We start from the raw sequence: 57,671 nt of genomic DNA, 5'->3' as shown, positions 1-57,671 counted from the left end.
AATACGCACGGGGGCTGGCCAACAGGCTGCAAGTGGAGCAGGCAAGCGAGATGGAGTTACAGGAGCAGTTGGCGATGCTTCAACTGACATCCCAAAGCCTCCAGCAATCCATCGTGCTGACAAGAACACTGGGCGGCGGCTTCCGGGCGGAAGGCGATATGCGTTGAGGTGGCACGGGTCGAAGGCCGGTCCACATGGTTTCATGTTGCATCCGAAGGATCGGTCGGAAGGCTGAAGCTGAAAGTCACCCCCCGGACCTCATTGCGCACGACCCAAATACGGCCGGCGTGTGCTTCGACGATCGACCGGCAGACTGCCAGCCCCATGCCCATGCCCGTTTCCTTGGTGGTGACAAATGGCTCAAATATCGTCTCCAGATTCTCCAACCCTATGCCTTCATCCTGAACGTCGACCACCACGTTGTCCCCGTCGCGCCGAGAGCGGATCCATAGCGACTTCGGTCGTTCCACCGTTGCGGACACTGCCTCGATCGCGTTGCGCACAAGGTTGACGATCACCTGCTGAATCTGCACCGCATCTGCTCTGATAACCGGCACATCGTCGGCTAGCTGAGTCTCGAGCGAGATCACGTTCCCGTGAGTGTCGTCAGCCATCAGAGTGCAGACCTCAAGTATCAGCCTATTGATGTCAAGATCGGCCTTCGCAGGAGCCGTGCGCTTGAACAGCGCGCGAATGCGGCTTATCACGTCCGCGGTCGCAATGCCGTCACGGACGACGGCCTCGACGCTGAGTCGGGCTTTGTCGATGTCGGGCGGCGTTGCAGCGAGCCAGCGTCGGCACGCTTGCCCGTTGGCCACAACGGCTTGCAGCGGCTGATTGATTTCGTGGGCGATGGACGCAGACAGCTCGGCCACGGTCGCCGTCCGCGACGCCTGCGCGAGCTTTTCCCGGGCCTGTCGCAAAGCATCTTCCGCTCGCGTGCGTTCGATGAATTGCCCGACCTGGTACCCCACGGCGGTCATCATCTGCAAGAGCTCGGGACAGGCGGGGCAGACCTCGCGGCTGAAGAATTCGATCACGCCAACTACGCTGCTCTTGAGCGTGATCGGAAACGCGAAGGCCGCGTGGAGCCCTTCCTTCGCGGCAGATTCCGTCCGCGGGAGCTCCCTGCTGAGAGTCATGTCGGGGATGCATACGGGCGCGCCGCTCGACCATACCCGCTTGGGGAGCCCCATGCCGAAGCCACTTGTCCACGACACTAACCCGGAACCGGACCGCGCGAAGGTGGACGAGGGCCATGATTGCACGTGCACCGGTACGCCCGTTTCTGAATCGACGTGCCAGATTGCGCCACAGTCCCACTCGAGGGCCTCACACATTTCGCGCAGAATGCGCGGTGCCGCTTCTTCGATCGAGCCCGCTTTCGACAGCGTCTGCGTGACGCTGAATTCCGCGAGCAGCCGCTGCTCGCGGCGCCTGCGCTCGGTGATGTCGCTGGCGAGCGCGATGGCGAAGAGGCGACCACCGCGATTGAACGCCCGTGCACGCACCTCGACGGGAAAGAGACTTCCGTCTTTTCGCCGGCGGCGGCCGTTGAACGTCACACTCCCGACCTCCAGCAGCTGCTGCCGGAGGCAGAGGATCTTTTCCGGCGTAATGTTACGGTCGAACTGACTGACGTGCATGCCGATGAGCTCTTCGCGCGTATAGCCCAGCGCCTCGCACGCTCGACCGTTCACGTCGAGCACGATGCCTTCCTCGTCGTACAGGAAAATGGCATCTGTCGCGTGCTCGACCAGCGTTCGGAAGCGTTCTTCGCTTGTGCGCAGCGCGTCCTCGCTTGCGAGCAGGTTGCGGTGCGCCAGGCCGCTCGTCAACGCATCCTCCAGGCGTCTGGCAATCTCCTCGAACAGCCGTCGCTCCACGGTTGTCCAGGAGCGCAAGTGCGAGCACTGGTGCAACCCGAACAAGTACGGCCGGTCGCCCTTGGGGCGAACCGCGATCGCGATCATCGACTGGATGTTGAATCGGTCACGAAGCTCCGGCGGGATGCCTGGATCTACCACCGCTCCTGGGGCGTGCAGCATGTCACGCAGCAAATCGGCTCCCCGGGCGTCCACCGGCAGCTCCTGGTCGAGAGCGAAGGCGCCCGGATAGTCAGGATGCGTGTGCTCCATCACCGCGCGACACGCCGACGCATCGGGATCACAGGGATATACCAGCCAGGCCCGATCGCAACCGAAGAGCGCCAGCGCCTCCTCGAGCACGCCGCGCGTCATGCCCTCGACGTTGTTCGTTCGCTGCATGGCGCGGTTGATGCGGTCCATGCACTCGAGGAACCATAGGTATTCCTCGCGCTCCGCCTCTGCGCGCTTCTGCTCCGTGATGTCTATGACGGTGCCGATGTATTCGACCAGGCCGCCGGGGGCTGCCAGCACAGGATGTGCCAGGGTGCGGACGTAGCGCATCTTGCCGTCTGGCAGGAGCAGGCGGTGCCCGACTTCGAACTCCACACCGTCGCGCACATATCGGTCCACCTTTTGCAGGAATCCGGGCCGGTCCTCGGGATGGATGCGTTCCAGGGTGTAGTCGACTGAAGGGACCCCCTGCGCCGGGTCGTACCCGAAAATGCGATAGCACTCGTCCGAAAAGTACAGAATTGCTTTCGAGGCGGGGCACCATGCCCAGCTTCCGGTGTGGCTGACTTTCTGTGCCTCCGCCAGGTACTGGCGGCTGCGCCGCAGTTCTTCCTCCGCTTGCTTACGCTCGGCCATGTCGACGACAAAGGCCACGCCACGCCTGCGTTCGTCGTCGAAAGCGGCCGCCCCGACGAGCACGGGAACGCGGTGACCATCCTGATGGAGATATTCCCTTTCGTAGGGCTGTGCGCTGCCGGTCAGCTCGAACTGCGGCAAGAGTTGTTCAAGTGCGTGGGCGAGTGATTCGGGAGGTATCAGGTCGGTCCACCGCAACCAACCCGACACGATATCCTCGCGCCTGTACCCGACAATGCGTAGAAATGCGTCATTGGCCTCGAGAATCCGACCTTCCCGGTCCCAGATCAGGATCCCGACAATGTTGGCGTCGACCAGGCGGCGGATCTCCGCCTCGCGCTTCTGAAGCTGGCGGTACAGACTGCTGTTTTCGAGCGAAATCGCCGCCTGGGAAGCCATTACCTTCAGGACAGCAATCCTGCCGGGCGTAAAAACGCCTGGAGCATGCCTGTTTTCCAGGTACAGCAGCGCAACCAGCGCACCCTGCTTCATCAACGGCAGGCAGAGTACCGACCGGACGCCCTGCGCACCGATGTACTGATCGGTGGAATGCGGACTCGGGACTGAAGTATCGTCAAGAATCACGCACTCCCGGGTACGCGCGGCATAACGGACCACCGACTCGGGAAGCGTGTCCGCGGAAGCTGGCGTTTCTCGCAGGCTGATCGTCACGGCGCTGCCGCAAGTCTTCGCTTCCGCCTGGATCAGAAACTCGCTGTCACGCGGGAGAATCAGCAGCCCACGTTCCGCGCCGGCGTGCTCGATGGCCGTACGCAACAGCGTTTCGATGAGCTTTTCCGGGACGATCTCGCCCGACACTGCCTGCGACACCTTGATCACAGTGGCGAGATCCAGATCTTCAACCGGCGCGTCGATCGTGCCCGGGGGGCCCGGGGCACGATCGTCCTGCCCGTCCTGCCCGTCCTGCCCGTCCTGCCCGTCCTGGCTTAACCCCGGATAGAGCTGATCGAGTTGTCGCACCTTCCCATGGGCTCCCCACCGCAGATAGGCACGCCGAGCGTTTCCCAGGTAGAGATGCGCAATCTCCTCAAGGCCGCGCGCGGCGTAGCAGCGGGCAGCCAGTTCGTAGGCCAGTGCCTCGTTCTGAACGAAGCCATTCGAACGCGCAGAGCGAATGGCTCGCTCGTACAGATCCATTGCCTCGGGCAGGCGCCCCTCGATGCGCGCAATCTCCGCGCCGACCAACACCGCACGATCCTCGAAGTTCTGAGGGCAGTTATTCGCCCATGCCCGGAGTTGTCGGTGATGTGCCGACAGCCCGTCTCGATGCTTCGCATACGGATCGGGACCCATGGGCTCGCAGCTGGCGGCCAGGGAGAGGGCGGCATAGAGATGGTATTCCGCCCTCTCCAACAGCATGACCGAAAGCGACGCTGACGTCGAAAAGCATCTTTCCGCCTTTTCCGCGGCATCGATGGCCGATGCGTAGTCGCCAGCGAAGAAGCCCGCCTGCAGCTTTCGGATCCAGTAGAAACATTCAGGCAAGGCCAGAGCGGGGTGACCGGTGAGGCGCGCCTCGAACGAGCGCTCTGTGAACGGGCCAGCCTCGAGCGAGCCGAATTTCGCGGTTTCGCCACGGAGCGTGCGGACGAGCGCGAGCGGGGCGGAGATCATGTCGGCAGCGAATCCAAAGCGCACCGTGCGCGCAAACTCCAATCCTTGCTCGGCTTCACGCTCAACCTGATCGAGTGGAACACCCGAAGCGAGAAGATTGGCACTGATATTGCGGCAGGCGTAGGCTGCAAACGTCGGGTCGCCTTGTTCGTTCGCCATCTGAAAGGCACGTCGAGCCGGGTCGACACACTCCCGGAGCGGTCGTGTCCAAGGTACCACGAGCGCGAAAACCGAATAGGTCTTTCCTCCCAAGCGCCTCAATCCGCGGCGTTCGGTCAGATCGCAGGCTATCTTTCCGAGTCGATAACCAGCGTCGTGATGGCCGAAGCGGCTGCCGGCGATAAGCCCGACCGAGACGTAGTGCGCAGGTGCGGCGTCGCTGTTGCCATGCTCCAGGCTCAGATTGACCGCTCTGCAAACGGTGAGCGCATACAAATTCTCGTCGGTGTATAACGTCGGTGCTCCAAGGGTGGTGAGCACGTCAAGCGTAGCCAGAGACTCTGGATCCTTCATCAGCGGCAGGTCGATGAGATCCTCGATCGCCCGCCTTCCCAGCAGGGACCAGATCCGATCGTACTCGCGACACGCTTCCAGTTCGGTGGGATGCGCTGCCCAATCGATGCCAACATGCCGGAGGTATTCCAATCCGACCGCGACCGCACGGTCGCTAGCCCCGAGCATCGTGTAAAGATCCACGCGCCGGCTCGCGACGGCCGCACGTTGGACCGTGTCGGCAGCGCGCGTTGCAAGCGCCGCGAGACGTTCCTCCGCGGACGGCAGTGTTCCCGTCCAGAGCTCGCAGTCGGCCCCATGCAGTTGCAGGGCGAAGGCAAGCGCCTGCCGGCGCTCCCACGAATCCTCCGCTATCAGCGCCGCGCCGGCGCTGAGATACGTCAGCGCAGACGTGTAGGCAGACGATGCCTTTGCGCGCTTGCCGGCGATCAGGTTCAGCTCGGCGAGCTTCTCGCGCTCGTCCTGTGACGTGATGAGGGGGGCGCCTCGGTTAAGCTGGTTGACGACCTCGAAGATCATCTCCGGCAGCTTTCCCGGCGGCAAACAGGCAGCGAGCAACCTGCCTGCCCGGAGATGGATCTGTGCGCGTGCGTCTTCCGGGATCAGGGAGTACGCCGCCTCCTGAACCCGGTCGTGGACAAAGCTGCAGGAATCTTCCGTGCAGGAAATGAGACCTGCTCGAATTGCTTCCCAGAGCTGTCCCTGGAATTCGCCTCTCGGCCGCTGGGATACCGTTTCCAACAGGACGAGTTCCGCGTCGTTACCCATGCATGCAAGCGTTTGCAGTACTTGCTGTGTTCCGATGGGCAGTCGATTCAGCTTGCCGACCATCAGCTCCACCACATTGTCGGTATAGCCCTTCGTATGGATGCGATCGAGGTCCCAGGACCAGCGCGCCGCGCCGTGATCGAAGGAAAGCATTCCCTCTTCGGCGAGCGAAGCGATGAACTGAATGGCGAAAAACGGATTGCCGCCGGTCTTGTCCAGCACCAGTTGCGCGAGTGGCGTGGCACGCTCTGTCTCGCAGCGAAGCGCGTCCGCGATCAACTGTTCAAGATGCTCCTGGGCAAGCGGCGCCAGCTTGATCTCCGCCAACGCTCCGCCGGCAGTCTTGATGGCATCGAGCTTGCACGTCAGTGGGTGCGCGGCATTGACTTCGTTGTCGCGATAGGCGCCGGTCAGCATCAGGTTCTGCGGACGGGACCGGGTCAACAGGTCCTCCAGCAGATCGAGCGTCGCCGCGTCGATCCATTGCATGTCATCGAGGAAGAGCGCCAGCGGATGCTCTGGCCGGGCGAATACGCCGATAAACCGGCTGAGCACCAGCTGAACCCGGCGTTGGGCGTCTTGCGGAGGCAACTCCGGGACTGGCGGCGGCGCGCCGATGATGAGCTCCACTTCGGGAACGAGATCCACGACAAGTCCCGCATTCGATCCCAGTGCCTCGCGAAGCGCGTCACGCCAGGGTCCCAGCTCCGCATCGCTCTTGCCAAGCAGCGGCCGTAACAGACTCCGAAAGGCTTGCGCCAGCGTCGAATATGGAATATCGCGTTTGTATTGGTCGAACTTGCCCGCAGCGAAAAGCCCGCGCGACGGTACCAGCGCCTGGTGCAGCTCGTTGACGATGGCGGACTTGCCGATTCCGGAGTATCCCGAGACCAGCACCAGCTCAGGCGCGCTGTTTTTTATGATGCGTTCGAAGGCGGCGACCAGGGTCTCGACCTCGCGCGATCTCCCGTACAGCTTCTCCGGAATCATCAACTGGTCTGGCGTGTCGCGTTCGCCGAGCGGGAATTCGCCGATGCGTTGCTCGGTTTCCCATTGCGCAAGGCAGCGTCGCAGGTCCGCTTCAACGCCTGCCGCGGTCTGATAGCGCTCCTCCGCCGCTTTGGCGAGCAGCTTCATCACGATCGCTGAGAGGACTGGCGCCAGGTGGTCTACGCGCTCTTGCGGTGGGACTGCCTCTCTTGCGATGTGGCAGTGTACCCATTCCATTGGATCGGCGGCGGCGAAGGGCAGGCATCCCGTGAGCATCTGGTAGAGCGTCACGCCGAACGCGTAGAGATCGCTGCGGGAGTCGACCGAACGATTCATCCGCCCGGTCTGCTCAGGCGCCATATAGGCGAGCGTACCGGCGATGGACTCGGGCGGCTCGGATCGTTGACGCTCTCGCGCAAGCCGCGAGGCGAAACCGAAACCCATGAGCCGGACTTCACCGCTTTCAGGATTCACCAGGATGTTGGCCGGCTTGACGTCCTTGTGCACGAGCCCACCCTGGTGGACTTCGCCCAGTGCCGACGCTATGCCAATAGCGAGGCGGAGGAAGGACCCCGAGTCCATCGGTGCGTCGAGGAGACTCTCGAGGGGCTTGCCGCCGTCATCTTCGGGAGCAAGGGCTGTTCGGTCGCGCGCGTGGAGCAACGGGGCGTGAACCACATCGAGTTCAATCGGCTTCATGGAATACTGGTCGATTCTAGTCCTTGCCCGAGTCGTGAGCGGCCGGCCTATGACTCCTTCAGGAGTGAGGTCTTTTTGTGGCCCACGAAAGCGCTGGAAGGTTGCGCGCGGCCAGGCTGGCTGGCGATGATCGAGCACCTGCTGTTGACTCGTTACTGCTATCGAAGCAAGCGTCAGAGAATACGATATGAGCCATCCAAAGTACACTCATGTCGGTTGTTACAACCGGGTTCCCTACGACTCACATCTTATCTCCCTGAATTGCGTTTCGATTGCGATGCCAGTTTCGTCAGGATGGCACGACACAGAATCAGGCGGGTTGCCGGTCAGATGTCGCGCGTGCGCGGGATGACGACCGCCTGGCCGTGTACCTTTCCATCCGTGTCCAGGAGCTGCCACAGCGTGGCCTCTTCGATCACGAAGCGCCGGCCTGACTTGGTGATACGCACGCCCCTGTAGCCAGCTTCGTAGCCGATCTGTTGTACACGCGCGAGGAACTGCTGCCGCGCCTCGCGATTCTGGGGCTCGGCTGAGAGCCGCGACGGCAAGCGGGTGATTTCATCCCAGCCATATTCGAAGCGGCGCTGGGCGGCCTTATTTCCGTAGATGAAGAGCGGGTCGGGATCGGTATTGTGCGCGAGCACCGCGAACGGGGCGCACTCATAGAGCCATTTGGTAGCCTCGGGCACCGGCATGCCCTGTGGAACCAGCGGTTGACGGAGCAGCTGGGCGTAGCTGTTGGCGAGGAGTTTGTAGAACGCAGGGTTGCTGTGGAGTGGGACTATCTGAGACATTGCAACGGAAATCGGGAGGGCATTGTAAGACTTTATGTACGGATGGTAGCCGACAGGAGGTCGGATGGCTATTACATGAAACTGGAATCAATTCCATATTCGTCAACCGCGCTTGGGACGTAATGTGGCGCGGGTTCGCGCAGCGGACCAAGCCGTGCTCGCCTGGAACCGATGCCGCCCCGGCGCCGACCGGGTCGGCATGCGACCGCCCGGTCACACGGTTGTAGAAGTACGCCCCCGTGCATGACGGGCGGAGATTCCGGAAGCGATCAGGGACACCGCGCTGTCCAACCACGCGCGCCACAGGCCAGCGATCGCGAAAGGGCTCACCGCCTGCAAACCGATGCGCCAACACGCTGCCTTGCCAGTCTCGCTGTGCGCGACGCAGATCCAGTAGCAAAAGGCATTGCATAAGCGAAAGTTTATGGTCTGTAGAAGAATGTTTAATTGTCATTAATGTCTTGCCGGGTTTAGGCTTTTCTCAAGTTCACTTCATCGCTTGGGCATTCGAATGGGCCAGCCAACCTCCAACCAAGGTCGCACTGCCAACGCAGTCCCGACACAACGCCCCCTCAATGCCGGCGCAGAACCGCCGCTCGGTGCGCATCTCATCACTCCGCGCCACGGCTACAGCCACCATGGCATCTATGTAGGCGACGGCAAAGTTGTGCATTACGCTGGACTTGCCAGGGCGTTGCGTCGCGGCCAGGTCGAGGAAGTCAGCATCACGCGTTTCGCCGCCGGATACGAGGTCTTGATCGAATCAAGTGCTGATCCGGTGTACGCCAGGAACGAAGCCGTGTGGCGTGCACGCTCGCGGCTAGGCGAGAATCGCTACAGGGTGCTGACCAATAACTGCGAGCACTTCTGCGCCTGGTGCCTGTATGGAGAAAGCCGTAGCAAACAAGTGCTCGCGTGCTTCGTCGAGCCGCGCACGGCCCTTCGGACCGCGTTATGCCTGTTCACTGCGTTCTTGGCGGCGGCATGGCCGATGCGGCGCACCGGACCTTGCGAGAGCTGATGATGGATTCTTGCCGGCAGTTGTGGGGCTGTCCCTGGCGCGTCGCGCTTTGAGCGGCATTTCAATTCAAAGCGACAGGAAATTCTCGTCGCCTCAACCGTTTGAGTCACCACAGCGAGAAGTCAAGCACGCTGAGGTACAGATGGAGAAGGGGCCATGGAGTCGGTCAATCAATGTGTGTGTGTAGTCGATGACGATGCAAGCATCCGGGAAGCGCTGACAAGCCTGCTACGCGCCCATGGAAAAAGTGTGCTGTCGTTCAACTCGGGGAAGGAGTTTCTGGAATCCATTCAGTGGGACGCAGTGGCATGCTTGATTCTTGATATGCGCATGCCGGGCATGAGCGGACTGGAAGTCCAGGAGCAAGTTATTAACAACTCTCATGCTTCGATCGTTTTCGTCACTGGACGAAATGACGTGCCTTCCACAGTTCTGGCGATGAAGAGCGGGGCCGTTGACTTCCTGGCTAAGCCCCTCAGTGAGGATGCTCTGCTCCGAGCAGTCGATACGGCAATTGCCAGGACGCATTTGCAGCGAAGCAATGCCGCAGAAGCTGCTGCGCTACGAGCGTTGTACGAAACCCTGACCCCAAGAGAGCAAGAGCTTCTGCCTTTGCTTGTCGGGGGGTTGTTGAACAAACAGGCAGCGGACGTACTGGGGATCACTGAGTACACCGTGCAGGTGCATCGTGGTCACATTATGAAGAAGATGCAAGCGGGCTCATTTGCTACGCTCGTCAGGCAAGCAGGGCGGCTGGAGCTTGAGACGTACCTGCCAACCAGGGGCCACCGGCTTTGAGGCCTTGTCCGTTGTAACGCTGTCCACGAAAGGAGCGAGTGCTCGGGGTGCATTCCATTACCGAGCATTCGCCAGGGCTTCGGCATGCACGCAAGTCAGCGTACAAGTACCGCTGCGGCGGCGAAGACCTAGCCACAATCACACTCGTTGCGAATGATGTCTCCCACGACTGGGGCTATGCCCGTTTTCGTGCGGAGGCGCGCTCATAGACTGGGCTTCCCCCGCTGCGGTCGGACAGCCCCATCAACGACGCCTTCAAGGTAGATCGCCGCCCCGGGCATCGCCAGACCTACAAACGGTAGCCCACCGCGCCGGTTGCTGTGAGCGCTTCATACCCGGGTATATCGCGGCATCAGCGGGCTTGTCCCCACGTATCCGGCGGGGCATGGGTATGGCGCTTCCAGGCAGCGCCGCCTAAACCAAGGTATGACTTGGAGCTAGCCAATGCGCTAGCAAAAGCCAACGCACGCATGAAGGCGCGCGCGCGCCGTCGCACCTATGCTTCGAGCTAGGGAAATCGAGCCCGCTCGACGATCCCGATAGCAAGGCATGCATCGCACCCGGGCCGTGCAGTTCCACGGAGCAAGGCGCGATCCGCAACGCCATGTTCTGCTTGCCGGAGATCTGTGCCGGCGCCATCTGTCACCGACCGAGGAAATCATGACCACACGCACCCAACTCCGCCTTGCCATCGCCGGCCTCATCGGCGCGGGCATCCTCTCCACCGGCGTGGTCCACGCTGCCGACCCGCGTACCAGCCCTGACAGCGCCGACCGGTACGGCTACAACGTCAACGCGAACAGCAAGCGCGACCCATTCACCGATGGTGCGCGCAGCGGTCGGATTGACCGCAAGTTCGACCCCTATACCGAGGGCGCCCGCCTGGAAGGGACGTCGCGCCCGTTCGACGGCGTACTGGTCGCCGGCCGCGACCTGACTGGCGTAAGGGGATCGCCGGCCGGCGACGGCACGGCGCAAGGCTGATACTAGGGCTGCCCATCGCCGCGCGGGCAGCCCCTGTTTCCTGGCGGCGATTCTGCCCACGGAGGTCCGTGATGAACAACGTTGCTCTGATGCTTGAGCCCACGCGCGTCGGCGAAGCGGCGGAAGCGAGGACCGTCTCCGGCGTTCCCGGCGATTCAACGCCGCCGTGCTCCGGCAGCCGCAGGCATGTCCTGTTGACGGCAGCGTGGCTTGGCATGTGTGCCGCCAGTTGCGCGATGGCTGCGGTCGTCGCGTTGTGGGTGCCGCTTTGACGGCGGGCCGGTGCCAGCCTGCCAGTGCCAGCGACAGGCGCGCTGGCTGGAATCGCGCTTCAGGCGAGCGCGCCGGAGACCACGCCAAGCGCTTCGGCCTTGAGCACGAAGTCCGCCAGCGACGTGGATCCCATTTTCTTCATGGCTTGGCCGCGGTGGAGTTTTACTGTGATCTCGCTCAGGTGCATCTCAGCGGCTATCTGCTTGTTCATCAGGCCCCGTACTACCAGCGCCATCACTTCGCGCTCGCGCGGCGTCAGGGATTGATAGCGGCGCCGCAGGGCGGCGCCAGACTGGTCGGAGGTACGGCGTGCTGCGTCGCGCGCGAGCGCGCTGCTGACCGCATCCAGCATGTCCTGGTCGCGGAACGGCTTGGCCAGGAAATCGGTGGCGCCCGCCTTCATGGCCTTCGCTGTCATGGCGACATCGCCGTGCGCGCTCATGAAGACAATGGGGATGGGCATGCCGCCCGCGGTAATCTGTTCCTGCACCACCAGGCCGCTCTGGCCCTTCAGGCGTACGTCCAGCACCAGGCAACTCGGCGCGTCGGCCTGCTTGTGCGCGAGGAATTCCTGCGCCGAGGCGAAGACCTCGACGTGCAGGCCGACGGAACGCAGCAGCATGCTGAGCGCCGCCCGCATGGAATCGTCGTCGTCCACGACGTAGACCACGGGAGTGCCACCTGGCTCATTGCTCATTGTCCGTCCTCGTGCTGAATCGGCAGCACCACTTGCAGCGACGCGCCACCGTCATGCGGGGATTCCGCCCAGATCCGGCCCCCGTGCGCTTCGACGATCGAACGGCAGATGGACAGGCCCATGCCCATGCCGTCCGTCTTGGTGGTGAAGAATGGGTTGAACAGGTGCTCGGCATCCCCAGCGGGAAAGCCGTTGCCGGAATCGCGGACCGTCAGCTTCACCTGCTCCGGTTCGACCCGGCAGGTGCTGATCCACAGGCGGCGCCGGCGGCTGGTCACGCCATCCATCGCCTGCACGGCGTTCACCACCAGATTGACCAGCACCTGTTGCAGCTGCACGCGGTCGCCGCGGATCAGCGAAGCTGGTTCATTCAGCTGCAGCATGGCTTCGATGCCATGGTCCTGCAGCTCGCGGCGCAGCAGCTCCACCGCTTCTCGCGCCAGCGCGTTCGGATCGACTTCGGCATAGCTGGGATCGCGCTTCTGCGCCATCGCGCGGATCTGGCGGATGATCTCGCTGGAGCGCTTGGCGTCGGAGATCATCTGCCGGATCGATCGCGTGGCTTCGTCGATGTCAGGCTGCGGGCGGTGCAGCCATCGCAGCGCGGCATCCGCGCAGGTGACGATGGCTGCGATCGGCTGGGCGACCTCGTGGGCAATCGAGGCAGCGAGTTCGCCCAGCGTCGTGATGCGCGTGACATGGGCCAGTTCGGTCAGCGAGCGCTGCAGCGCCTGTTGCGTCAGCGTGGCCTCCGTCACGTCCATCAGGGCTCCGACATACTCGAGGTGGCCTGCGGTAGCAGTGTTTAGCCTGGCCACCAGGTGCACATGCTTGACCGAGCCGTCCGGCATCAGCAAGCGGTGCATGACGTCGATGCGCGGCGCACCCGCCCGGATCTGGGCGCGGGCTTCCTGTACTAGCGCCAGGTCGTCCGGGTGTGTCCGCTCCAACATGTGATCGGAGGTGGGCTGTACGCTCGTATCGTAGCCCAGAATGCGGTAGGCCTCGTCCGACCAGGTCATTTCCTCTTCCGGCAGCCTCAGCGCCACGCTGCCGGTCTTGCTGAGCCGCTGCGCCTCGGCGAGGAAGGCCTCGCTGCGTGTCAGCGCGGCTTCGGCCTGGTGGCGTTTGGTAATGTCGTTGCTCGTGGCGAGGATGGCGGCCGGCTGGCCGGACTGGTCTCGCCACAGCGCCCAGCGGCTGGAAATGGTGAGCGGCTTGCCGTCGCGGCGCATGCGCTGCAACTCGCCGTCCCAGCGCCCGGTCCGCAGCAGTTCGGCTCGGATATTTTCCACAGGGACGGGAAAGCGGGTCTGCGTCAGCCGGTGGACCGACTGGCCCATGGCCTCACCCGCGGTCCAGCCGTAGACCTCCTCGGCGCCGCGGTTCCAGAAAGTGACGCTGTCGTCCATGTCGTACACGACGATGGCGTCATGCGTCAGGTTCAGCATCTGGATCTGCTCGCGCAGGCGCGCCGTGCTGGCCAGATTGCGCAGCGCCAGCAGCGACGTAATCGTGATCGCGAGCACGCTGAATACGCAGCGCGCCAGTGAGCCGGCACTGTCGTTAACATCCACAGAAAGCGCGAACCCGACCAGCGTCAGGACAACACAGGCCACACCCGCGGCAAGGGTTCTCCGCCGCGATCCACCCAGCGCGACCAGCAGTACCACCACCACGTAAAGTACGGCAATGGCGATATCCAGCGGCGTCAGTGCATCGATCAGGAAGACGGCCAGCGCGAGCACCAGCGCGACCAGCGACTGCGCTCGCGTGCTGGGGCGCGCCGGGCCGATGGCGGGGAATGACTCGGTCATGCCGGACCTCTCGGAGCTGGCGGCCCAGCTGAAGACAGACTGGAAGGGAGAACGACGCGCTCTGTTCATGGAGGCTCGATAACATGGTTTCCTGGCGCTGGCGGCATGCCAATGCGCGAAACCCATGCCGGCCGGCATGGGTTGTAATCTGGCGCTTCGTCGCGCATGCCGGTGCCAGGCACCGGCGCGAGCGGACCAATGTGCGCTGCGCGTGTCCGATTGCCTTCACTGCGTCTTCTGCCGCGTGCAACTGCTACGGCTCGCGGGCGGACTCGTGCGTTATCTGTTCCAGGCATTCACATACCGCGGCGCCATCGACAGGCTTGCAAAGGAAAGACCTTGCCCCACACTCCAGCGCTTGCTTGCGGATGGCCTCGGTACAGAAGGCCGTAATGAAGATCACCGGTACGAGGACGCTGGCCTGGACGAGCGCCCTTTGCATTTCAAGGCCGGTCATGCCCGGCATCTGGATATCGGAAATCACGCACGCCACCTCGGCGGCACTGCCCGAATCCAGGAAATCACGCGCCGAGGAGAACGGGCGGGCTTCCCAGCCGAGCGAGCGGACCAGGCTCGATGTCGCCACGCGGACCGATTCGTCGTCGTCGACGATCGCTACTATCTGATTGTTGTACAAGCGACTACCTCTGCCAAGCTGAGCATCGGGTCCGCGCACCGACCGTGCGCGGAATCCATACCCTTTGCAGGCATCTTATGCGCCCTGTTTGCCGGGGGGAATTACATGAACGTATAGGTATAGGCGCCCCGGCCGCCGCGTATCCTGCCGTGTCTGGTAGACGGCACTTCATAAGCATCGCTCCGCATGCCATGGATAGCGCATGGCCGGAGGTACTGGTCCGGCAATGGTGCAATCCCGACAGTGGTGAAGCCACGCGTTCGTGCGGTGGCACCGCCTCTCACGCGATATGGCGGTGCACACATTCCCGCGATCGAGATGACGCTACTCGCCAGCATCCCGGAGGCGGAGTCGCGAACTGCCGTGTCACATGCGGGTGCTGATTCCAGCGACGCCGAATCGAGCCCGACAAGAGGGCCAGACTTCGCCGGCTGATCCACCTTCGTGGAAGCATGAGGCCGCGAATTCTTTGATGATCGATCTGCCTATGCGCCCGCCGAACGTAGCGCGGGCCGCCGTACAGTGAAGTCGTTCCCAGCGCTGTCGACTCAACTTGTGAATCTGCTTGGCTACCTACGGCATTTGCTAACGGACCCGCATAGCCCATGCCGACACTCCATCTTTATGTAATAGCGAATCGTCGTCTCTGAATCTACCATCCAGAGACCTTGAAGCCGTGAAAGAGTCAAACACGATCCAGGGATGAGCATTTCGTCCAGCTGTGCGAAGGGTCTGGCACGAATTGACAGCAACCCGTCGATGCATTGCTGGATTGCATCAGCGTTCTTTGTCTCAATCGACTGGCATGCGTTCAGTTTCAGAATTGGTTATGGTGGGCCGCCATACGCGGTGCCGAGTATTCCTCTGGGCGTGGCCCGTTCCCGGTCGTTCCGGATTCTGAGCGATCGATCCGAATTTCCCGTAGTTGCGAACGGCGCCATCCGACGTGTTGGGCTATCGCTCGACAGCCGCCCGCACGAAGCGTTCACCCGTCCGCGACGCATGACTCCCATTTCAACATAGGAGATATCCATGGCTGTTTCCGCCATCCCAACGACACCTGCTGACCAGGTCTGGCGTGCAGCGACGTTGACCAATGTCTTGTTCGAAAAGAAGGGGCCCATCGCCTACGTGACTATGAATCGGCCCAAGGTTCTCAATGCGCTGAGCCAGCACGCCTGGGAAGATCTCAGAACGGCTTTCGAACAGGCGCGCGATGACGCTGCGGTGCTCGGCGTGATCCTCACCGGGGCTGGCGACAAGGCTTTCATCGCAGGGCAGGACATCAGTGAGCTGCAGCATGTGACGCCAGTTGTTGCCGAAAACTTGTCTCGCCATGGACAGGCGGTGCTCGACCTGATTGAAAACCTTGGCAAGCCGGTCATCGCGGCCGTTAACGGCTTTGCACTCGGCGGCGGCTGCGAGACGGCCATGGCTTGCACCATCCGTGTCGCCGCGGAGCACGCGCGGTTCGGACAGCCGGAGGTCAAGTTGGGTATTCCGCCGGGCGCCGGCGGAACACAGCGATTACCGCGGCTGCTCGGCAAGGGACGAGCACTACAGATGATTCTTACCGGAGAGGTGATCAGCGCTCAGGAGGCCTGGCGTATCGGGCTGGTCAACGAAGTGGTGCCGGCCGGAGAGTTGATCGCACGCTGTGAAGAGATCCTGAGGCAGATTCTGGCGAACGCGCCGGTGGCTGTGCGCTTTGCGCTCGAAGCAGTGAATAAAGGAATGGAGACGAGCTTGTCGACGGGGCTGTTGCTCGAGGCCTCCGTGTTCGCGGTCTGCGCGGGGACGGAAGACATACGCGAGGGCACCGCTGCCTTTCTGGAAAAGCGCGCCGCTCACTTTCATGGGCGCTGAGTCCGTACATCGTGAACGACTATTAACAGGAAACAACTATGACAAGTGAGAATATCTTTTCTGGCTTGAAGGTGGTGGACCTCGCCAGCTTCATCGCGGGTCCCAGTGCCGCGGTCATCCTTTCCGACTTCGGTGCCGACGTCATCAAGGTGGAGCCTCCGGCGGGAGACCTTTGGCGACATGGGCATGAGCTACCGCCGCAGCCACAGGCGAAGGATCCCTATGCCTGGCACCTGGCCAACCGCAATAAGCGCGGTATCACTCTCAATCTGAAATCTTCGAGTGCTCAGCCGGTCCTGCAGCGCCTGATCGAGTGGGCTGACGTGTTCATTGTCAACACGCCGCACCCCGCTCGCAAACGATTGAAGCTCGAATATGACGACGTGGTGCAACATAACCGCCGCCTGATCTATGCGGATGTGACGGGTTTCGGCGAAAAGGGGCCGGACGCCGATCTGCCGGGCTTCGACATCACTTCCTACTGGGCGCGCAGCGGATTGCTGTCCATGACGCGCGATGCCGGCGCCCCGCCAACCTGGCCGGTGGCCGGTAGCGGTGACAACGCGACCGCCGTGGGCCTGTATTCCGCGATTGTCACCGCGCTCTATCGTCGGGAGCGAACGGGTGAAGGTTCGTACGTCACGACATCACTGCTTGCGGAGGGCGTCTGGGCCGCGAGCGTTTCGATCCAGGCCGCACTGTGCGAGGCGACGTTCTATGGGCTGCACGATCGCAAGCATCCCGCCAATGCGGCCCTGAACGTCTACCGCGCCGCCGATGAAACCTGGTTCGTTCTCATCGTCATGCCGGACAAGTTCCAGGTGGTCGCGGAGGCTCTGGGCCGCAAGGATCTTCTGACGGATCCGAGGTTCTCCGATCCTGCGAAGCTGACGACAAACATGCCGCAGCTGACGGCGATTCTCGATGACATATTCGCAGCACAACCCATGACGCACTGGCAGCAGGTCTTCGAAAGCGTCAATGTTACGTTCGGAGTCGTGCGCGGCCCGCAAGAAGTCATCAACGACCCACAGCTTCGGCTCAATGACATTGTGGTTCCACTGGAGGGCGCCCCCGGCAAGCTGACTTCCACCATCAGCAGTCCAATACAAGTGCACGGCGTCAGCAAGGTGTCAGCCAGGCGCGCCCCGTCCCTTGGAGAACACAACGAGGGTGTCTTGAAGGAACTCGGCTTCAGTGCGAGCGATATCGTTGCATTGGAATCGAGCGACGCCCTTGGGAAGATGAAGGAGTGGCTGCGATGAATCAATCAGTGGATCGTTTGTTCGTACTCGATTTGAGCGACGGCCGGATCTTCTCCATGAATCCGGACGGCTCTGATCCAAAGACCCTGGTCACGGGATGCCGCCACCCGGACGGCATCGCGTTGGACCTGGAGAAGGGGCATATCTACTGGACGGATATGGGTGTTCCCGATCTCAACGATGGGATGATCGAACGCGCGGATCTCGACGGTCGTAACCGCACGACGATCATTCCCGAGGGCGCCACCTACACGCCGAAGCAGATCCATCTCGATCGCAATAATCGCAAGCTCTATTGGTCGGATCGCGAAGGCATGCGCGTCATGCGCTCGAATCTCGACGGCTCGCACATCGAAACGCTCGTGGAAGCCGGCCGCGGTGATGGCGACCGCGGCGATGCGTCGAACTGGTGTGTGGGTATTACGGCTGACGTTGAGCGTGGGCACATCTACTGGACGCAGAAAGGCCCGGACAATGGCGAACGCGGCCGCATCTTCCGCGCGAATCTAGAGATTCCCCCGGGCCAGGACGCCGCCAGTCGTCAAGACATTACCGTGCTGTTCGAGGGACTGCCGGAGCCGATCGATCTGGAGCTCGACCTGACGAGTCGCCATCTGTATTGGACCGATCGCGGCGATCCCCCGCGCGGCAACACTGTGAGCCGCACATCCATTGACGGCAAGCCGAGCCAGGAAATCGTGCTGCACGATCTGATGGAGGGAATCGGCCTTGCGTTGGATGTTCCGGGCAATCGCATGTTCGTGACCGACCTGGGCGGCTCGATCTACTCAGCAGAACTCAATGGGTCGAAGAAGCAAGTACTGGCCGCCATGCAAGGAAATCTCACCGGTGTGGCCTACGCCAAAATCACTCCGACGGAGAAATGATGACGAACTTTGACAAACCTATTCGCCGCATTGCCATCGTTGGCACCGGAGTCATCGGTGCCAGCTGGGCCGCACAGTACCTGGCCAGTGGCTTCGACGTGATCGCGACCGATCCGGCGCCGAACGCGGAAGCCAACTTGCGCAAGTTCGTAGACGATGCCTGGACGGTGCTCACGCGCATCGGGCTGTCTCCCGGTGCTTCGCGTGACCGTCTGGAGTTTTCGCCTGATATGACGCAAGCGCTGGCGAAGGCGGACTTCGTGCAGGAGAACGGTCCGGAACGGCTGGACTTCAAGATCAAGCTCTACGCTGACATGGATGCCGTGACGCCGCCCGATTCACTGATCGCATCGAGTTCCTCGTCGCTGACCATGAGTGCTGTTCAATCAAAGTGTGAGCATCCGGAACGGTGCGTCATCGGACATCCGTTCAATCCCCCGCACGTTGTCCCGCTCGTTGAAGTTGTGGGCGGTGCAAAAACATCGCCAGCGGCCATCGAAAAGGCGATGGCGTTCTATAAGTCCATCGGCAAGCGGGCGATTCTATTGCGCAAGGAGGTCCCCGGGCACGTCGCGAACCGACTCCAGTCGGCTCTGTATCGCGAAGTGTTGTATCTCGTCGAGCAGGGGGTGCTCAGTGTGGCCGACGCGGATGACGCGGTGAGCTGGGGGCCCGGGCTTCGCTGGGGCGTCATGGGACCCAGCCTGCAGTTCCACCTCGCAGGCGGCGCCGGTGGCATTCAACATTTCATTGACCATCTGATGCCCCCGGTGCTCGAAGCCTTGTGGAAGGAGCTCGGGACTCCGAGGCTCACTCCTGAGTTCAAGCAAAGGCTGGCCGACGAAGTCCAGCAAGAGGCCGCCGGGCGTTCGGTCGCACAGCTGTCGGAGGCGGAGAACGAGATGCTGGTCGGTCTGCTTCGCTTGCGATCCGAGCGCAGCTGAGGTCCCGGCATGGAGCCTGACCGCAGGCTGCCCGCTTGCGTGTGCGTCCCCATCAACCACGAGTGGTTCTAAACACAATAGAGATTGGAGCATTGCAATGAGCTACACCGCACCCGTGAAGGACATGCTGTTCACCATGTCGGAGCTCGCCGGACTCGAGCGCGTAACCCGCTTGCCCGGCTTCGAGGATGCCACGCTGGATACTGCGCAGGCCGTCATCGAAGAATGCGCGAAACTATGCAGCGAAGTGCTTGCGCCGCTGAACGCCGTAGGCGACACGCATCCGAGCAGCTGGAAGGGCGGTACAGTCACCTCGCCTCCCGGCTTTGCCGATGCGCTGCGTCAGTTCGCATCCGGCGGATGGCAGGGTGTAAAACACCCAGTCGAGTACGGCGGCCAGGGGCTGCCGAAACTGATTGCAACGCCGTACTATGAGATGGCCAACGCGTCCAACATGGCGTTCGCGCTTTGCCCGGTGCTGACCGACGGCGCGATCGAAGCGCTGCTGACGGCTGGAAGCGAAGCACAGAAGCAGCGCTTTGTACCGAAGCTCGTCTCGGGCGAGTGGACCGGCACGATGAACCTCACCGAGCCGCAGGCAGGCTCCGACCTCGCCCTGGTACGCACGCGCGCCGAGCCGCAGGGAGACGGTACGTATCGGCTCTTCGGCACGAAGATCTTTATCACATGGGGCGAGCACGATATGGCGGAGAACATCGTCCATCTCGTGCTGGCGCGCACGCCAGGCGCGCCCGAAGGTGTGAAGGGAATCTCCCTTTTCATCGTGCCGAAGTTCATTGTGAACGACGACGGCTCGCTCGGCGAGCGCAACGATGTGGAATGCGTGTCGATCGAGCACAAGCTCGGCATCAAGGGGAGCGCGACGGCGGTGCTCCAGTTCGGCGATCATGGCGGTGCGCTTGGCCATCTCGTGGGCGCGGAGAACCACGGCCTCGAGTACATGTTCGTCATGATGAATGCGGCGCGCTTTGGCGTCGGTACGCAAGGGGTTGCCATCTCCGACGCGGCCTACCAGAAGGCCGCCGCCTATGCGAAGGAGCGCGTCCAGAGCCGCCCGGTAGATGGTTCGGCCAAGCAGTCCGTGGCGATCATCCGACATCCCGATGTTCGCCGGATGCTCGCGACAATGCGCGCGCTGACCGAAGCCGCCCGTTCCCTCGCGTACGTCGCGGCTGCGCACGCCGATATCGCGCAGCATCACCAGGATGCGGCGACCCGTGCCGACCATCAGGCGATCTTTGAATTCCTCGTGCCAGTCGTGAAGGGCTGGAGTACCGAGTCGGCGCTCGAGGTGACGAGCCTCGGCGTGCAAGTCCACGGCGGCATGGGCTTTATCGAGGAAACAGGCGCGGCGCAGTACTACCGCGACGCGCGCATCCTCACGATCTACGAGGGCACGACGGCGATTCAGGCCAACGATCTCGTTGGCCGAAAGACGCTGCACGATCAAGGCGCGGTCGCAAACGCGTTGCTGGCGCAAATCGGGCAGACGCTCGAAGAGCTGCGTGCCGAGCAAGGCAAACCGTTTGAGGCGATGCACAAGCATCTGGCGCAGGGGCAGCGCTCGCTGCAGGCGGCGGTCGAGTACGTTGTCGCGAATGCGACGCGCAATCCCAATGCGGTATTCATCGGCAGCGTGCTGTACCTGAAGCTCGCGGGTATTGTGCTGGGCGGCTGGCAAATGGCCCGCGCGATGCTCGCCGCCTCGCGCAAGCTGTCTGAAGACCCGTCGTTCTACGGCGCGAAGATGGCGACTGCCCAGTTCTTCGCTGAATACTTGCTGCCGCAGGCGGTGGCGCTCGAGGCGTCGATCACGGGCGCTGACGGTTCGGAAGCCGTGCTGGCCCTTGCGGACGATCAGTTCTGATAGGGGCGGGAGGATGACGACCGTAATTGGGGCGGAAAACCCCTCCGCAGAATGGATCGAGCAATATGGCCCACGCGAGTCGATGGAGTACGACGTCGTCATCGTGGGCGGCGGTCCTGCTGGCCTTTCCGCTGCGATCCGCCTTAAGCAGCTGGCGCAGGAGAGAGGTGCCGAGATCGGCGTGTGCGTGCTGGAGAAGGGTTCGGAAATCGGCGCGCATATCCTGTCGGGCGCGGTCATGGACCCGCGCGCCATCACCGAGCTCATTCCCGACTGGAAGGAAAAAGGCGCGCCCTTGAGCGTGGAGGTGACCGAAGACCGGTTTCTTTTCCTCACCGAGAAGGGCGCCGTGAAAACCCCGAACTGGGCGCTGCCGCGCAACTTCCGGAACCATGGCAATTACGTCGTCAGCCTCGCGAACGTCGCGCGCTGGCTAGGGGAATCGGCCGAAGCGCTCGGCGTCGAGATCTTTCCGGGTTTCCCTGCGGCGGAAGTGCTTTATAACGAGGACGGCTCCGTCAAAGGAGTGGCCACGGGGAACATGGGCATCGGCAAGGATGGTCAGCCGACGGAGAGCTTCCAGCTCGGGATGGAGCTGCACGCGAAGTACACCCTCTTTTGCGAGGGCGCGCGCGGACATCTTGGGCGGCAACTCTCCGACACATTCAGGCTGCGCGACGGTGCCGACCCGGAGGTCTTCGGCATTGGCATCAAGGAACTCTGGCAGATCGACGCTGCGCGGCACGAACCCGGGCTCGTTATCCACACCGCGGGCTGGCCTCTCGATTCTCAGACTTACGGCGGCTCCTTCCTCTATCACGTCGACAACAACCAGGTCATGGTCGGTTTTGTCGTCGGCCTTGGCTACACGAATCCGTACCTCTCGCCGTTTGAAGAGTTCCAGCGCTACAAGATGCACCCGGCGATCCGCACGTTCCTTGAGGGTGGCAAGCGCGTCGCGTACGGCGCGCGCGCCATTACGGCGGGCGGCCTGATGTCGCTGCCGAAGCTCGTGTTTCCGGGCGGCGCGCTCGTCGGCGATGATGCGGGCTTTCTCAACGCCTCGCGCATCAAGGGCTCGCATGCGGCCATCAAAACCGGGATGCTCGCGGCGGAAGCCGCATTCGACGCCGTGCAGGCCGGACGACAAGGGGACGAGCTCGCGGCCTACCCGAATTCGTTCAGGCAATCGTGGCTCCATGAGGAGTTGCATCGCGCGCGTAACTTCAAGCAATGGATGAGCAAGGGGCTCTATCTCGGTACGCTGATGGTTGGTATCGAGCAAAAGCTCTTCGGCGGCAAGGTGCCGTGGACGCTGCATCACCGGCATCGCGATCACGAAATGCTCAAGCCCGCTTCGCAGTGCGCGCAGATCGTCTATCCGAAGCCCGACGGCAAGCTCACCTTCGACCGGCTCTCGTCCGTGTTCCTCTCGAACACGAACCATGAGGAAAACCAGCCAGCGCACCTGACGCTGAAGGACCCGAGCGTGCCTGTCGACGTCAACCTGAGCGCCTATGCAGGCCCGGAAGGCCGCTATTGCCCCGCGGCTGTCTACGAGTTCGTCAGGAGCGAGGATGGCGGGGATCGCCTGGTCATCAATGCGCAGAACTGTGTGCATTGCAAGACCTGCGACATCAAGGACCCGACGCAAAACATCGTGTGGGTTACGCCTGAGGGAGGAGGGGGGCCGAATTATCCGAATATGTGAGGGAAGTGGCGTCATTCGCCAGCGAACCGGCATTAAACCATCCAGGAGAGTATGTCGTGAAGATTCTTGTACCAGTAAAACGCGTCGTCGATGCGAACGTGAAAGTGAATGCCAAATCAGATGGGACGGGCGTCGACATTGCAAACGTGAAAATGTCGATCAACCCGTTCGATGAGATCGCAGTCGAGGAAGCGGTGCGGTTGAAGGAAGCGGGCGTGGCAACCGAAGTCATCGCCGTCTCGGCGGGCGTGGTGCAGGCGCAGGAGACCCTGCGCACGGCGCTCGCAATGGGCGCGGATCGGGCGATTCTGATCGAGTCGAACGAGGAGTTGCAGCCGCTGGCAGTGGCCAAGCTCCTCAAGGCGCTGCTCGACAAGGAAGTGCCGCAACTTGTGATCCTCGGCAAGCAGGCGATCGACGACGACTCGAACCAGACCGGCCAAATGCTGGCCGCGCTGGCGGGCCTGCCGCAAGCCACCTTTGCTTCGAAAGTATCGATCGCTGACAGTCGTGCAGTCGTTGAGCGCGAGGTGGACGGCGGCGCGGAAACGCTTTCGGTAGTGCTTCCAGCCATCATCACGACCGACCTGCGCCTCAATGAGCCGCGTTACGTGACGCTACCGAACATCATGAAGGCGAAGAAGAAGCCGCTCGAGACCATCAAGCCTGAAGACCTCGGCGTCGACATCACGCCGCGTCTGAAGACGTTGAAAGTGACCGAGGCGCCCAAGCGCGGCGCAGGCATGAAGGTACCGGACGTGAAGACGCTGGTGGAGAAGCTGAAGACCGACGCGAAGGTTCTCTGAGTGAGGTGTAAGGAAAATGACGATTCTTGTAATTGCCGAACATGACAACGCGTCGATCAAGGGCGCGACGCTAAGCACTGTCGCGGCCGCGCAGAAGATCGGTAGCGAAATCCACTTGCTCGTGGCGGGCCATAACGCGCAGGGTGCCGCCGATGCGGCGGTGACGATTGCGGGCGTCGCGAAGGTGATGATCGCCGACGCGCCGCAGCTCGGGGCAGGGCTCGCGGAAAACGTCGAAGCGACGGTACTGAACATCGCCAGGAACTATTCGCACATTCTCGCGCCGGCGACCGCCTACGGCAAAAACGTCGCGCCGCGTGTGGCGGCAAAGCTAGACGTCGCGCAGATCAGCGACATCACCGCGGTGGTCAGCGCGGACACCTTCCAAAGGCCGATCTACGCGGGAAATACGGTGGCGACTGTGCAGTGTCAGGATCCGATCAAGGTCATGACGGTACGCACGACGGCTTTCGATGCCGTCGCAGCCGTCGGTGGCAGTGCCGCGATCGAAAAGATTGAAGCTGCCGCGGACAGCGGCCTGTCGCGGTTCGTGAGCCGCGAAGTGACGAAGCTCGACCGCCCCGAACTGACGAGCGCGAGCATCGTAGTTTCAGGAGGCCGCGGCCTTGCCAGCGGCGAGAACTACACGAAGGTGCTTGCACCCCTTGCAGACAAGCTGAACGCGGCGCTGGGCGCGTCGCGTGCGGCAGTGGATGCCGGCTTCGCGCCGAACGATTATCAGGTCGGGCAGACCGGAAAGATCGTCGCGCCGCAGCTCTACATCGCGGTGGGCATCTCCGGGGCGATTCAGCATCTGGCGGGGATGAAGGATTCAAAGGTGATCGTCGCGATCAACAAGGATCCTGAAGCGCCGATATTCAGCGTCGCCGATTTTGGATTGGTGGGTGACCTGTTCGATGTCGTCCCGGAACTGGTTGCAGCACTGAGTTGACCGCGGCCTGAACGGCTGGCTTGAGTAGCCGAGCAACGCGAGGCATGGGTCCGCGACAGCCTGTCCTCGTGGCCCCCTCATCCTCATCCCCAGGCCTGGAGCTATGCATGCCTGGCACCGGGAACCCATCTACAAGCAATCTGGAATTGTGATGGGCCTCCTGGCCGCCTACCCTCATATTGCTGCCGCGTTACTGACCATGTGTACGCCGTCCCGATGCAAGGGAATAAGACACGTGGGCGGGAGCAGGCTCAAATCTTGAACGGTACAACGCAGGCTTGAGCGATGCGAGCCAGCTGTCCCGGTCTGCCGTGATCTTCGCGGCCGGACGCTCAAGAGATTCACTGTCGAGGTCATTTACGATGAATGCTGCTGATCCAATTTACGCTCGCTCCAAGGCATTCTTCGGCATGCTCCGCCCAGGCGCTCTGGCTTTCGGCAGCATGGCCATCCTTCTCCTCAATGGCTGCACGATGGAACTGCTTTCCCCGCAAGGCATTATCGGGCAGCAGGAGAAGTCGCTCATCATCATCGCGCTGGCCTTGATGCTGATGGTGGTTATCCCCGTTATCGTTCTGACGCTGTACTTCGCCTGGCGTTATCGCGATAGCAACCAGAAGGCGACCTATGCGCCCAAGTGGTCGCGCTCGACCAGGATCGAAGTGGTGGTCTGGGGCATTCCGTGTGTCATCGTGGCCTCGCTCGGCATTCTCATCTGGAACACCACGCACAAGCTCGATCCTTATCGACCCATCCAGTCGAACGTTGCACCGGTCGAGGTTGAGGTCGTTGCGTTGAACTGGAAGTGGTTGTTCATCTACCCACAGTATGGCGTCGCCTCGCTGAACCAGCTCGCCATTCCGGTCAACACGCCCATCGACTTCAAAGTGACCGCGGAATCGATCATGAATTCCTTCTTCATTCCGCAGCTCGGAAGCCAGGTTTATGCGATGGCCGGCATGCAGACGCGGCTCCATCTCATCGCGAACGCGCCTGGCGAGTACCTGGGCCAGTCCGCCGTCTACAGCGGGTCGGGCTTCTCCGACATGCACTTCAAAACTGTCGCCACATCGCGTGAGGTGTTCGACAACTGGATTCGGGAGGCGAAGCAGTCTGCGCGGCCCCTGAATGAGAAGACGTATCGCATGCTTGAGCGCCCCAGCAGCCGCGACGCGGTGACGCTGTATTCCAGCGTCGCGCCCGCGCTCTTCGCAAACGTCGTGGATAAGTACATGCATGGTGCCGGGCAGATTTGCCGGACGGACAGTCCGGAGACCGTGCCAGCCCTGCATGCAATGGCTACGGAGCGCTAAGCTATGTTTGGAAAACTGAATCTTTCTGCCATTCCACTCCATGAGCCCATCATCATGGGAACTCTGGCGGTCGTCCTGCTGGCGGGCGCAGCCTTACTCGGGGCCATCACCTACTTCGGAAAATGGAAGTACCTGTGGACCGAGTGGATTACCTCAGTCGACCACAAGAAGATCGGCGTGATGTACATCATCCTGGCGCTGGTGATGCTGGTTCGCGGCTTTTCCGATGCCATCATGATGCGCACGCAGCAGGCAATGGCATTTGGCGATGGGGCTGGCTACTTGCCGCCCCACCACTATGATCAGATATTCACCGCGCATGGTGTCATCATGATCTTTTTCGTAGCGACGCCGTTCATCATTGGCCTGATGAACGTTATCGTGCCGCTGCAGATCGGCGCCCGCGACGTCGCCTATCCCTTTGTCAACTCGTTGAGCTTCTGGTTGTCGGCAGCCGGCGTGGTGCTCGTGATGCTGTCGATGTTCGTGGGGGATTTTGCCGCGACCGGCTGGGTGGCATACCCCCCGTTATCGGAGCTCGGGTATAGCCCAACGGTCGGCGTTGACTACTACATATGGTCGCTACAGATATCAGGTCTCGGGACGACACTAACTGGCATCAATTTTATTGTCACTATCTTGCGCATGCGAGCACCAGGCCTGACGCTGATGAAGATGCCGGTTTTCACCTGGACGGCGCTGATTACGAATATCCTGATTGTCGCCATTTTCCCGGTCCTGACCGCGACGCTTGCGCTGCTGGCGGCAGACCGATACCTCGGGATGCATTTCTTCACCAATGAGCTCGGTGGGAATGCAATGATGTACATCAACCTCATCTGGATTTGGGGACACCCGGAGGTCTACGTGCTGATTCTCCCAGCCTTTGGCGCGTTCTCGGAGATTATTGCCACGTTCTCGCGCAAGCCGCTGTTCGGCTACCGTTCCATGGTGTACGCCACGTGTTCCATTGGCATTCTTTCCTTCTGCGTCTGGCTGCACCACTTCTTCACCATGGGATCGGGTGCCAATGTCAATGCCTTCTTCGGCATCATGACGTCCATTATCGCGATCCCGACCGGAGTGAAGCTGTTCAACTGGCTGTTCACGATGTACCGCGGGCGGATCCGTTACCACACGTCAACGTTGTGGACCATTGGCTTCATGGTCACGTTTGCGGTTGGGGGAATGACGGGGGTGTTGATGGCGGTGCCTGGCGCCGACTTCGTGCTGCACAACAGCCTGTTCCTGATTGCCCACTTCCACAACGTCATCATCGGCGGCGTGCTGTTTGGCTTGCTGGCCGCATTGAACTTCTGGTTCCCGAAGGTGTTCGGCTTCACGCTCAATGAATTCTGGGGCAAGGTTTCCTTCTGGTGCTGGCTGGTGGGCTTCTACCTCGCGTTCATGCCGCTCTATGTACTCGGCTTCAAGGGCATGACGCGCCGGATGAATCATTATGCCAACGTGGACTGGCACCCTTACCTGGTCGTTGCCCTGTGCGGAGCCGTCATTATCGGTGCAGGCATTCTCGCGCTGATTGTGCAACTGTACGTCAGCGTCCGCGACCGTAAGAAGAACCAGGATCAGACCGGCGATCCTTGGGATGGCCGGAGCCTCGAATGGGCTACGGCTTCGCCTGCGCCGTTCTATAACTTTGCCCATGTACCCAAAATCACTTCGCTGGAGCAGCACTGGGACGATAAGGAAACCGGCCGGGCCTATGTTCGCCCGGCCAGATACGTGGCCATTCACCTGCCGAAGAACACGGCTGCCGGCGTCATCATCGCGGCGTTCGGCCTGGTTTTGTGCTTTGCCCTGGTCTGGCACATGTGGTTCATTGCGTTGATTGGTCTTGCCGGTGCAATCGGGACCTTCATTGTCCGTAGCTACAACCGCGATGTGGACTACTTTGTTCCCGCCGCCGAGGTTGAGCGGATCGAAAGCGCGCGCTACGCGCAACTCCAGGTGGCGGCATGACGCATCCAATGACTGGTGACGCTCACGTCCATGGTGAGCACCTCGCACACGATCGGCACGACGACAGCGCGAAGACGACCCTTGGGTTCTGGATCTACCTGATGGGCGACTGCCTGATATTTGCGGTGCTCTTTGCCACCTTCGGCGTCCTGATGGCCAACACGGCTGGCGGGCCCGGTGGCCGGGAACTATTCAGCCTGCCGTTCGTGCTGGGGGAGACAATGTTGCTGCTGTTCAGCAGCGTTACCTTCGGCGTGGCCATGCTGTCGATGCAAGACGGGCGCCAGGACAGCGTAGTGCGCTGGCTTCGCATCACGTTCATCCTTGGCGCTGCATTCATCGGCATGGAGCTCCATGAGTTCAGCGAGCTGCTGCATAAGGGTGCGGAGCCTGGGGTGAGCGCATTTCTGTCTTCGTATTTCTCCCTCGTCGGAACGCACGGGATTCACGTCACCCTGGGCCTGTTGTGGATGGCGGTCCTGATGCATCAGGTCAGCCGCTTCGGACTGGATGGCGTGACCCGTCGCAGGCTGGCCTGCCTGAGCTTGTTCTGGCACTTCTTGGATCTGGTCTGGATCTGCGTGTTTACTTTTGTCTATCTTCGCGAGTTTGTATGAGCAACCAATATTTGCATGCGGTCGGTGCCGCGTCGGCGTCGCACGGGAGCCTGAAGGGCTATCTGAGTGGCTTCGTGCTATCGCTGGTACTCACCTTCGCGTCATTTGGCGCCGTCATGTCGGTCCGGTTGCCACCGGGCAAGGCCCTGGTCGCCATTGTGGTGTTGTGCGTCGCCCAGCTGATCGCGCAGCTTGTCTTTTTCCTGCATTTGGGCATATCGCGAGACCAGCGAGAGAATACAGCTATCTTATGCTGCTGTGGCCTGCTTTTGGCCATCATCGTCGCCGGTTCGCTGTGGGTCATGCACAACGCCAACGAGAACATGATGCCCGCCAACATGACGGTCGAGCGGGCGAAGGGGCGCGACTAGTCCATGATGGAACTGAACGACCGGTGCTGGCGGCTTCAGACCTGCGCTTCGCCGCCGCACCGCCGCTGCGGCTGACCAAGAGCATGTTGCACCTCATGCCTCTGTGCTGAGGCGGAGGAGCTGCGATCGTGGTCAATGGTGCGGGAGTTGCAATTCATTTGGTTGTCACTTCGATACGCCGCCAAGCCTCGGCCCGTCGGGCCTGGCTCGGCTTCTCCAGCGCAGCGCTACGCATCCACACGAATACGGCTATCGGCAGTCGCAATCCTCGCGGCGTCATCCCTATTGGCCAGTTCGCAGTGGTCGGATTCATTGGCGGCCAGTGAATGGCGGTGTATGTCGTGCGTGACAAAGCCCAGATCGTGGCTTGGGATCGCGAACCAGTCCGAGTTCCCGAAGTAGCGCCGGATGTCATCCAGCCCGCTGTGCCAGTGCTCCGACATCGTTTCCCAGGCTGAACTCATAGTCCTTGTAATGCCCTTCGAAGGACTTGTTGTTGTAGATCAGGTGCACAACGTTGACCGTGCTGCCATCGGCCACCTGCTGTGCCTGCCGGACGAGTTCACTGGTTTGCCGCACATGCTCGGGAATGTGTTCCAGCAGATCCTTGATCATCCGGCATGCTCCTGGCTCTGCTTCATGAAGGCAGTGATGGCGCGCGTGGGGCTTGAATACTGGAGGACACATCGAGCAGATTGCCCGGCAGTCTCCCCTGCGCGCTCCACAGGTCGACCTGGAATACCAGCGTGTTCTTGCGCTGGGACTCTTGGATGATTTCCGTGAGCGGTGTGTTGGAAACCAGGCCGCCGTCCCAGTAGAACTCGCCGTCGATTTCCACGGCGGGAAAACCCGGCGGCAGGGCGCCCGACGCCATGAAGTGCTCGGGCGCTAGCCGTATTTTCGAGTTGTCGAAGTAGGTCAGGTTGCCGGTGCGCACATTGACCGCGCCCACCGAGACGCGGAGGTCTCCCCGATTGATGGGATCGAAATCCGCATGAGCGAGCAGCGTCGCACGTAGCGCCTCGGTGTCATAGAAGCTCACCTGGATTGGTATGCTGCGCGAAAGACTCAGGGTCTCAAACGGGGAGCGTGGCTTGAAGAACCCTTTCTGGCCCTTCGTCCGTGCGTGCCCCGCGGCCCACATGCCCGCCCACTTGCGCGCCAGGGCGAATTCGCCCGGTGCCATTTAATTGACGCAGCGTACTAGAAATCCCTTTTGCGCCCATGCTTATCCGCCAACCCGCCAGACGGGACGAGCGTCGCAGCGTAGGTGACGGTGTAGGCATTCAGCACCCAGGAAAGGTGCGCCGCAGTGGCTTGAGGAAATCCTGCGCGTAAGGCACTGAAGGCGGCGAACAGCATCGTGCCATCCATCGAAACAAGGAACACCGCCACGCTGGCGACCCAGAACACTGGCCAAGGTGATGCGGTGTTGATCTGTACATTGGGCAAAGCCGGAGCAATCGTGGCAGAGGCCCCGGTTGCTGAGCCGTCTGGATTCGTCATGGGGCTCTTCCGATGATGCGTGCGCCGGATCTGTTTTTGGTAACGCGTTTCAGGAGAGCCCGAACGTTTTCCGCAGACTTGCATCGACCGGGCCTGCCGGCATGAAACGGCGCAGCTTGCTCAGAAGGGAGGCCTCGCCTTTGGGTGTGCGGCGCATCTTCCACGTACCCAAGGCGGCATCGACGACCGTGCTTGCGACGCCATCGGGTTCCGGTGCTTTTTGGACACTATTTTGAATCGCCTGCGAAACGACGCTGCGCTCGTCGTCGTAGGCAGATACCTTGGAAACCGCATGGGGGGCATTGATATCCAGACTGGTCCTGGTAAACGAGGGTTCGACAAGCACCACACGGACGCCAAACTTGCGGACCTCGTGGTCCAGCGTCTCGGACATCCCCTCCACGGCGTGTTTGGACGCCGAATAGAGACCCATGTACGGCGCCGGCAGAAAGCCGAGCACCGAGCTGATATTGATGATTCTTCCCGAACGTTGCGCGCGCATGTGCGGCAATACGGCTTGCGTGGTGCGCAAGATGCCAAACACGTTGGTGTCGAACAGCGCCTGCGCTTCGGCGATCGACGTTTCTTCGGTCGCGCCGAGCAGCGTCACGCCGGCACTGTTGACCAGCACATCGATGTGCTTGGCCTGCGCGATGATGGCCTGGATTCCCTGCTGAACCGACGCTTGATCCCGGATATCCATCTCGACCAGTTCAACACCCGGTATCGGCTGCGCTTTTGCGAGGTTGCGCACGGTGCCGAATACCCGGCAGCCCCGCAACGCAAACTTCGCCGCGGTGGCGCGACCGATGCCCGAAGACACACCGGTAATCACGACAATTTTGGAATTGGACATGGCAGCTTCTTTCTGTATGGGTGAATTGGAACCGCGGTAAATCGGTCGTTGCGACGGAGGCACGCGGGATGCGCAGCCTCATCTGCGGGGCGACTATTTGCTGGCCACGGCGGTCGATTCGTCAGGCTGCCAGCCACCGCCAAGCGCCTTGAATGCCGCGACGGCAGCGCGCGCCGATTCCGTTTGCGCTTGGGCGCGCGCGTCTGACGCACGCAGCAGGCTTTCGTCGGCTTGCAGGACTTCAATCAGGCTGACGACGCCTTTCTGGTAGGCGGCAAACGAAGCATTTCGCGCGCGACTGAGCGAATCCACGCCTTGCGCGAGCACGGCCGCTTGCTCCTCGCGCTTGACCAGGGCAGAGAAAGCGTCTTCCACGTCCTCTGTTGCGCGCAGCACGGCGAGCCGGTACGCGGCGAGCATCTCAGCCTCTTGACCCTTGGCCTGATCGATTTGCGCGTTGATGCGGCCGAAGTCGAACAGGCGCCAGCGCAGACCGAGCACGCCGGCAAATTGACTTGCGCCGCTGCCGAACAGACTTCCGGCGCCCACCGACGTTGCGCTGCCAAGGAGCCCGCTGAGCGAGAACTTCGGGTAGTACTCCGCAATGGCGACGCCGATTCGTGCGTTGGAGGCCGCAAGGCGACGCTCGGCGATGATGAGGTCGGGACGGCGCCTCAGCAATTCGCCAGGGGATCCGCGGATCGCAATCTGCGGAGCGGCCGGGACATCACCGCCTTGCGCAAGCTCGGCTCGGTGCGTGCCAGGCAGCGAGCCCAGCATCACGTCTAGCGCGTTCATTGCCGCATCCAGGCCGGCTTCAAGCTGAGGGATCGACGCACGAACCTGAGCGAGCGCGCCTTCGGCCTGCCTGACTTGAAGTTCAGCGGCCAGGCCCTTGCCGTACAGCAGTTTGATGGTGGAGAGCAATTCCTCTTGCGTCTGTACCTGGTGGCGGGCCACCTTCAGGCGCGTCTGCAAGCCGCGGATGGTGATGTAGATATCGGCAGTCTGTGCGGCCACGGCCAGCCGTGTGGCGACTGCGCCCGCCTGGGAGGCTTGGTAATCGGCAAGTGCCGCCTCGCGGCCACGGCGCAGGCCGCCGAATACGTCCAACTCCCAGCTTGCGTTGACATCGGCCTCAAATGCGCTGCCGTAGCGATCGAAGCCGGGCCTCGAATTCAACACGCGGCCCAAAGGGGTTTCGACGGACTGATACACACGCGCGGCCTGGCCAGTGATATTGCCGGAGGGCAGCAACGCGGCATTGGCAGCGCCCAAGCCCGCACGGGCTTGCGTGACGCGGGCGAAGGCCTGTGCAAGGTCCAGGTTCTGTTCCAGTGCGATCTGCACGAACAGCGTGAGTTGCGGATCCCCAAAGCCAGCCCACCATGCGGACAGATCGGCTTCGGCATTGGCAGTGCGCTGCTCAACGGCGGCCTGGCCCTGGAATCGTTCGGAAACCGGCACATCGGGCTTCACATAGTCGGGGCCGACGGCACAACCGGTTGCCAGGCTGGCAACAAAGAGGGCCGCAAGGGAGCGCTTTGGCAACATGGGTTCTTCCATCTGAATTTCAAGTGACTATAGTACAAAATGGTCACAAGTTGTTCAACTATCGCGACTCGCGTAAGCTGGAGCCCATGAAGACCACCCCTTACCCCGTTCCCGCCCGCGGCCCGGCGGACCATGACGTGCGAGACCAGATCGTCGCTGCCGCCACCGAGCACTTCAGCCGCTACGGCTACGAGAAGACCGCCGTTTCCGATCTGGCCAAGGCCATTGGTTATTCCAAGGCTTACATCTACAAGTTCTTCGAGTCCAAGCAGGCCATTGGCGAGATGATTTGCGCCAACTGCCTGCGCGAGATCGAGGCCGACGTGAGTGCCGCCCTGGCCGAAGCCGACTCCCCGCCAGAGAAGCTCCGGCGCATGTTCAAAGCCTTGACGGAGGCCAGCTTCCGGTTGTTTTCCCACGACCGCAAGCTGTACGAGATCGCCGCCTCGGCAGCGACTGAGCGCTGGCAAGCGGTGATCGCCTACGAAGAGCGCATCCAGAAGGCGCTGCGCGATGTGCTGCAGGAAGGTCGGGAGACGGGAGACTTCGAGCGCAAGACGCCGTTGGACGAGGCCACGACGGCCATCTACCTAGTCATGCGCCCGTACCTGAATCCGTTGCTTTTGCAGCACAGCTTTGACTACACGGAAAGTGCGCCCGGGCTGCTCTCCAGCCTCGTACTTCGGAGTCTTTCCCCCTGACGCGCGGATTTTTCTTTGTGACCATTGACTAAAATGGTCACGAGAACCAGAATGAAAGCCCAGATTATCCTGTCGATGGGGCTTTCATGCTTTCGCGTCGCTTTGTTACCTCTACCGTTATTTGTGCGTTGCCGCTCGCATTGAGCGCTTGCGGCGAAAAGGCCCCTGCCGATCCGCGCACCGAGGCGCCCTTGGTGCGGGCCGCGTTCGTCCAGCCAGTCGCTTCCGCATCGCGTTCATTCACTGGGGTCGTCGCTGCCAGGGTGCAGAGCGACCTCGGCTTCCGCGTGCCCGGCAAGGTGCTGGAGCGGCTTGTGGACGCGGGCCAAAGCGTCAAGCGCGGCCAGCCGCTCATGCGCATCGACCCTGTCGATCTGAAGCTCGCCGCGCATGCGCAGCAAGAAGCCGTGACCGCTGCACGGGCACGTGCGCAACAGACGGCGGAAGACGAAGCCCGCTACCGTGATCTGCGCGGAACGGGCGCGATTTCTGCCTCGGCCTATGACCAGGCCAAGGCCGCGGCGGACGCGGCCAAAGCCCAGTTGAGCGCGGCAGAAGCGCAGGCCGATGTTGCGCGTAACGCCAGCCGTTACGCCGAGCTTGTTGCCGATGGCGAAGGCGTGGTCATGGAAACGCTGGCCGAGCCCGGTCAGGTCGTCAACGCGGGGCAGGCGGTTGTGCGCCTGGCCCACGCTGGCCGCCGTGAGGCGGTGGTCCAGTTGCCGGAAACGTTGCGGCCAGCGATCGGCTCTCTCGCACAGGCCACGCTTTTCGGTGGGGAAAGCGCGCGCGTACCTGCCAAGCTGCGGCAGCTGTCAGATGCCGCCGATCGGCTTACCCGCACCTTCGAAGCACGCTTTGTGCTGGATGGGGAACTGGCCAATGCGCCGCTGGGCGCCACCGTGACGATCCAGATTCCCGATCGGCTTGCCATCGCGCAAGGCGATCTGCAGGTGCCGCTGGGCGCCGTGTTCGATGCGGGCAAGGGCCCCGGCGTGTGGGTCATCCAGGGGGATCCGGCCAAGGTGTCGTGGCGATCCGTCACCATCGTGCGCCTCGGCGACGAGGGGGCACGGGTTGCCGGCCAAGTCAAGCAAGGGGACCGGATTGTCGCGCTTGGCGCACAACTGCTGCGTGAAGGCCAGCAAGTCCGTGTGGCAGGCCAGGGCGCCAGCACTGCCATCGCGGGGGTGCGCCCGTGAGCCAAGTTCGTTTCAACCTATCGGCACTCGCCGTGCGCGAGCGCGCCGTCACTCTGTTCCTCATCTGCCTGATCTCTCTGGCGGGACTCATTTCCTTCGTCAAGCTGGGCCGCGCGGAAGACCCGGCATTTACGGTCAAGGTGATGACCATCATCACCGCGTGGCCTGGCGCCACCGCGCAGGAAATGCAGGACCAGGTGGCCGAGAAGATCGAAAAGCGCATGCAGGAGCTGCGCTGGTATGACCGCACGGAGACCTACACCCGGCCTGGCCTGGCCTTCACAACGTTGACCTTGCTCGACAGCACGCCGCCGTCGGAAGTCCAGGAGGAGTTCTATCAAGCGCGCAAGAAAGTCAGCGATGAGGTGGCCAACCTTCCGCCCGGCGTGATCGGGCCGATGGTCAATGACGAATATGCAGACGTGACCTTTGCGCTGTTTGCGCTCAAGGCACAGGGCGAGCCGCAACGCGTGCTCGTGCGCGACGCGGAGACACTGCGCCAGCGGTTGCTGCACGTGCCCGGCGTCAAGAAGGTCAACATTATCGGCGAGCAGTCGGAGCGCATCTATGTCGAGTTTTCGCATGAGCGCCTCGCAACCCTTGGTTTGAGTCCGCAAGAGGTGTTTGCCGCGCTCAACAGCCAGAATGCCCTGACGGCGGCCGGCTCGGTAGAAACGAAAGGTCCACAGGTCTTCATCCGTCTGGACGGTGCGTTCGACGAGCTACAGAAGATTCGTGATACGCCGGTTGTGTCGCAGGGCCGCACGTTGAAGCTGTCGGACATTGCCACGGTCAAACGCGGCTATGAAGACCCGGCCACGCTCATGGTGCGCAATGGTGGGCAGCCTGCCTTGCTGCTGGGCATCGTCATGCGCGAAGGCTGGAACGGTCTGGATCTGGGCAAGGCGCTCGACAAGGAGGTCGGCGCCGTCAATGCCGACATGCCGCTCGGCATGAGCCTGACCAAGGTGACGGACCAGGCAGTCAACATCAGTTCGGCCGTCGACGAGTTCATGCTCAAGTTCTTCGCCGCGCTGCTGGTTGTCATGCTGGTGAGCTTCGTCAGCATGGGGTGGCGCGCGGGCTTGGTGGTGGCCGCAGCCGTTCCGCTGACACTGGCGGTGGTCTTCGTGGTGATGGCCGCAACGGGCAAGAACTTCGACCGCATCACGCTGGGGTCCTTGATTCTGGCGCTGGGTCTGCTGGTGGACGACGCCATCATCGCCATCGAAATGATGGTGGTGAAGATGGAAGAGGGCTACAGCCGCGCGGCCGCTTCGGCCTATGCGTGGAGCCACACCGCCGCGCCCATGCTGTCGGGCACGCTGGTGACCGCCGTCGGCTTCATGCCCAACGGCTTTGCCCGCTCCACCGCGGGTGAATACACCAGCAACATGTTTTGGATTGTCGGCATTGCGCTGATCGCGTCGTGGGTTGTCGCGGTGGTGTTCACGCCTTACCTGGGCGTGAAGATGCTGCCCGACTTCAAGAAGGTCGAAGGCGGCCACGATGCGATTTACGACACCCCGCGCTACAACCGCTTCCGTGCGCTGCTCGGGCGCGTGATTGCGCGCAAATGGCTGGTCGCTGGCTCGGTGGTGGGGCTCTTCGCCTTGGCTATTCTCGGCATGGCGGTGGTCAAGAAACAGTTTTTCCCGATTTCGGATCGACCCGAAGTGCTGGTCGAAGTGCAGATGCCCTATGGCGCGTCGATCAACCAGACCAGCGCCGCCACGGCCAAGCTGGAAGGGTGGCTGGCCAAACAGAAGGAAGCCAGAATCGTGACGGCTTACGTTGGCCAGGGCGCGCCGCGCTTCTATCTGGCGATGGGGCCGGAACTGCCCGATCCGTCGTTCGCCAAGATCGTGATCCGTACGGATAGCCAGGAAGAGCGCGACGCGTTGAAGCAGCGCCTGCGCCAGGCCATTGCCGACGGTCTTGCCCCCGAGGCGCGCGTGCGGGTCACGCAACTCGTGTTCGGTCCATATTCGCCGTTCCCAGTTGCTTACCGCGTGAGCGGACCGGATGCGCAGACGTTGCGCCGCATCGCGGCCGATGTCCAGCAGGTGATGGACGCAAGCCCGATGATGCGCACCGTCAATACCGACTGGGGCATGCGTGTACCCACGCTGCACTTCACCTTGCAACAGGATCGTTTGCAGGCCGTGGGGTTGGGCTCCAGCGCCGTCGCGCAACAACTGCAATTCCTGCTCAACGGCATTCCGGTGACGGCCGTGCGCGAGGACATCCGTACCGTGCAGGTGACGGCCCGCTCGGCTGGCGACGTTCGACTCGACCCCGCCAAGATTGGCGACTTCACGCTGGCAGGCGCCAACGGGCAACGCATTCCGCTCTCACAGGTGGGAAAGATCGATGTGCGCATGGAAGAGCCCATCATGCGCAGGCGCGACCGCATGCCGACCATCACGGTGCGCGGCGATATTGCCGATGGGCTGCAGCCGCCCGACGTGTCGACGGCGATCAGCAAGCAGCTTCAGCCCATCATCGAGAAACTGCCGAGCGGATATCGTATTGAGCAAGCGGGCTCCATTGAAGAGTCGGGCAAGGCGACGAAAGCCATGCTACCGCTGTTCCCGATCATGCTGGCGGTGACCCTGCTGATCCTCATCTTTCAGGTGCGGTCCATCCCGGCGATGGTGATGGTTTTCCTGACCAGCCCACTCGGCTTGATTGGCGTGGTGCCGACCTTGATTCTGTTTGGGCAGCCATTCGGCATCAACGCGTTGGTCGGCTTGATCGCCCTGTCGGGCATCTTGATGCGCAACACGTTGATCCTGATCGGGCAGATTCAGCACAACAAGGAGGAAGGGTTGGATCCGTTCAGGGCCGTCGTGGAAGCCACCGTCCAGCGTGCGCGTCCTGTGATTCTCACCGCATTGGCCGCCATCCTGGCTTTCATCCCGCTGACCCATTCGGTGTTCTGGGGGGCACTCGCTTACACGCTCATCGGCGGGACGTTTGCGGGGACGATCTTGACCCTGGTGTTCCTGCCGGCCATGTACTCCATCTGGTTCAGGATCCGGCCCGGCAACGCGGCCGATGCGCAGCGCGATCGGCACGAGACCGCGCAGCCCGCCGCAGAACTGGTGCCCGAGTAATGGTGATCTGCAAGGGTATGTGCCCGCCACATTGCCGCTGGTTTCAATTCATTTGCATCGCGCCCACGCCGTAGCCGGATAGGAGCAGCAGCTTTTTTTTGTCACCCCCGCCTGCCCATTTCTACCTCCGTGTCTCCATACCTTAGGGCAGGCGGGTTTTTCTCTGTGCCGGAATGTCTGTTCATGACAGAGCGGTACTGCGCAAGATATACATCTACGGTTATCTCAACTGCGTGTAGCCGCGCCCACGCCAGGAGCGTAGGCGACGCGCCGTTCTCTACCTGCAGATCGCTAGATGTATACGCCGGCGTTATCCTGCCAATGCTCAATGGTTGACGCGGCCTTTGGTCAGGCGGTCCCATTCTCGGTGAGACTGAGTTCCCTCGACATCGCCTCGCGCATGACGAACTTCTGCACCCATCCCGTGATGGTCATCGGCATCTCGGCGACGAAGCAGATGTAGGGCGGGATTTTGTAATGCGCCATGACGCAGATTCGCAGGCAAGAGAAATCAACTTCCGGGTGATCGACCTGGGGCGATGAACATCGTCGGCACGTCGTGCAGGGCCGTGCAGCGTTCCTCGCGCACCGCCGACATGGTTGCAACGAGGTCGAACGCCTCGCCCGGGAAGACCATATACGCACCTGTGGACGCGCGCGCCATTACGGCCACTACCATTCTGAAACAGTGGTAAGAAGCGCGGCGTTCAGATGGCAGACGGATGCTTCGCCAGCGGCGTTACCTGGATCGTCATATAGGGAAACAGCGGAAGCGATGAGAGCAATTCGTGCAATTCGTCGTTGCTCTCGACATCAAAAACGCTGACGTTGGAATAGCGCCCAACGATGCGCCAGAGGTGCGGCCACTTGCCCGCTTTCTGGATCTCGATGGCACGGGCTTTCTCTGCTGCCTTGAGGGTGTCGACCCGGTCTGCCGGGAGGGATTCAGGAATCTTTACGTCCATTTGAACACAGTAAAGCATGGTGTCTCCTTGTCTGTCGACTGTTGTGGCGAGGCCAGGCCGGTCCCCGAACAGGCCTGCTGTGGTGGCGCTTTCCGTCGGATCGGCGCTCAGCCAGCGACGTTGTCGTCGCCGGAAACCGGCGCGGTACGGAAGGGTTTGAGCTGGCCGATGAAGGTCTTCCCATGCTCGAACCATTCCTTGCGGATGTCGGACGCAAGATAGCTTTCGTAAGCCGCTTCGTTCTCGAACCAGCATTCGCCAATGGCATCGACGTGCCCGATGTCGAAGAAGGGTACATGGGTGTCGGTTGGCTGCTCGGCGACAAGACGGACTTCATACTTGTGCAGGCCCGGCACTTCGCGCGACATTTCATCGTGGCGCAGGCATTCCGCGCGGAAGGTATCGTCGGACATGCCCTCTGGCTTGACCAGCAGGTACAGCATGCGAATCATGTTGGGTCCCCTGTCTCTGAATAGGTTGGTATCTTGGTTCTGCAGTTTTCTACTGCGATAGCGCCGTACTTCAGGTTTGCGCCCGCACCGAGTGTTCCAGCGCTCCGGCCTCATAGTGATTGTCTTCTTCCCCGATGTTCTCGATGGCAATGCCGCGCGTCTCCGGCAGTAGCAGGATGCCGAACACCGCGAAAGTATAGGCAACCAGGCAGAATGCGCCCATGGCATTGGCCAAGCCGATGTGGGTAGACAGCACGCCGACACCGACGACGGATCCTGCGCCTACCGACTTGCCCACGTTGTAGGCAAAACCCATACACGTGGTGCGCACATGGGTGGGAAACAGTTCGCTGAGGAAGGGCCCCAGGGCAGCGAACATGCCAATCGCCGAGAAGCCGACCAGGAAGCCCAGGATGGCGGTGAGGGTGGAGTTCAGCGGCAGCAGCATATAGCTGACCGTAACGATCCATGCGCAGACCGATAGCAGAATCAGCGTGGGCCGCCGACCGATTCGATCGCAAAGATCGGCCGCCACTGCGAAACCGCAGAACGAGCCGAAGGCCATGATGAAGACTGTGACGATTTTCGATGCGGCAGCGACCTCCCGCTGGCTGAGCAAGGAAGGCAGCCAGATCAGGATGGCGTAGCAGCCTGCCTGCAGCCCGATCACCAGCACGCTCGACAGGATCAGTGAACGTGCGTACTTGCGGTTGAACACCGAGGCCAGCGAAGCGCGCGGTGCGCAGCTCCGCCGGGCGCGCTCGAACATCGGCGCGTCCTTGATATGGCGCCGGATGAACAGCACGATCGAGGCCGGAATGATGCCGCTCCAGAACGCTACGCGCCACGCCATTTCCGAGGGCAGCCACGCCAGCAGTAGGGTGGCCACGACGACTGATAGCGCCCAGCCCAGGGCAAAGCCCGATTGCACATAGCCCATAGCCTTGCCGCGATGCTTGGCATCGATCACCTCGGCCATCAGCGCCGCGCCCACCGCCCATTCACCGCCAAAGCCGAGGCCTTGCAGTGTGCGAGCGATCAGCAGCTGGTTATACGTCTGGGCGAAGCCCGCAAGCACGCCGAACAACGTGAACCAGATGATGGCCAGCACCAGGATGCGGGCGCGGCCGTATCGGTCGCTGAGGATGCCGGCGCCCCAGCCACCGATGGCCGTGACGATCAATGCCACGGTGCCGAGCACGCCAACTTCCGGCTTGGTCAGCCCCCACGCAATCGTCAGGGCGGGCAGCAGGAAACTGAACATCTGCATGTCGAACGAGTCCAGCGCCCAGCCCGAATAGCAGGCCCAGAACGTCTTTTTCTGCTGGGGTGTCCCATTCTTGTACCAATCAAGCATACCTGTCTCCTTTGTCTGTCGAATATTGTGTGTGCTTTGCCAACGCTCGCTGGATCTGCGCCAGGACGGCAGTGGGATGTGAGAGGCTAGGCGTATTGGCCGATCACCATGGAGGTGAACTCGAGCTCCACGTCAGTGAGGGACTGAAGCGATTGCGGCGACATGTCGCCGACAATCTCGATGACCGAAACGCCGTGTGGGCCGATGGCGAAGGTGCCGAGTTCGGTGTACACGCGGCTCACGCAGGCGAGACCTGTCAACGGATAGCTGCACTCGCGGCGCAGCTTGCTCGTCCCGTCCTTGGTCAGATGGTCCATCATGACGAACACGCGCTTGGCCCCGATGGCTAGGTCCATCGCGCCGCCCACGGCGGGAATGGCATCCGGCGCGCCGGTGTGCCAGTTGGCCAGGTCGCCGCGCTCCGATACCTGAAATGCGCCAAGCACGCAGATGTCGAGATGGCCGCCGCGCATCATCCCGAACGCGTCGGCGTGGTGGAAGAATGCGGCGCCCTTTTCGAGGCGAATCGCCTCCTTTCCCGCGTTGATCAGGTCCCAGTCCTCCTGCCCGGGTTCGGCAGCCGACCATTGGCCGAGCACACCGTTCTCGCTGTGCAGGATGACTTCCCGGTATCGGGGCAGGTGGTTGGCCACCAGGGTGGGCAAACCAATACCGAGGTTCACATAGGACCCGTTCGGGATGTCGCGCGCCACGCGCGCGGCCAGCAGGCTTCTTGCCACGTGATCCATTACGCTCACCCTGCCAGCATGGCTTCAGCTTGTGCTACGGCGCCGCGCAGCACCACGCGGTTGACGAAGATTCCAGGCGTCACGACGTCCTCGGGGTCAAGCTCGCCCAGTTCGCAGACGCGAGCCACGGCGGCGATCGTCTGGCTTGCCGCCATCGCCATGACGGGCGCGAAGTTGCGCGCGGTCTTGTTATAGATGAGATTGCCCCAGCGGTCGGCCGCCGCAGCGTTGATTAGCGCGACATCGACATGGAGGGGGTGTTCGAGAACGTAGCCGCGACCGTCGATTTGGCGAGTCTCCTTGCCCTGCGCCAGCAGCGTGCCGTAGCCGGTGGGGGTGTAGAAGGCGCCGATGCCGCTGCCCGCGGCACGCAGGCGCTCCGCCAGGGTGCCTTGCGGCACGACTTCCAGTTCGATCTGGCCGGCGCGGTAAAGTTCTTCAAATACGTACGCATCGCGTTGGCGCGGGAAGGAGCACAGCAGCTTGCGCACCCGGCGGGTCTTGAGCAGCGCCGCCAGCCCGGTGTCGCCATTGCCGGCGTTGTTGCTGACCACTGTCAGTTCCTTGGCGCCCTGTTCGATCAGGGCGTCAATCAGTTCGTCAGGCATGCCGGCGCCACCGAAGCCCCCGATCGCGATCGTGGCACCGTCTTGGACGTCGTCCATGGCATCGCGCGCCGTTGTGTAAAGCTTGTCGATCATGTTTCGCTCGATTGTTGTCTGGCGAAGCTAGATTGCCACGCAGCCTGTGGGCGCTCAATTTTGCCTTTTGCAAGCGCCCTTAGCGCTGGGTTAATTCGGGGGTGACCGCGGTCTCATTGAGTGATGAGACCAGCGCTCGTCGCTCTCTCATTGAGAGCGACAACATTGCTCATTCGATGCAGCAAGGTGAATCGGAGAAAGGGTAAGAGGGCAGAACGTGCACGGCTCTACGAGCCATCACCACCGGGGGCGTAGCGGCCGATCAGCCGGTTCGCAAACTCCCTTGCGAAGCTGGACAAGCCTTCAATGTCGCGCGCGCAGACCTGGAAGGTGCGAACGGCCCAGTCATCGCGCAGATTGCAGGCTCCGATGGGCTGGTTGCCTTTGAGGCGGGCGAACGCGGCCTTAGGCATGATGGCAATGCCTGCGTTGGCGGCCACCATGCGGCAGATGGCATCGTAGCTGGCCACATGGACGCGGATGGTCATGGGCTTGTGCAAGGCGCCTGCAGCGCGCGTCATGAATACCTGGAACGCGCTGCCTTCGAGCAGGGCGACAAAGGCATATTCCAGCGCTTGCTCGAACCAGACCTCTTCCTCTGCCAGCAAGGGATGCCCCAGCGGAGCGACCAGGATCAGCCCGCTCTTGACGAAGGGCACAGCCTGCAGCCCGGCGGTGGGCACATTGCCGGAGATGATGCCCAGGTCGGCACCGCCTTCGCGCACGAGGCGGACAATGTCGTCGCTGAGCCGCTCGCGCACGTCGATGCGTACGTCGGGGTGGGTCGCGAGATAGTCGCCGATAACTGGCGGCAGGTACTCAGTGATAGCCGTGGTATTGGCCACCAGCTTGAGCTGTCCGCTCAGGCCCGCCGTGAAAGGCTGGAGATTGCCGGTGAGCCGTTCCAGTTCTGCAAGCACCACGCGCGCATGCTGGAGATAGACGTCGCCGGCGGCCGTCAACGTTACGCCCTGGGGCGAGCGCTCCAGCAGGCGGACCCCCAGCGTATCCTCTAGGTTCTTGATGCGGTTGCTGACCGCCGGGACCGAGAGAAACGAACGCTCGGCGCCCCGGGTCAGGCTGTGCGTTTCCGCGACATTGACGAAAAGGCGGAAATCGGTGATGTCGAAGGGGACGGCCATGCTGCGGATCTCGCGGCGAGATGTTAGAGCCGCCATGGCAGGGCGCAACAGCGGCGGGGAAGCGGTCGGCCGAGACGGGCAGCGTCAAGCCGTGCCGCGGCACGGCCGCCCGCGGGCCGTTACCAGGTGGCGGGCTCAAAGAGGAAACCCTGGCCCTCTCGCCTGATGTAGCCGCAGTGGGGCTGGCCGAAATGCACCGGCAAGACCAGCGCTTCGCTGTCGGCGGCCTGATTGAGCAAGGCCAGCCGGGCGGTGCGCGCCAGGTCGGGACGGATGCAGTAGCCGGAGTTTACATCCGGGCGCACGATCTGCAACGGACTGTGCAGGATGTCGCCGCAGAACACCGCCTCCTCGCCCCGCGAGCGCACGCGGAAGGCTACCTGTCCCGGGCTGTGTCCCGCAGCCGGTTCTACCTGCAGGCACCCGGCGATTTCTTGCCCTGGCACGATCATCTCCGCCAGGCCTTCCTTGACGACCGGCATCACGCTGTCGAAAAACGCCTCGCCAAACACGTCCACCACGCCGGGCTCCTTGTTGCGCCCCGCGTCGCAGAAAACAAAGTCGTCCTTGGGGATGTAGTAGCGCGCATTGGGGAAGGTCGGCGCCCAGCGGCCGTCCTGCCAGGTGGTATTCCAGCCGACGTGGTCGGCATGCAGATGCGTCATCACCACATGGGTGACCTGCTCCGGTGCGGCGCCGGCCGCAATCATCCATTCACGCACCAGCGTGTTGAGCATGTGCATGCGCGCAATACCGGCGCGGGGCTTGAAGTTGCCCACGCCGGTATCGACGACGACGACGTTGTCGCCCGCATGCACGATCCAGAACTGGATCGTCACAATCAGCTTGTTCATGTGCGGGATCCAGTGGTGTGGCGCCATCAGGTCCACATTCGCATCGAGCACGGACCGGTCGAGGTCCGGAAAGAGAAAGGCCGGATCATGCGTCGGCCCAGCGTACTCGAGAATTCGGGTGATTTTTATGTCACCAAGGGTGCGTGATTGCATCATGTGCCTTGTCTCCCAGATATGGATGGCGAGCCCCGTTCGTGGCTCATACGGCATAGCCATCCCGGCGCCAGGCGCAAAGGATCGGCGATATCCGGCTTTGCGCCAATTTTGCGTTCTGAAAGAGGGCTTTCAAGCAGGTTTATAGAGCGGACCCGCTGCCATAATGCGCCTACCGGCGCGGCATCCGAAAGCCCGGACCCTGCTGGATCTGTCGTGAGCCGTTCCTGCCCGTTCGCTGCAGGCATACTTGGCCTCGGAGTATGTGCAGGCGATCCTTCTCGTGTCCAAGACCGATTAGGTCTTCTTCCATACCTACAAGGTATTCTTGACGGCGGGGACGGCCAGGGCGCATTCCCGCCTGGTTCGCGCGGACTCTATCCGCAAAGGCCGGCCGCGAACGGCGGTACGGCTTCGCGCAAGTTGAAGTCGGCCTCGCGCAGTCCCTGGCGGGTCAATGGCACCCAATGAAGCGAAGCCGAAGAGCGCACCAGGCCTACGCAACGACATCCGAACGTGAATTCGAAGCGTATCGCGGAACTGGAGTCACGGCTAGGCGTGCGCATCGCCTGGTACCCTTGTTGGCGCTTGTCCCACATCCGCAGCAATGCGATTGCAGCCGGGAATTTGAGCGACAAGATGAATAGCAGACCGGATGTTTAGAAAATGCAATTAATCGCCAACAGCAGCCTACATCCATGATGCTGGGTTATCGCCACCTCGAGAAGGCGCGCGCTTTGAAACCAGCTGGTGGAAGCGAGCAAGGCGTAGATGATCGGCCCACAGAACCTGCATGGCTGGTCGGAATTGTGAGGCTCTGCTGCGCGCCGACCTTCCGGGTCTTTCTACCGACTTCACTCACTACCCGACGCACCGACAATGGCTCGCGCTGACGGGCACAGGTGATCGACGAGTTGCCGTGCCGCGACGGGCAAGCCCTCATAGGACCGTATGCAAAGGTTCAACTTGCGATGCGCCCAGGGCGCATCGAATGCGATTACGCGAATGGCCAGTGTCTTGGCATAGCGCCGGGCCAGGCTGATGGGCAAGATGCCGATTCCCATATCAGCTTCCACCATCAGGCAGACGGCATCGTAGCTGTTGACCTGCATGCGGAATTTCACTGGGACGCCGTTCTCGCTGGCAAAGCGCAGCAATTGCATATTGATGTAGCTGCCGGTTTGCAGTCCGATCAGGTAGTGATCGAGTACCTCTGTTGTGGTCAGCTTCTTGCGCGAGGCTAGCGCATGACGCCGCGACACTACCACGACGAGGTCGTCCTCGCGATACGGCAGCGTGATCACGCCTTTCGGCGACGTGCCGAGGTCCGCGAAGCAGCCGATGTCTGCCGCGTTCTCTGCGACGCCCCTCAGGATCGCGGTGCTGATGCGCTCCTCGAGCTGCAGTTGTACGTCAGGGTACTTCTCAATGAAGCCATGCAGATCCGCGGGCAGGAACTGGGCGATCGAGGAGACGTTGGCATAGATGCGAACCAGGCCGCGGGTGCCGGTGGCGTAGTCCTGCATCATCGTGGCGATATTCTCGAGGTCGTTGACGATGCCGCGCGACAGGTTCTGCAGGGCGATGCCGGCCGGCGTCGGCACGATGCCCTTGTTGCTGCGTTCGAGCAATTGTGTGCGCAAGGTATCCTCTAGATCGCTGATGCGCTTGCTGACTGCTGAGGCGGCGATATGCTCCCGTTCCGCGGCGGCCGCGATCGTACCGAGTTCGGAAACTGCAAGGAATAGCCGCAGCGAAACGGGGTCTATCTTCATGACGTCAGCGGACCGGGCGACAGATAGCTGGCATTATGCGCGCCACGCAAGTTCCAGGATAGCGCGCAGGTCGGCTTCGGTCGTGATTGGCCTGACGTTGTTGCGCGTCACCATCGGATGCTCGAGCGCAGGCCCGATCATGGCATCGACTTGTGCCCGCGTCAGGCCCAGATCGTCCAGCGTGGTTGGCATGCCCAGGCGAACCAGCAAGTTGTGAAGGATGGCATGAAACGGCATGCCTGGCTGGCCGATGGCGGCGGCCAGGCGCTCGTGCTGCGGCTTGATCCAACCCTCGAGCCATTTGGACTGGGCGAGCATCAGCACACATGCCGCATCGCTGTGCGCAATGCCACCATAGGGACCGATGATATGGACCATCCAGTGGCTGAAGCCGTGCGGCACGGACATCTGGCCCATGCCGGTGTACCAGGTGGCCAACTGGCACTGCGTGAAGGCTTCGGTCGCGCTCGCGTCGCCGAGCTTTGGCAGGTTTTGCACGTACAGCGCGATGGCTCGCTCGGCCAGCAGGCTCGTAAAGGGATGCGGCGACGACGAGCAGGCCGTGTTGATGGCGTGGTCCAGGCCGCGAATACCGGTAGACCACAACAGCCGCACCGGTGTCTGGTGCAACAGGTCCGGGTCATAGAGGACGGCCACGGGCGATCCGTCGGGCACCACGAAACGGGCTTTCAGCCGGGTTTCGTCGTCGATCGGCGTGCTGACCGGGGTCCATTCCGACGTAGCCAGTGTCGTCGGGATCGCGATCTGGCGGATGGCAGCAGGCGCCTGCGATGTCGTCAGCATCTCAGTGCCGTCCGCTGACACGACGAACTGCAGCTTGAGCAGGCTATCGCGGTCGTAGGCATTCTCCGAGATGCACAACTGCATCGCCTTACACATGTCCATGACCGAGCCGCCACCGACGGAGACAATGACATCCGCACGGGCGTCGCGCGCTTGCCTGGCAGCCCGCAGGACGTTGGACAGCGGAGAATGCTCGCCCACTTCGTCGGTCAGCCCGACGATCATCTCCCCAAGCCGCGCCTGCAACCGGTCGATAAATGCGGTCTTTGTCCGGATTGAGCGGGAACACACAACAAAGACGCGATGGTATCCGAACAGCGTCAAGACGTCAGGTAAGGCCTCGATGGCCGAAACATTGTGGATGACCCGCTCATGTCCGGTAAAGCGGTAGCGCTTGGGCTCGGTGTTTTCCATCTGGCATCCTCGTGAAGGGTAGGGAAGGTAGCCAGATGATGGCGCCGGAACCGCCGCCAGGAAATCAGTGAATCGAGAGCCTGCCATCGCCGATGGCGATGGCACGGCGCGTGGCATTCGACCGACATGTCCGCCGACGATCAGGCTGTTGCGTCTTCGGGTCTCGAGGACACGATGTCGGGTTCGCATCCCATGGGCAAATGCACGCACCGGCAGCGGACGCTTCCATGATTGAGTCGAGCGCAGCCATCAAACTATGTTTCGCTTGAGTTGGAACGCCACGGATACGCGATCCGCCGGATAAATAGTGCCCGAAATCTCGAGAATCTTGCCGGCCCGTTTATAGTGACGAACCAGGTGCAGACCGGCTGATCTAGCTGCTACGCCAAGCCTATCGGCCAAAGGCTCTGAGATCACCACGGCAGTGACGATCTGTCGGATTTCATCGATTGCCATGCCGCGCTAGCTCTCGATGATTGCACTGACCAATGTGGTGGACTGACTGAGGATGATGGTGAGGGTGGGTCTGCATGCCCATCCGACTCGCTACTGGGACCTATTGCATTGCGGTGCGCGAAGTCAGCTACTGGCTGCGGAGGCCCATGGCCAGTCATGTGGGTGATCACGAGTTCGAAAACTCCTCCGGGGGGACTGGCGAGTGGCAGTTCGTCGATCGTGTGCGAATGCAAAATCAGGATCGTGCGGGCCTGGGCGGATTCGTGGCGACGGTAAGCCCAGCGAAGTCGCATGCGTCGCTTACGAAAGCGCGCGCGGGGGCGCTCCTATCTAACGACATCACGCGCAATGCCAAGGAAGTCTCCACTGGGAACGCAGACACGCCGATAGCCGGGCTGTCCACGCCCTCTTGGGCGCCATGTTGATTGAACATCTTGGCGGCCGTCGCTACGCCAGGCTGGCGTTCTCCGTGAAGCATGATCCCAGGAACTGCATGACAGCCTGGATCCGCGGCGCACGTCGGATGTCAGCGTGCACGGCGAGCCAGATCTCGCGTTCGAAGCGCTTGCCCTTGCTCCTCACGCGCTGGAGACCATCGTCCCGGTCGCCCAGGAAGTACGGCAGCGCGGCGATGCCGACACCCGCGCGTGCCGCCGCGGCCTGGATTTCCAGTTCGTTGCTGACCATCACGATCGGCCGGGTTCCCGCCTGCTGCTTCAGCCAATTCTGCTGGGGCGAGCCCTCCATGCTGTCGTCGTAGGCGATAAAGCCATAGTCGGATGGCGTGGTGGCACTCAGGTAGCTGGCGGAGCTATAGAGTGAAAACACGACGACACCAAGCTTGCGCACCACCAGATCGCCTTCGCTGGGTCGAGTCAGCCGTACGGCCAGATCGGCCTCGCGCCGCGACAGCGAGGCCATGTGCGTGGTCCCCGTCAGGCAGATGCGCAGAGCCGGATGCTGTTCGCGCAAGCGGCCTAGCTGGGGCGCGATCACCGCCGCGGCCATCGAAGGCGGCGCACTGATCGTGACATCGCCGCTGACGCCGGTCTGCCCGGCCGCCGCCGTACGCTCCACCGCGAACGATTCCTGCTCCATGCGGGCGCCCAGCGCGGCTACGCGTTCGCCTTCGCCGGTCAGCAGATAGGCACGCGGACGCCGGTCAACCAGCTTGAGGCAAAGCGCTGCCTCCAGCGCCGAGATGCGCCGGGCCACCGTGGCGTGGTCCACCTTAAGCCGCCGCGCCGCGCCGGACAGTGAGCCTTCCTGCGCAAAGACGCTGAAATGGCGAAGATCCTCCCAGTCGAACATGGTTAATTTTTCACAGATGATGTGAATAAATGGGGAATTCTACACAAGTTAGAAAACTCGCAAAATGGCACCCATGCCGTCGCGGGGCGGGAATTGCCAAGCGGTTCCTCCGCCTTGCCGCCGGCCATCGTCCACCATGTTTGCCCAGACCGGCCCGAGGCCTGCATGGCGCACGCAAAGACAAGGAGTCAGCCATGCGCAAGCCAGACAGCCTCGCCTACGTCGGCATCATTGTTTCGACCTTCTTCTGGGGTACCAACTTCAACGCCGGCGCATTGATCATCCGGCATATGACGCCAATCAGCGCATCGATCGAGCGCTTCCTGATCTCGACGACCCTGCTGTTGTTGATCTTCGGGCTGCAAGGCAAGCTTCGGCTCAGCGTGCTGCGCGAAAACTTGTGGGCATACGTGGGCCTCGGGCTGCTTGGCTTTACCGCCTTCAATCTCGCCACCTTCTTTGGCCTGCAAACGACCACGCCGATCAATGGAGCGCTGATTCTCGCCACTACGCCGCTGTGGACCATGCTTCTTGCCGTGGTCTTCGAGCGCGAGCGCATCGATACCGGGCGCGCCATCGGCTTGTTCTTTGGGCTACTCGGCGTGGGGTTGGTCATCACGCGCGGCGATGTACAGATGCTGCTCGCGCTCAAGGTGGCGCGGGGCGATGCGATCATCCTCGCCGGCAGTCTCGCGTGGGCCGCCAACATGGTGGGCACCCGGCGCTTCGTCAAGCAGGCCACGCCACTGGAAAACACCACGTTCTCGATGCTGTTCGGCACCATCGGCCTGATCGTCCTCGGCTTCATGTTCGAGCGTCCGCTGGCGAGCATTGCCGCAACACCCGGCAACATCCATGCCGCCGTGCTGTACCTCGCCGTTGGTGGATCGTTGCTGGCCTACCTGCTGTGGTTCCGCGGCATCCACCAGATCGGCGCGGCACGGACCTCGATCTTCTTCAATCTCGCCCCGGTCTTCACGATGCTGGTCTCGACCGTGCTGGGTGTACCTCCCAACGCATGGCAACTGGTCGGAGCGGTGGCGGTCATCCTGGGTGTGGTCTTCGCCTCGGGACTCGTGGGCATTCCGACCAGAGCCAGGGCCGCTCAAACGTGAGGCGGGAAGGCACGGAAGCAGTCTTGGTCTCATCGCTCCCGGCACCAGAAGGCAGTTCAAAGCCAATTTCGATGCCGCGAAGAGTTGCTCTGGTGGCGCGGTATGGGGATAGGACGCGGCCGAGCGCGCCAAGCCGGCTCAATGCAACTTCATGCCGCCTGCTGCGGGCATGACCTACGTCTGGGCCGGCGAAGGCTAGCTGTACTGGCCGTCGTGCCCGATGTGTTCAATCGCGAATTCAGTAGCGCAGTTTCCGGCCGATGGCATCTGACGTACAAGCTAGCCATCTGAATTCGCGATGGTGGAATCGCGAAATGCTGTTTTGCGACAGCCTGCCAGTCAGTCACCATCAAAGAAGGCGTTCAGGTATGCCGTATGACGGTACAACCGGTGACCATTTCCATGAAAGGAGACAAAAAAATGGCAGTCAGACAACTCTTGCAAACCTTCCTTGCGTTCAGTGTGGCAACGGCAGCGGTTGCGCAGGAATCATATCCGTCTAAGCCGGTGACCGTGGTGGTTCCCCAGTCACCAGGCGGAGCCAACGATGCCATCGCCCGCATCGTCACCCAAAAGCTGTCCGGACAATTCGGGCGGCAGTTCGTCGTCGAGAACCGGCCGGGCGCCGGCGGCAACATCGGCACGGCCTACGTGGGTAAGTCGGCCGCCGATGGCTACACGCTGTTGTTCACCGTTAGTAGCGCCCATGTCATCAATCCTGCTCTCTACAAACGCACGGGCTTTGACCCCGTACGAGATTTCGCGCCGGTGGGCAGCGTTGCGACCGCGGGGTATGTACTCGTCGCCAATCCTTCGTTCGGGCCGAACAATGTCAAGGAACTGGTTGACGCGGCGCGCGCGAAGCCGGACACGATCATGTATGCGTCGGCAGGCAACGGCACCCTCAATCATCTGATCGGTGAAATGCTACAGCACAGCGCCGGCATCCGGCTCGTCCACATTCCTTACAAAGGCGCCTCCGCTGCCGTGGCGGATGTCGTGGGCGGTCAGGTGCCCTTGTCGGTGCAGAGCCTTCCATCCGCACTTTCCTTCATTCGAGCAGGCAAACTGAAGGTGCTTGCGGTGACCAACGAGAAGCGCCTGGCCTCCATGCCGGAGGTGCCGACTGTGGGAGAGACGCTCCGCGGCTTTGGCGCCACGCCTTGGTATGGACTCTTCGCGCCCGCTGGAACGCCACCCGCCGTGGTGTCCCGCCTGCAGGCCGCATTGAGTAAGGTACTTGACAGTCCAGATGTGCGTGACACCCTTGCACGCCAGGGATGTCAACCGTTTCCGTCCGGCGCCCCGCAGTTCGAGGCGCTAATTCGTGACGAGTTGCCGCGCTGGTCGGCAATCGTCAAGGCGGCCGGCGCCACCGTCGACTAGTATGACGTGCACCCGAGCCAGATCACGGAGTGGAAGCAGCAGTTGGCGGAGCATGCAGCAGCCGCGTTCGGCGGGCGGCAAAATCAAGACTGCGGTCGAGTCGCCCGTGGACGTGAAGGCGCTACGTGCAAAGATAGGCCAGCCGACGCTGGAGAATGATTTCGTTACGGTCGCCGCTCACAACACGGGGAGCCACGGCAACAGTTGGCTCCGAGTCGATGCCGCCGAGCCGGGCTGCTGGTGGTTGGCCGAAGCCATGTGCTCGCGCATTGCCCCGACCGTATCGGCGTACGCCGCGATCTCGGTGCGGACGCGCACCAGCGAGCTCGGTCGTACCGGCGATGCACAACACCACCGGGAATTGGCCTGCCCTGACCGCAGTGCGCTCCCAATGAGGCAGCATCACGTCTGTCCACTCGATCTCTTCGTAACCCAGAAATCGATACGCCGCAATGGTCTCCGACCATCCATCGCATGCGCCTGGTATGCTGGCCGTCGGCTTGGCCGCAAACCGCTTGAGCAATTCCTTCGCCCGCCGGTCCCGCCTCGGATCGCCAAGATCCTGCCCCTCGAATTGGCGCGATCCAGTCGGTGCAAGTGCGACGCAGGTAGGGGGTAGCGCCTGCCTGCCAGCGAGTGTTGCGCCGTGGAAGGGGTCATTTTGGGAAGGCACTTCGCTGAGATGGAGAGTCCGACTGAACTGGAGGGACCTTGGAGAGTGCTGCACTTGGCGGTCTGCCGGCGCGCAAGCCGATTCGCTCTAGCCCGTCGATCTGGGGCGGTTGTCACTGTGGAGTGAGGCGGCGTTCATTAGCTGAAGCCCGTGAATAAGCCGCGGGTCGCACCTTACGTCTTGCTGGCCCAGCGGTTCCGATGCCGCTCCGGCTTCGTGCCGAGCATCCTCCTCGCTGCGCAGGTACACGCTCGTCGAAATCGACGAATGCCCAAAATTATCCCTGACATAGCGCAAATCCACCTGCCGGTCGGTCATGTGCGAGCCGGCGGTGTGGCGCAGCCAGTGGGCCGAGGCACCGGCCAGGACATCGGCCTGCGCCGCCCACTCGGGCCCGCGCGCGCAGGCGTGCGGCCGCCAGGCCGAACACTTCCTTCAGGATCAGATGCAGCGCGCCGAGCAGCGGTGGACCAGCTGTCTCACTTCACGGGAGTCAGAATCGGTGCTCCCTTATTCTTGATCAGGAACACAACAAACCTGGCCGGCTGTGTGGAACTGGCATTGCGCCCGACGGTATGGATGTCATTGGTGCCTTCGTGGAAGGTATCCCCGGCCTTGAGTGTCACCTCTTTGCCACCCTTGACCGCCATGACAATGCTCCCCTCGAGCACATAGACAAAGGCGTGTGCATCATGTCGATGCACAGGGTCGACCGAGCCGGGCGGATATTCCACGATGATCATCTGAACTTCCTTGCCCGGATACTCAGGCAACGGTTCCGTCCGCAGCGGCGTGACTTTCGCTTCCGGTGCGGCCACCGCAGGCTGCGCCGCCATCAGGCACGACAGCATCAGCGCCGCCACAAATGACACGATTGCTTTCATGGCATTACTCCACATTGGCTTGCGAGAGCCACTGGCCGAGGCTGATGCGACCGATCCGCGCGTCGCCGAGCGGTACGAGCGACAGTTCTTCGACGTGGCCGCCATAGTACAGGGCGTCGCGGTCCGTCACGACCGAGCGGGCGTCGCCTGTCGACTTCAGATAGCGCGCAACGATCTCCGCGAACGGGGCGCGGTCCGGGCCGGCAATCTCGATGGTGCCGTTCCGCGGTGCTTCCAGTGCGACTTGCGCAAGGAATGCCGCGACGTCTTGCGAAGCGATCGGCTGAAACAGCCCATCGCCGATGCGCACGGTGGTGCCGTCCGTGCCAAAGTCCGCGATACCGCCGAGAAACTCCATAAACTGGGTGGCGCGCACGATCGTGTACGGCACGCCGGCAGCTTCGATCGCCTCTTCCTGGGCGACCTTGGCCGTGAAATATGCATTCCCCGGCATGCGGTCGGTGCCGACGATTGATAGCGCGACATGATGGCGCACGCCCGCGGCCACTTCGGCCTTTCCGAGATTGCGCGCGGAGGTGCGGAAGAAATCGAGTACCGCCTGTGGCTCCCAGGATGGTGCGTTCGCCACATCCACAACGACGTCTGCGTCCTTGAGCGCCAGATCCAATCCTTCGCCCGTCACGCTGTTCACGCCGGTACGCGGAGACGCCGCGACCGCCGCATGGCCAGCATTGGTGAGCAGCGCGACAAGTTGGGAGCCGATCAGGCCGGAACCACCGATTACAACGATCTTCATGGCAGATTCTCCAGATGAGAGTAGTGAAATGCGCGGTGCGGCTGGTCGGGCGGCATCGCATGTAGGTGCCTGTCCCTGTCGCATCGTGTGAGACCATTGTGAAACAATCATGCCCCAGGGATAAGGGCCAAGAATTGTCGAAATGACTAGGCCAAGTCCTTTCTGCCGACATTGCCCGAACTCATCATGACCGCACTGACTTCCCCATTGGCCATCGAAATCGATCGCCAGAACCGCTTGCCGATCTATCTGCAGATTTGCGAGCGGTTCAGGACAGCGATCGCGGCCGGGCACCTGCGTCCCGGCGATCGGGTGCCCGCGCTTCGGGGGCTCGCCACGCAATTGAATACGGCCCGGGGTACGGTCGAAATGGCCTATACCATCCTTGTCGATGAGGGCTACCTGCAGATGCGTGGTGCGGCCGGGACGTTCGTATCCGCCTCGCTACCGGCGGCGGTGACGCGTTCTGCAAGTGGACAGGATCGGGAGCACATGCGTGCGAGGGAGGGGGGCGCGTCCGCGGTGTCTGATGCATCGCGCAGTCGGCAGCCGGCGCCGCGTCAGCTGGCAATCGCGGTGGCGATGAGCGGGGAGCCGAAGGCGTTGCAACCCGGGCTGCCGGCACTGGACGCGTTCCCGCGCAAGCTTTGGAACCGGCTCGTTTCGCGTTGCGCGCGCAGCGGTCAACGCGCGATGCTCGCCTACCCGGACCCGGTTGGTTATCGGGCGCTGCGCGAACACATTGCCACCTATCTTGGCTTGTCGCGGGGCGTCGCGTGCCTGCCGGAACAGGTATTCATTACCGCTGGCTACCGCGCGACGCTGGAACTCTTGTTGCGCAGTCTCGCGAGCCCCAGCGACCGCATGTGGTTCGAAGACCCCGGCTATCTGCTCGCGCGCAGCTTTCTGGCCGAAGCCGGCGTTCAACTGGTACCGGTGCCAATCGATAGCGAAGGCATCGATGTCGAGCGCGGCATCGCGCTGGACCGGCAGGCGCGTTTTGCACTGGTTACCCCATCGCATCAGGCCCCGCTCGGGCACACGTTGTCGCTCGCCCGGCGCATGGCGCTGCTGGATTGGGCGTCGAAAGGGTCTCGCTGGATCATCGAAGACGACTACGACAGCGAATTTCGATATGTGGGCCGGCCACTGCCGGCTTTGAAAAGCCTCGACAAGCACGATCGCGTGATTTATTGCGGCACGTTCAGCAAGGTGATGTTTCCCGGGCTGCGGCTGGCGTATGCCGTGGTGCCGGAGCGCGCTGTCGAACGCGTCGGGCGCGTGGCGTGCAGCATGAATGCCGGCTCTCCGATGCTATTGCAGGCGGCCGTGGCGGACTTCATCGAACAGGGGCATTTTGCGCGGCACGTGAAGCGGATGCGTGCGTTGTACGGACAGCGACGCATGCTGATTGCGCATGCGCTGGACCAGGCGTTCGGGGAGCGCATGATTGTCGCCTTGCCGCACGGCGGAATCCAGTTCGCGGTCCAGTTTGCCGAAGGCCCCGATGGTCCCGTCGACGACGTGGCCTTTGCCTCGCGCGCACGCGACGCGGGGCTCGCGGTGCTGCCGCTGTCGATCTGGTACGCGAACGCACGCACGCGGCGCACCCCACGCGGCCTGGTATTGGGCTTCGCGAACGTCACCGATGCGAGGGAAGCGTCTCGTCTCGCGCGAACGTTGCACGGATGCCTCGACGGCTAGGCCAGCGCCGAGCTGAAGAAGCGCACCGACACCGCGCTGCCGGGCGTCGGCGCGAACTGCGCGTCGCTGAGCACGCTCGCCATCCCGTCTGCATTCCCCAGTTGCACGAGCGCTGGGCGCCAGTGCGGGTACCCGTCTGAATTCGGACCGCGCCAGCGTATTGCCCCACAGGAGCCACGCAGATGCCCTTCGGGAGGCGTATCTCCACCGCGCCGCTGGCCCGGGAGGGCATCTCGGCGTTTAATTTGGCTTGCGGACGCTTAAAGATCCCGCTATTTCTTGATTATCGTTTAAACGACACTTTGTTGTTGACATTGAACGCTTTGGGGATGCATGCCTGGGCCCGGAAGCGCATGCCTTGGCTTGGGCAAGCGGCGGCGCAGGCGGCCAACGTTGCAGGGGTGCGTAAGGGCGCGCCGCGATCGGGTCGGCTATCGATCTCAGTTGCCTCGCACGATTGACGTAGCCTCATGGCAGCCAGTGACGCCATACATTTTGACGTCATGGCTTCGAGGCGTCCCTTGCGGGAGGAGACCGGTGATCACTCGCCGCGCAACTGGGTGCACGATCCGGCGAAACCCCTTACCTTGAAACTTGCGCGGGCAGTCTTTGGAGAACCGAATGCGCCTTGGAGTCGGGCGCATGCCGCAAGGATGCTCAATCTTTCACTGCAAGACCTCGGTGCGTGGATGCTCAGAGAGGGGGCAGCACTGACAAGCCTGGTTTGCGAGCAGCGTCTGATGCGAGCATTGATCGAGGTCTCGCAAGGCAAGGGCCAACATGGCAGGTATGGCTTTGTATCGCGCGAGCGCCGTGATACCGCCTTCTTTGAACGCTTCGGTGTATGCGTAAAACAGGCTGCCGTGATCGGCCGAGTCGGTACGGTGACTTGGTCCGGTGACTTGGTCCTGGAACCCGGTTGACGCGGGTCGGTGGCAGGGCCGTCGGTCTTCATCGACGGTCAGGCGCAATCGTGCCCCGGCATGCCCCACGGTCTCGTCGGTCATGCAACTGCCAAGCGTTCATAACCGGGAAATCGGGGGACAGGATTGGGGCAGACCGACACAAATTCGTCAAAAATCTGTCACTCACGTCAGAGAGATATCGGCGCGCCCCGGCGATGGAGTTTAGCTGCCGGACGTGCACATATTGTTCTTCCTTTTGAAATGATTGTGCGAATCTCTGCATAATTGTTGACTCATTACTGTCACATTCCTGTCGCACTATCTGGCGGCCGCGTCGGTGGGTGGTTTTCGGCTCGCATGCAAGCCGTGACGCCACCGGCTGGACCCTCCGCCAAATACCTGGAATTGACAGTGAAAAAAGCTCTCTTCGCAGTGGCAGCCGCAGCGTGCGCCATGTCCGGCTCTGCCTTTGCCCAATCGTCGTCCAATGTGACGCTCTATGGCATCGCTGATGCCGGTATCAGTTTCCAAAACCACGTCAATGGTGGCGCCAACGGTAGTGGTTCGGTCGTTGGCGTAACTTCCGGCGGCCTCTCAGGTTCGCGCTGGGGGCTGCGCGGGGTCGAGGACCTCGGCAGCAACCTGAAGGGTATCTTCGTGCTGGAAAGCGGCTTCGATATCGATAGCGGTAAATCCGCGCAGGGTGGCCGGCTGTTCGGTCGCCAGGCCTATGTTGGCCTGCAAGGTAATTTCGGTGCCGTGACGCTCGGCAGACAGCAGAATTCGCTGTATGACCTGTTCGGAGCCTACGACCCCATGGCGGCGGGCCCAATGTACTCGCTGAATTCGGTCGACAATCAATTTAACGGTCGCGCCGACAACGCCATCAAGTACACCGGCAAGTTCGGCGGCTTGACGGCAACCGGCTTCTACAGCTTCGGCCGTGACGTCAACGCTGGTCTCGGCGGCGAAGTGCCGGGCCACTTCAAGGTCGGCACCAACTTTGGCGGTGGTTTGGCCTACGCGAACGGGCCATTCTCGGTGGGCGTCGCGTACGACCAGTTCCAGGGCAGCACCCTGGCTTCCGCGGACCTCGCCGCGAAGCGTGCTGCGATTGGTACGTCGTATGCTTTTGGAGCGGCGCATTGACTCATCAGAATTGCAACTCGCGCTGACCTGTTGCCTCACGTAGTTTGCTACCCGTCGGATTGTCCG

At 62.1% G+C, this 57,671-nt stretch carries 46 protein-coding genes and 5 pseudogenes (1 of these 51 running past the window's edge); 25 read left to right on the top strand and 26 right to left on the bottom strand.

Annotation, left to right across the window (positions count from 1 at the left end):
- A protein-coding gene (locus tag AC3WL8_RS26810) for an efflux transporter outer membrane subunit (RefSeq protein WP_492379133.1) crosses the window boundary here: on the top strand, positions 1-167 show its 3' end. The gene continues 1,252 nt to the left of window position 1, outside the view; only the last 167 of its 1,419 coding nucleotides appear in the window; the start codon falls outside the window, past its left edge; the stop codon is at positions 165-167.
- A 33-nt stretch (positions 168-200) separates the two neighbouring features.
- Here AC3WL8_RS26810 and AC3WL8_RS26805 read toward each other — a convergent pair whose 3' ends face one another.
- The gene (locus tag AC3WL8_RS26805; RefSeq protein WP_492379132.1) at positions 201-7,340 is read right to left on the bottom strand and encodes a PAS domain S-box protein; all 7,140 of its coding nucleotides are present in this window, start codon (positions 7,338-7,340) and stop codon (positions 201-203) included.
- 326 nt (positions 7,341-7,666) lie between these two features.
- The gene (locus tag AC3WL8_RS26800; RefSeq protein ID WP_492379131.1) at positions 7,667-8,134 is read right to left on the bottom strand and encodes an MEKHLA domain-containing protein; all 468 of its coding nucleotides are present in this window, start codon (positions 8,132-8,134) and stop codon (positions 7,667-7,669) included.
- Positions 8,135-8,645: 511 nt separating this feature from the next.
- Here AC3WL8_RS26800 and AC3WL8_RS26795 point away from each other — a divergent pair.
- From AC3WL8_RS26795 to AC3WL8_RS26785, 3 genes are all read left to right on the top strand, one after another.
- Complete coding sequence (locus AC3WL8_RS26795; RefSeq protein WP_492379130.1) at positions 8,646-9,155, top strand: lecithin retinol acyltransferase family protein; 510 nt, start codon at positions 8,646-8,648, stop codon at positions 9,153-9,155.
- A 156-nt stretch (positions 9,156-9,311) separates the two neighbouring features.
- Positions 9,312-9,953, top strand: a complete 642-nt coding sequence (locus AC3WL8_RS26790; RefSeq protein WP_492379129.1) for a response regulator transcription factor — start codon at positions 9,312-9,314, stop codon at positions 9,951-9,953.
- 660 nt (positions 9,954-10,613) lie between these two features.
- Positions 10,614-10,937, top strand: coding sequence for a hypothetical protein (locus AC3WL8_RS26785; protein ID WP_492379128.1), 324 nt, complete (start codon positions 10,614-10,616; stop codon positions 10,935-10,937).
- Positions 10,938-11,268: 331 nt separating this feature from the next.
- On the opposite strand, the gene AC3WL8_RS26780 is transcribed toward AC3WL8_RS26785, so the two are convergent.
- The 3 genes from AC3WL8_RS26780 to AC3WL8_RS26770 all read right to left on the bottom strand — a co-directional run bounded on the left by AC3WL8_RS26780 (position 11,269) and on the right by AC3WL8_RS26770 (position 14,361).
- Entirely contained in the window at positions 11,269-11,907 is a 639-nt protein-coding gene (locus tag AC3WL8_RS26780; RefSeq protein ID WP_492379127.1) for a response regulator transcription factor, read from the bottom strand.
- Positions 11,904-13,724, bottom strand: coding sequence for a PAS domain-containing sensor histidine kinase (locus tag AC3WL8_RS26775; RefSeq protein WP_492379126.1), 1,821 nt, complete (start codon positions 13,722-13,724; stop codon positions 11,904-11,906). The genes AC3WL8_RS26780 and AC3WL8_RS26775 overlap by 4 nt, the downstream gene beginning before the upstream one ends.
- A gap of 253 nt (positions 13,725-13,977) precedes the next feature.
- Positions 13,978-14,361 carry a response regulator transcription factor gene (locus AC3WL8_RS26770; protein WP_492379125.1) on the bottom strand — a complete coding sequence of 128 codons (384 nt, stop codon included), beginning with the start codon at positions 14,359-14,361 and terminating at the stop codon, positions 13,978-13,980.
- 1,032 nt (positions 14,362-15,393) lie between these two features.
- Here AC3WL8_RS26770 and AC3WL8_RS26765 point away from each other — a divergent pair.
- From AC3WL8_RS26765 to cyoD, 12 genes are all read left to right on the top strand, one after another.
- Positions 15,394-16,227, top strand: a complete 834-nt coding sequence (locus AC3WL8_RS26765) for an enoyl-CoA hydratase-related protein (protein ID WP_492379124.1) — start codon at positions 15,394-15,396, stop codon at positions 16,225-16,227.
- A 38-nt stretch (positions 16,228-16,265) separates the two neighbouring features.
- The gene (locus tag AC3WL8_RS26760) at positions 16,266-17,492 is read left to right on the top strand and encodes a CaiB/BaiF CoA transferase family protein (protein ID WP_492379123.1); all 1,227 of its coding nucleotides are present in this window, start codon (positions 16,266-16,268) and stop codon (positions 17,490-17,492) included.
- Positions 17,489-18,379, top strand: a complete 891-nt coding sequence (locus AC3WL8_RS26755; RefSeq protein WP_492379122.1) for a 3-hydroxyacyl-CoA dehydrogenase — start codon at positions 17,489-17,491, stop codon at positions 18,377-18,379. Before AC3WL8_RS26760 ends, AC3WL8_RS26755 begins: the two co-directional genes overlap by 4 nt.
- Positions 18,376-19,323, top strand: a complete 948-nt coding sequence (locus AC3WL8_RS26750) for a 3-hydroxyacyl-CoA dehydrogenase NAD-binding domain-containing protein (protein WP_492379121.1) — start codon at positions 18,376-18,378, stop codon at positions 19,321-19,323. The genes AC3WL8_RS26755 and AC3WL8_RS26750 overlap by 4 nt, the downstream gene beginning before the upstream one ends.
- Before the next feature lie 97 nt (positions 19,324-19,420).
- The gene (locus tag AC3WL8_RS26745; RefSeq protein ID WP_492379120.1) at positions 19,421-21,211 is read left to right on the top strand and encodes an acyl-CoA dehydrogenase; all 1,791 of its coding nucleotides are present in this window, start codon (positions 19,421-19,423) and stop codon (positions 21,209-21,211) included.
- Positions 21,212-21,224: 13 nt separating this feature from the next.
- Positions 21,225-22,922 (top strand): electron transfer flavoprotein-ubiquinone oxidoreductase, encoded by a 1,698-nt coding sequence (locus AC3WL8_RS26740; protein ID WP_492379119.1) that lies wholly within the window; start codon positions 21,225-21,227, stop codon positions 22,920-22,922.
- A gap of 56 nt (positions 22,923-22,978) precedes the next feature.
- On the top strand, positions 22,979-23,728 hold the full coding sequence (locus tag AC3WL8_RS26735; RefSeq protein ID WP_492379118.1) for an electron transfer flavoprotein subunit beta/FixA family protein: 750 nt from the start codon (positions 22,979-22,981) through the stop codon (positions 23,726-23,728).
- A 16-nt stretch (positions 23,729-23,744) separates the two neighbouring features.
- Entirely contained in the window at positions 23,745-24,680 is a 936-nt protein-coding gene (locus AC3WL8_RS26730; protein WP_492379117.1) for an electron transfer flavoprotein subunit alpha/FixB family protein, read from the top strand.
- A gap of 410 nt (positions 24,681-25,090) precedes the next feature.
- Complete coding sequence (gene cyoA, locus AC3WL8_RS26725; protein WP_492379163.1) at positions 25,091-25,993, top strand: ubiquinol oxidase subunit II; 903 nt, start codon at positions 25,091-25,093, stop codon at positions 25,991-25,993.
- Positions 25,994-25,996: 3 nt separating this feature from the next.
- A complete protein-coding gene (cyoB, locus tag AC3WL8_RS26720) occupies positions 25,997-27,973 on the top strand; it encodes a cytochrome o ubiquinol oxidase subunit I (RefSeq protein WP_492379116.1) in 1,977 nt (658 codons plus the stop codon).
- A complete protein-coding gene (cyoC, locus tag AC3WL8_RS26715; RefSeq protein ID WP_492379115.1) occupies positions 27,970-28,590 on the top strand; it encodes a cytochrome o ubiquinol oxidase subunit III in 621 nt (206 codons plus the stop codon). The genes cyoB and cyoC overlap by 4 nt, the downstream gene beginning before the upstream one ends.
- On the top strand, positions 28,587-28,961 hold the full coding sequence (cyoD, locus tag AC3WL8_RS26710; protein ID WP_492379114.1) for a cytochrome o ubiquinol oxidase subunit IV: 375 nt from the start codon (positions 28,587-28,589) through the stop codon (positions 28,959-28,961). The genes cyoC and cyoD overlap by 4 nt, the downstream gene beginning before the upstream one ends.
- A 227-nt stretch (positions 28,962-29,188) precedes the next feature.
- On the opposite strand, the pseudogene AC3WL8_RS26705 reads toward cyoD, so the two are convergent.
- The 4 genes and pseudogenes from AC3WL8_RS26705 to AC3WL8_RS26690 form a co-directional block, all read right to left on the bottom strand.
- Positions 29,189-30,138: pseudogene (locus AC3WL8_RS26705) on the bottom strand (DUF3734 domain-containing protein); the annotation flags it as partial.
- A 29-nt stretch (positions 30,139-30,167) separates the two neighbouring features.
- Positions 30,168-30,467 (bottom strand): annotated as a pseudogene (locus tag AC3WL8_RS26700) (MFS transporter); the annotation flags it as partial.
- A 49-nt stretch (positions 30,468-30,516) separates the two neighbouring features.
- A complete protein-coding gene (locus AC3WL8_RS26695; protein WP_492379113.1) occupies positions 30,517-31,323 on the bottom strand; it encodes an oxidoreductase in 807 nt (268 codons plus the stop codon).
- 93 nt (positions 31,324-31,416) lie between these two features.
- Positions 31,417-32,877: an efflux transporter outer membrane subunit gene (locus tag AC3WL8_RS26690; protein WP_492379162.1), complete on the bottom strand. Its 1,461-nt coding sequence runs from the start codon at positions 32,875-32,877 to the stop codon at positions 31,417-31,419.
- A gap of 86 nt (positions 32,878-32,963) precedes the next feature.
- Between AC3WL8_RS26690 and AC3WL8_RS26685 the strand changes: the two genes are divergently transcribed.
- From AC3WL8_RS26685 to AC3WL8_RS26675, 3 genes are all read left to right on the top strand, one after another.
- The gene (locus tag AC3WL8_RS26685) at positions 32,964-33,578 is read left to right on the top strand and encodes a TetR/AcrR family transcriptional regulator (RefSeq protein ID WP_492379112.1); all 615 of its coding nucleotides are present in this window, start codon (positions 32,964-32,966) and stop codon (positions 33,576-33,578) included.
- An 86-nt stretch (positions 33,579-33,664) separates the two neighbouring features.
- Positions 33,665-34,780, top strand: coding sequence for an efflux RND transporter periplasmic adaptor subunit (locus AC3WL8_RS26680; RefSeq protein WP_492379111.1), 1,116 nt, complete (start codon positions 33,665-33,667; stop codon positions 34,778-34,780).
- Positions 34,777-37,899, top strand: coding sequence for an efflux RND transporter permease subunit (locus AC3WL8_RS26675; protein ID WP_492379110.1), 3,123 nt, complete (start codon positions 34,777-34,779; stop codon positions 37,897-37,899). Before AC3WL8_RS26680 ends, AC3WL8_RS26675 begins: the two co-directional genes overlap by 4 nt.
- A 348-nt stretch (positions 37,900-38,247) precedes the next feature.
- Here the strand turns inward: AC3WL8_RS26675 and AC3WL8_RS26670 are convergent, their stop codons facing one another.
- The 13 genes and pseudogenes from AC3WL8_RS26670 to AC3WL8_RS26610 all read right to left on the bottom strand — a co-directional run bounded on the left by AC3WL8_RS26670 (position 38,248) and on the right by AC3WL8_RS26610 (position 49,032).
- Positions 38,248-38,385 carry a hypothetical protein gene (locus tag AC3WL8_RS26670; protein WP_153957095.1) on the bottom strand — a complete coding sequence of 46 codons (138 nt, stop codon included), beginning with the start codon at positions 38,383-38,385 and terminating at the stop codon, positions 38,248-38,250.
- Positions 38,365-38,593: pseudogene (locus AC3WL8_RS26665) on the bottom strand (AMP-binding protein); the annotation flags it as partial. The pseudogene AC3WL8_RS26665 and the gene AC3WL8_RS26670, both read right to left, overlap by 21 nt.
- A gap of 13 nt (positions 38,594-38,606) precedes the next feature.
- Positions 38,607-38,882, bottom strand: a complete 276-nt coding sequence (catC, locus tag AC3WL8_RS26660; protein ID WP_153957096.1) for a muconolactone Delta-isomerase — start codon at positions 38,880-38,882, stop codon at positions 38,607-38,609.
- Positions 38,883-38,971: 89 nt separating this feature from the next.
- Positions 38,972-39,316, bottom strand: a complete 345-nt coding sequence (mmlI, locus tag AC3WL8_RS26655) for a 4-carboxymethyl-4-methylbutenolide mutase MmlI (RefSeq protein WP_153957097.1) — start codon at positions 39,314-39,316, stop codon at positions 38,972-38,974.
- A 70-nt stretch (positions 39,317-39,386) separates the two neighbouring features.
- Positions 39,387-40,673 (bottom strand): MFS transporter, encoded by a 1,287-nt coding sequence (locus AC3WL8_RS26650; RefSeq protein WP_492379109.1) that lies wholly within the window; start codon positions 40,671-40,673, stop codon positions 39,387-39,389.
- Positions 40,674-40,759: 86 nt separating this feature from the next.
- Entirely contained in the window at positions 40,760-41,422 is a 663-nt protein-coding gene (locus tag AC3WL8_RS26645; RefSeq protein ID WP_492379108.1) for a 3-oxoacid CoA-transferase subunit B, read from the bottom strand.
- Between the two features lie 5 nt (positions 41,423-41,427).
- On the bottom strand, positions 41,428-42,123 hold the full coding sequence (locus AC3WL8_RS26640) for a 3-oxoacid CoA-transferase subunit A (protein WP_153956501.1): 696 nt from the start codon (positions 42,121-42,123) through the stop codon (positions 41,428-41,430).
- Between the two features lie 227 nt (positions 42,124-42,350).
- Complete coding sequence (locus tag AC3WL8_RS26635) at positions 42,351-43,265, bottom strand: LysR family transcriptional regulator (RefSeq protein WP_013958756.1); 915 nt, start codon at positions 43,263-43,265, stop codon at positions 42,351-42,353.
- A 119-nt stretch (positions 43,266-43,384) separates the two neighbouring features.
- A complete protein-coding gene (locus AC3WL8_RS26630; RefSeq protein ID WP_492379107.1) occupies positions 43,385-44,275 on the bottom strand; it encodes an MBL fold metallo-hydrolase in 891 nt (296 codons plus the stop codon).
- Positions 44,276-45,126: 851 nt separating this feature from the next.
- Complete coding sequence (locus tag AC3WL8_RS26625) at positions 45,127-46,047, bottom strand: LysR family transcriptional regulator (protein WP_492379106.1); 921 nt, start codon at positions 46,045-46,047, stop codon at positions 45,127-45,129.
- Between the two features lie 33 nt (positions 46,048-46,080).
- Entirely contained in the window at positions 46,081-47,265 is a 1,185-nt protein-coding gene (locus tag AC3WL8_RS26620) for an iron-containing alcohol dehydrogenase (RefSeq protein ID WP_013958759.1), read from the bottom strand.
- A 249-nt stretch (positions 47,266-47,514) separates the two neighbouring features.
- A complete protein-coding gene (locus tag AC3WL8_RS26615) occupies positions 47,515-47,721 on the bottom strand; it encodes a UTRA domain-containing protein (protein WP_080569680.1) in 207 nt (68 codons plus the stop codon).
- A 447-nt stretch (positions 47,722-48,168) separates the two neighbouring features.
- A complete protein-coding gene (locus AC3WL8_RS26610) occupies positions 48,169-49,032 on the bottom strand; it encodes a LysR family transcriptional regulator (protein ID WP_013958761.1) in 864 nt (287 codons plus the stop codon).
- 194 nt (positions 49,033-49,226) lie between these two features.
- Here AC3WL8_RS26610 and AC3WL8_RS26605 point away from each other — a divergent pair, with 194 nt between their 5' ends.
- The 3 genes and pseudogenes from AC3WL8_RS26605 to AC3WL8_RS26595 form a co-directional block, all read left to right on the top strand.
- On the top strand, positions 49,227-50,147 hold the full coding sequence (locus AC3WL8_RS26605) for a DMT family transporter (RefSeq protein WP_211983105.1): 921 nt from the start codon (positions 49,227-49,229) through the stop codon (positions 50,145-50,147).
- Positions 50,148-50,567: 420 nt separating this feature from the next.
- Positions 50,568-51,533: a Bug family tripartite tricarboxylate transporter substrate binding protein gene (locus tag AC3WL8_RS26600; protein ID WP_492379105.1), complete on the top strand. Its 966-nt coding sequence runs from the start codon at positions 50,568-50,570 to the stop codon at positions 51,531-51,533.
- A pseudogene (locus AC3WL8_RS26595) lies at positions 51,534-51,723 on the top strand (transposase); the annotation flags it as partial. It abuts the gene before it with no gap.
- On the opposite strand, the gene AC3WL8_RS26590 reads toward AC3WL8_RS26595, so the two are convergent.
- The 4 genes from AC3WL8_RS26590 to AC3WL8_RS26575 all read right to left on the bottom strand — a co-directional run bounded on the left by AC3WL8_RS26590 (position 51,655) and on the right by AC3WL8_RS26575 (position 53,847).
- Positions 51,655-52,206 carry an IS4/Tn5 family transposase DNA-binding protein gene (locus tag AC3WL8_RS26590; RefSeq protein ID WP_492379104.1) on the bottom strand — a complete coding sequence of 184 codons (552 nt, stop codon included), beginning with the start codon at positions 52,204-52,206 and terminating at the stop codon, positions 51,655-51,657. The pseudogene AC3WL8_RS26595 and the gene AC3WL8_RS26590 sit on opposite strands and share 69 nt — an antisense overlap.
- Before the next feature lie 87 nt (positions 52,207-52,293).
- The gene (locus AC3WL8_RS26585; protein ID WP_492379103.1) at positions 52,294-52,524 is read right to left on the bottom strand and encodes a hypothetical protein; all 231 of its coding nucleotides are present in this window, start codon (positions 52,522-52,524) and stop codon (positions 52,294-52,296) included.
- Between the two features lie 161 nt (positions 52,525-52,685).
- Positions 52,686-53,090, bottom strand: coding sequence for a cupin domain-containing protein (locus AC3WL8_RS26580; RefSeq protein WP_013958767.1), 405 nt, complete (start codon positions 53,088-53,090; stop codon positions 52,686-52,688).
- A gap of 4 nt (positions 53,091-53,094) precedes the next feature.
- The gene (locus AC3WL8_RS26575) at positions 53,095-53,847 is read right to left on the bottom strand and encodes an SDR family oxidoreductase (RefSeq protein WP_492379102.1); all 753 of its coding nucleotides are present in this window, start codon (positions 53,845-53,847) and stop codon (positions 53,095-53,097) included.
- A gap of 186 nt (positions 53,848-54,033) precedes the next feature.
- Here AC3WL8_RS26575 and pdxR point away from each other — a divergent pair, with 186 nt between their 5' ends.
- The 3 genes and pseudogenes from pdxR to AC3WL8_RS26560 all read left to right on the top strand — a co-directional run.
- The gene (pdxR, locus tag AC3WL8_RS26570) at positions 54,034-55,551 is read left to right on the top strand and encodes a MocR-like pyridoxine biosynthesis transcription factor PdxR (protein ID WP_492379101.1); all 1,518 of its coding nucleotides are present in this window, start codon (positions 54,034-54,036) and stop codon (positions 55,549-55,551) included.
- 470 nt (positions 55,552-56,021) lie between these two features.
- Positions 56,022-56,474 (top strand): hypothetical protein, encoded by a 453-nt coding sequence (locus tag AC3WL8_RS26565; RefSeq protein WP_492379100.1) that lies wholly within the window; start codon positions 56,022-56,024, stop codon positions 56,472-56,474.
- Between the two features lie 393 nt (positions 56,475-56,867).
- A pseudogene (locus AC3WL8_RS26560) lies at positions 56,868-57,599 on the top strand (porin); the annotation flags it as partial.
- Positions 57,600-57,671: the final 72 nt, after the last annotated feature.

Source organism: Cupriavidus sp. FW305-F7, from assembly GCF_058782875.1.
Note: the sequence above shows the minus strand (reverse complement) of the source record. Positions and strands in the feature narration are given on the sequence as shown.

Excerpts from the sequence above, each read along its gene's own strand:
- AC3WL8_RS26650 (WP_492379109.1), bottom strand. The coding sequence starts at position 40,673 with ATGCTTGATTGGTACAAGAATGGGACACCCCAGCAGAAAAAGACGTTC.
- AC3WL8_RS26730 (WP_492379117.1), top strand. The coding sequence starts at position 23,745 with ATGACGATTCTTGTAATTGCCGAACATGACAACGCGTCGATCAAGGGC.
- AC3WL8_RS26775 (WP_492379126.1), bottom strand. The coding sequence starts at position 13,724 with ATGACCGAGTCATTCCCCGCCATCGGCCCGGCGCGCCCCAGCACGCGA.
- catC (WP_153957096.1), bottom strand. The coding sequence starts at position 38,882 with ATGCTTTACTGTGTTCAAATGGACGTAAAGATTCCTGAATCCCTCCCG.
- AC3WL8_RS26670 (WP_153957095.1), bottom strand. The coding sequence starts at position 38,385 with ATGGCGCATTACAAAATCCCGCCCTACATCTGCTTCGTCGCCGAGATG.
- AC3WL8_RS26585 (WP_492379103.1), bottom strand. The coding sequence starts at position 52,524 with ATGACCGACCGGCAGGTGGATTTGCGCTATGTCAGGGATAATTTTGGG.
- AC3WL8_RS26645 (WP_492379108.1), bottom strand. The coding sequence starts at position 41,422 with ATGGATCACGTGGCAAGAAGCCTGCTGGCCGCGCGCGTGGCGCGCGAC.
- AC3WL8_RS26800 (WP_492379131.1), bottom strand. The coding sequence starts at position 8,134 with ATGTCTCAGATAGTCCCACTCCACAGCAACCCTGCGTTCTACAAACTC.
- AC3WL8_RS26785 (WP_492379128.1), top strand. The coding sequence starts at position 10,614 with ATGACCACACGCACCCAACTCCGCCTTGCCATCGCCGGCCTCATCGGC.
- AC3WL8_RS26640 (WP_153956501.1), bottom strand. The coding sequence starts at position 42,123 with ATGATCGACAAGCTTTACACAACGGCGCGCGATGCCATGGACGACGTC.
- AC3WL8_RS26755 (WP_492379122.1), top strand. The coding sequence starts at position 17,489 with ATGAATCAATCAGTGGATCGTTTGTTCGTACTCGATTTGAGCGACGGC.
- AC3WL8_RS26695 (WP_492379113.1), bottom strand. The coding sequence starts at position 31,323 with ATGTCCAATTCCAAAATTGTCGTGATTACCGGTGTGTCTTCGGGCATC.
- AC3WL8_RS26625 (WP_492379106.1), bottom strand. The coding sequence starts at position 46,047 with ATGAAGATAGACCCCGTTTCGCTGCGGCTATTCCTTGCAGTTTCCGAA.
- AC3WL8_RS26610 (WP_013958761.1), bottom strand. The coding sequence starts at position 49,032 with ATGTTCGACTGGGAGGATCTTCGCCATTTCAGCGTCTTTGCGCAGGAA.
- pdxR (WP_492379101.1), top strand. The coding sequence starts at position 54,034 with ATGACCGCACTGACTTCCCCATTGGCCATCGAAATCGATCGCCAGAAC.
- mmlI (WP_153957097.1), bottom strand. The coding sequence starts at position 39,316 with ATGATTCGCATGCTGTACCTGCTGGTCAAGCCAGAGGGCATGTCCGAC.
- AC3WL8_RS26795 (WP_492379130.1), top strand. The coding sequence starts at position 8,646 with ATGGGCCAGCCAACCTCCAACCAAGGTCGCACTGCCAACGCAGTCCCG.
- AC3WL8_RS26690 (WP_492379162.1), bottom strand. The coding sequence starts at position 32,877 with ATGTTGCCAAAGCGCTCCCTTGCGGCCCTCTTTGTTGCCAGCCTGGCA.
- cyoD (WP_492379114.1), top strand. The coding sequence starts at position 28,587 with ATGAGCAACCAATATTTGCATGCGGTCGGTGCCGCGTCGGCGTCGCAC.
- AC3WL8_RS26580 (WP_013958767.1), bottom strand. The coding sequence starts at position 53,090 with ATGAAAGCAATCGTGTCATTTGTGGCGGCGCTGATGCTGTCGTGCCTG.
- AC3WL8_RS26805 (WP_492379132.1), bottom strand. The coding sequence starts at position 7,340 with ATGAAGCCGATTGAACTCGATGTGGTTCACGCCCCGTTGCTCCACGCG.
- AC3WL8_RS26745 (WP_492379120.1), top strand. The coding sequence starts at position 19,421 with ATGAGCTACACCGCACCCGTGAAGGACATGCTGTTCACCATGTCGGAG.
- AC3WL8_RS26600 (WP_492379105.1), top strand. The coding sequence starts at position 50,568 with ATGGCAGTCAGACAACTCTTGCAAACCTTCCTTGCGTTCAGTGTGGCA.
- AC3WL8_RS26740 (WP_492379119.1), top strand. The coding sequence starts at position 21,225 with ATGACGACCGTAATTGGGGCGGAAAACCCCTCCGCAGAATGGATCGAG.
- AC3WL8_RS26615 (WP_080569680.1), bottom strand. The coding sequence starts at position 47,721 with ATGGCAATCGATGAAATCCGACAGATCGTCACTGCCGTGGTGATCTCA.
- AC3WL8_RS26760 (WP_492379123.1), top strand. The coding sequence starts at position 16,266 with ATGACAAGTGAGAATATCTTTTCTGGCTTGAAGGTGGTGGACCTCGCC.
- AC3WL8_RS26780 (WP_492379127.1), bottom strand. The coding sequence starts at position 11,907 with ATGAGCAATGAGCCAGGTGGCACTCCCGTGGTCTACGTCGTGGACGAC.
- cyoC (WP_492379115.1), top strand. The coding sequence starts at position 27,970 with ATGACGCATCCAATGACTGGTGACGCTCACGTCCATGGTGAGCACCTC.
- AC3WL8_RS26620 (WP_013958759.1), bottom strand. The coding sequence starts at position 47,265 with ATGGAAAACACCGAGCCCAAGCGCTACCGCTTTACCGGACATGAGCGG.
- cyoA (WP_492379163.1), top strand. The coding sequence starts at position 25,091 with ATGCTCCGCCCAGGCGCTCTGGCTTTCGGCAGCATGGCCATCCTTCTC.
- AC3WL8_RS26790 (WP_492379129.1), top strand. The coding sequence starts at position 9,312 with ATGGAGTCGGTCAATCAATGTGTGTGTGTAGTCGATGACGATGCAAGC.
- AC3WL8_RS26765 (WP_492379124.1), top strand. The coding sequence starts at position 15,394 with ATGGCTGTTTCCGCCATCCCAACGACACCTGCTGACCAGGTCTGGCGT.
- AC3WL8_RS26635 (WP_013958756.1), bottom strand. The coding sequence starts at position 43,265 with ATGGCCGTCCCCTTCGACATCACCGATTTCCGCCTTTTCGTCAATGTC.
- AC3WL8_RS26605 (WP_211983105.1), top strand. The coding sequence starts at position 49,227 with ATGCGCAAGCCAGACAGCCTCGCCTACGTCGGCATCATTGTTTCGACC.
- AC3WL8_RS26685 (WP_492379112.1), top strand. The coding sequence starts at position 32,964 with ATGAAGACCACCCCTTACCCCGTTCCCGCCCGCGGCCCGGCGGACCAT.
- AC3WL8_RS26630 (WP_492379107.1), bottom strand. The coding sequence starts at position 44,275 with ATGATGCAATCACGCACCCTTGGTGACATAAAAATCACCCGAATTCTC.
- AC3WL8_RS26575 (WP_492379102.1), bottom strand. The coding sequence starts at position 53,847 with ATGAAGATCGTTGTAATCGGTGGTTCCGGCCTGATCGGCTCCCAACTT.
- AC3WL8_RS26565 (WP_492379100.1), top strand. The coding sequence starts at position 56,022 with ATGGCAGCCAGTGACGCCATACATTTTGACGTCATGGCTTCGAGGCGT.
- cyoB (WP_492379116.1), top strand. The coding sequence starts at position 25,997 with ATGTTTGGAAAACTGAATCTTTCTGCCATTCCACTCCATGAGCCCATC.
- AC3WL8_RS26680 (WP_492379111.1), top strand. The coding sequence starts at position 33,665 with ATGCTTTCGCGTCGCTTTGTTACCTCTACCGTTATTTGTGCGTTGCCG.
- AC3WL8_RS26750 (WP_492379121.1), top strand. The coding sequence starts at position 18,376 with ATGATGACGAACTTTGACAAACCTATTCGCCGCATTGCCATCGTTGGC.